At 49.3% G+C, this 40,910-nt stretch carries 50 protein-coding genes and 3 pseudogenes; 11 read left to right on the top strand and 42 right to left on the bottom strand.

The features are described 5' to 3' along the window. Positions 1–142: 142 nt before the first annotated feature. Complete coding sequence (locus OGX84_RS08165; RefSeq protein ID WP_047462960.1) at positions 143–547, top strand: cell envelope integrity TolA C-terminal domain-containing protein; 405 nt, start codon at positions 143–145, stop codon at positions 545–547. Positions 548–552: 5 nt separating this feature from the next. Here OGX84_RS08165 and OGX84_RS08160 read toward each other — a convergent pair. The 10 genes and pseudogenes from OGX84_RS08160 to OGX84_RS08115 form a co-directional block, all read right to left on the bottom strand. After that, positions 553–723, bottom strand: a pseudogene (locus OGX84_RS08160) (class I SAM-dependent methyltransferase); the annotation flags it as partial. A 225-nt stretch (positions 724–948) separates the two neighbouring features. Beyond that, a pseudogene (locus tag OGX84_RS08155) lies at positions 949–1,233 on the bottom strand (dATP/dGTP pyrophosphohydrolase domain-containing protein); the annotation flags it as partial. A gap of 424 nt (positions 1,234–1,657) precedes the next feature. Continuing rightward, positions 1,658–2,179 carry a DUF262 domain-containing protein gene (locus OGX84_RS08150; protein WP_286457771.1) on the bottom strand — a complete coding sequence of 174 codons (522 nt, stop codon included), beginning with the start codon at positions 2,177–2,179 and terminating at the stop codon, positions 1,658–1,660. Continuing rightward, a complete protein-coding gene (locus OGX84_RS08145; RefSeq protein WP_286457769.1) occupies positions 2,176–2,382 on the bottom strand; it encodes a hypothetical protein in 207 nt (68 codons plus the stop codon). The genes OGX84_RS08150 and OGX84_RS08145 overlap by 4 nt, the downstream gene beginning before the upstream one ends. Then, on the bottom strand, positions 2,379–2,714 hold the full coding sequence (locus tag OGX84_RS08140; RefSeq protein WP_286457768.1) for a hypothetical protein: 336 nt from the start codon (positions 2,712–2,714) through the stop codon (positions 2,379–2,381). The genes OGX84_RS08145 and OGX84_RS08140 overlap by 4 nt, the downstream gene beginning before the upstream one ends. A 4-nt stretch (positions 2,715–2,718) precedes the next feature. Beyond that, positions 2,719–3,135, bottom strand: a complete 417-nt coding sequence (locus tag OGX84_RS08135; protein WP_047462940.1) for a PerC family transcriptional regulator — start codon at positions 3,133–3,135, stop codon at positions 2,719–2,721. Between the two features lie 14 nt (positions 3,136–3,149). Continuing rightward, positions 3,150–3,614: a replication protein P gene (locus OGX84_RS08130; protein WP_047462937.1), complete on the bottom strand. Its 465-nt coding sequence runs from the start codon at positions 3,612–3,614 to the stop codon at positions 3,150–3,152. Beyond that, positions 3,607–4,593, bottom strand: coding sequence for a DnaT-like ssDNA-binding domain-containing protein (locus OGX84_RS08125; RefSeq protein WP_286457764.1), 987 nt, complete (start codon positions 4,591–4,593; stop codon positions 3,607–3,609). The genes OGX84_RS08130 and OGX84_RS08125 overlap by 8 nt, the downstream gene beginning before the upstream one ends. A gap of 41 nt (positions 4,594–4,634) precedes the next feature. Beyond that, positions 4,635–5,189, bottom strand: coding sequence for a toxin YdaT family protein (locus OGX84_RS08120; RefSeq protein WP_286457762.1), 555 nt, complete (start codon positions 5,187–5,189; stop codon positions 4,635–4,637). 2 nt (positions 5,190–5,191) lie between these two features. Next, positions 5,192–5,419, bottom strand: coding sequence for a transcriptional regulator (locus tag OGX84_RS08115; RefSeq protein WP_047462929.1), 228 nt, complete (start codon positions 5,417–5,419; stop codon positions 5,192–5,194). A gap of 130 nt (positions 5,420–5,549) precedes the next feature. Between OGX84_RS08115 and OGX84_RS08110 the strand changes: the two genes are divergently transcribed. Continuing rightward, entirely contained in the window at positions 5,550–5,957 is a 408-nt protein-coding gene (locus tag OGX84_RS08110; RefSeq protein ID WP_219936909.1) for a helix-turn-helix domain-containing protein, read from the top strand. A gap of 366 nt (positions 5,958–6,323) precedes the next feature. Here OGX84_RS08110 and OGX84_RS08105 read toward each other — a convergent pair whose 3' ends face one another. Continuing rightward, complete coding sequence (locus tag OGX84_RS08105) at positions 6,324–6,635, bottom strand: hypothetical protein (protein ID WP_104868784.1); 312 nt, start codon at positions 6,633–6,635, stop codon at positions 6,324–6,326. Between OGX84_RS08105 and OGX84_RS08100 the strand changes: the two genes are divergently transcribed. The 9 genes and pseudogenes from OGX84_RS08100 (at position 6,629) to OGX84_RS08055 (ending at position 15,672) form a co-directional block, all read left to right on the top strand. Next, positions 6,629–7,000, top strand: a complete 372-nt coding sequence (locus OGX84_RS08100) for a hypothetical protein (RefSeq protein WP_258237891.1) — start codon at positions 6,629–6,631, stop codon at positions 6,998–7,000. The two genes, OGX84_RS08105 and OGX84_RS08100, sit on opposite strands and share 7 nt — an antisense overlap. Beyond that, a pseudogene (locus tag OGX84_RS08095) lies at positions 6,984–7,133 on the top strand (hypothetical protein); the annotation flags it as partial. The gene OGX84_RS08100 and the pseudogene OGX84_RS08095, both read left to right, overlap by 17 nt. 161 nt (positions 7,134–7,294) lie before the next feature. Further along, positions 7,295–7,588 (top strand): hypothetical protein, encoded by a 294-nt coding sequence (locus OGX84_RS08090; protein ID WP_286457756.1) that lies wholly within the window; start codon positions 7,295–7,297, stop codon positions 7,586–7,588. A 15-nt stretch (positions 7,589–7,603) separates the two neighbouring features. Beyond that, the gene (locus OGX84_RS08085; RefSeq protein WP_052194475.1) at positions 7,604–7,930 is read left to right on the top strand and encodes an RrF2 family transcriptional regulator; all 327 of its coding nucleotides are present in this window, start codon (positions 7,604–7,606) and stop codon (positions 7,928–7,930) included. A 141-nt stretch (positions 7,931–8,071) separates the two neighbouring features. Further along, a complete protein-coding gene (locus OGX84_RS08080) occupies positions 8,072–10,288 on the top strand; it encodes a 3'-5' exonuclease (protein WP_286457753.1) in 2,217 nt (738 codons plus the stop codon). A 304-nt stretch (positions 10,289–10,592) separates the two neighbouring features. Further along, entirely contained in the window at positions 10,593–11,711 is a 1,119-nt protein-coding gene (locus OGX84_RS08070) for a phage integrase Arm DNA-binding domain-containing protein (protein ID WP_286457751.1), read from the top strand. Positions 11,712–11,881: 170 nt separating this feature from the next. Next, a complete protein-coding gene (yedE, locus tag OGX84_RS08065) occupies positions 11,882–13,087 on the top strand; it encodes a selenium metabolism membrane protein YedE/FdhT (protein WP_047462916.1) in 1,206 nt (401 codons plus the stop codon). Next, positions 13,084–13,317, top strand: coding sequence for a sulfurtransferase-like selenium metabolism protein YedF (gene yedF, locus OGX84_RS08060; protein ID WP_000790504.1), 234 nt, complete (start codon positions 13,084–13,086; stop codon positions 13,315–13,317). The genes yedE and yedF overlap by 4 nt, the downstream gene beginning before the upstream one ends. Positions 13,318–13,728: 411 nt before the next feature. Next, positions 13,729–15,672: an acyltransferase family protein gene (locus OGX84_RS08055; protein WP_286457749.1), complete on the top strand. Its 1,944-nt coding sequence runs from the start codon at positions 13,729–13,731 to the stop codon at positions 15,670–15,672. A 27-nt stretch (positions 15,673–15,699) separates the two neighbouring features. On the opposite strand, the gene OGX84_RS08050 is transcribed toward OGX84_RS08055, so the two are convergent. From OGX84_RS08050 to OGX84_RS07895, 31 genes are all read right to left on the bottom strand, one after another. After that, a complete protein-coding gene (locus OGX84_RS08050; RefSeq protein ID WP_286457747.1) occupies positions 15,700–18,057 on the bottom strand; it encodes a hypothetical protein in 2,358 nt (785 codons plus the stop codon). Positions 18,058–18,065: 8 nt separating this feature from the next. Then, a complete protein-coding gene (locus OGX84_RS08045) occupies positions 18,066–19,118 on the bottom strand; it encodes a hypothetical protein (RefSeq protein ID WP_286457746.1) in 1,053 nt (350 codons plus the stop codon). Position 19,119: 1 nt separating this feature from the next. Beyond that, positions 19,120–19,707, bottom strand: coding sequence for a DUF2612 domain-containing protein (locus OGX84_RS08040; protein WP_286457745.1), 588 nt, complete (start codon positions 19,705–19,707; stop codon positions 19,120–19,122). Further along, positions 19,704–20,936 (bottom strand): baseplate J/gp47 family protein, encoded by a 1,233-nt coding sequence (locus OGX84_RS08035; RefSeq protein ID WP_286457744.1) that lies wholly within the window; start codon positions 20,934–20,936, stop codon positions 19,704–19,706. The genes OGX84_RS08040 and OGX84_RS08035 overlap by 4 nt, the downstream gene beginning before the upstream one ends. An 8-nt stretch (positions 20,937–20,944) precedes the next feature. After that, positions 20,945–21,301, bottom strand: coding sequence for a hypothetical protein (locus OGX84_RS08030; RefSeq protein WP_286457742.1), 357 nt, complete (start codon positions 21,299–21,301; stop codon positions 20,945–20,947). Positions 21,302–21,337: 36 nt separating this feature from the next. Further along, positions 21,338–22,039, bottom strand: coding sequence for a Gp138 family membrane-puncturing spike protein (locus tag OGX84_RS08025; protein ID WP_286457740.1), 702 nt, complete (start codon positions 22,037–22,039; stop codon positions 21,338–21,340). Beyond that, positions 22,039–22,893, bottom strand: a complete 855-nt coding sequence (locus tag OGX84_RS08020) for a hypothetical protein (RefSeq protein WP_115181348.1) — start codon at positions 22,891–22,893, stop codon at positions 22,039–22,041. Before OGX84_RS08020 ends, OGX84_RS08025 begins: the two co-directional genes overlap by 1 nt. Further along, positions 22,890–23,195, bottom strand: a complete 306-nt coding sequence (locus tag OGX84_RS08015; protein ID WP_062676956.1) for a phage baseplate plug family protein — start codon at positions 23,193–23,195, stop codon at positions 22,890–22,892. Before OGX84_RS08015 ends, OGX84_RS08020 begins: the two co-directional genes overlap by 4 nt. Continuing rightward, complete coding sequence (locus OGX84_RS08010; RefSeq protein ID WP_286457738.1) at positions 23,195–23,998, bottom strand: hypothetical protein; 804 nt, start codon at positions 23,996–23,998, stop codon at positions 23,195–23,197. Before OGX84_RS08010 ends, OGX84_RS08015 begins: the two co-directional genes overlap by 1 nt. A 1-nt stretch (position 23,999) precedes the next feature. Then, on the bottom strand, positions 24,000–25,778 hold the full coding sequence (locus OGX84_RS08005) for a hypothetical protein (RefSeq protein ID WP_286457736.1): 1,779 nt from the start codon (positions 25,776–25,778) through the stop codon (positions 24,000–24,002). Positions 25,779–25,989: 211 nt separating this feature from the next. Beyond that, entirely contained in the window at positions 25,990–26,394 is a 405-nt protein-coding gene (locus tag OGX84_RS07995) for a hypothetical protein (RefSeq protein WP_047749418.1), read from the bottom strand. Between the two features lie 8 nt (positions 26,395–26,402). After that, positions 26,403–26,843, bottom strand: a complete 441-nt coding sequence (locus OGX84_RS07990; protein WP_233596649.1) for a phage tail fiber protein — start codon at positions 26,841–26,843, stop codon at positions 26,403–26,405. Beyond that, the gene (locus tag OGX84_RS07985; RefSeq protein WP_286457728.1) at positions 26,844–28,322 is read right to left on the bottom strand and encodes a DUF3383 domain-containing protein; all 1,479 of its coding nucleotides are present in this window, start codon (positions 28,320–28,322) and stop codon (positions 26,844–26,846) included. Positions 28,323–28,325: 3 nt separating this feature from the next. Beyond that, positions 28,326–28,874, bottom strand: coding sequence for a phage neck terminator protein (locus OGX84_RS07980; protein ID WP_286457727.1), 549 nt, complete (start codon positions 28,872–28,874; stop codon positions 28,326–28,328). Continuing rightward, on the bottom strand, positions 28,871–29,239 hold the full coding sequence (locus OGX84_RS07975; protein WP_286457725.1) for a hypothetical protein: 369 nt from the start codon (positions 29,237–29,239) through the stop codon (positions 28,871–28,873). Before OGX84_RS07975 ends, OGX84_RS07980 begins: the two co-directional genes overlap by 4 nt. Beyond that, on the bottom strand, positions 29,236–29,775 hold the full coding sequence (locus OGX84_RS07970; RefSeq protein WP_286457723.1) for a hypothetical protein: 540 nt from the start codon (positions 29,773–29,775) through the stop codon (positions 29,236–29,238). The genes OGX84_RS07975 and OGX84_RS07970 overlap by 4 nt, the downstream gene beginning before the upstream one ends. A 2-nt stretch (positions 29,776–29,777) precedes the next feature. After that, positions 29,778–30,221: a DUF4054 domain-containing protein gene (locus OGX84_RS07965; protein WP_286457718.1), complete on the bottom strand. Its 444-nt coding sequence runs from the start codon at positions 30,219–30,221 to the stop codon at positions 29,778–29,780. Between the two features lie 2 nt (positions 30,222–30,223). After that, positions 30,224–30,550, bottom strand: coding sequence for a hypothetical protein (locus OGX84_RS07960; RefSeq protein ID WP_286457717.1), 327 nt, complete (start codon positions 30,548–30,550; stop codon positions 30,224–30,226). Positions 30,551–30,553: 3 nt separating this feature from the next. Beyond that, entirely contained in the window at positions 30,554–31,588 is a 1,035-nt protein-coding gene (locus OGX84_RS07955) for a major capsid family protein (RefSeq protein ID WP_286457715.1), read from the bottom strand. Next, complete coding sequence (locus OGX84_RS07950) at positions 31,588–32,070, bottom strand: structural cement protein Gp24 (protein WP_286457713.1); 483 nt, start codon at positions 32,068–32,070, stop codon at positions 31,588–31,590. The genes OGX84_RS07955 and OGX84_RS07950 overlap by 1 nt, the downstream gene beginning before the upstream one ends. Position 32,071: 1 nt before the next feature. Next, positions 32,072–33,256, bottom strand: coding sequence for a DUF2213 domain-containing protein (locus OGX84_RS07945; protein WP_286457711.1), 1,185 nt, complete (start codon positions 33,254–33,256; stop codon positions 32,072–32,074). A gap of 210 nt (positions 33,257–33,466) precedes the next feature. Next, the gene (locus OGX84_RS07940; protein ID WP_286457774.1) at positions 33,467–34,162 is read right to left on the bottom strand and encodes a phage head morphogenesis protein; all 696 of its coding nucleotides are present in this window, start codon (positions 34,160–34,162) and stop codon (positions 33,467–33,469) included. Between the two features lie 52 nt (positions 34,163–34,214). Further along, entirely contained in the window at positions 34,215–35,747 is a 1,533-nt protein-coding gene (locus OGX84_RS07935; protein ID WP_286457710.1) for a DUF1073 domain-containing protein, read from the bottom strand. Beyond that, entirely contained in the window at positions 35,748–37,406 is a 1,659-nt protein-coding gene (terL, locus tag OGX84_RS07930; protein ID WP_286457709.1) for a phage terminase large subunit, read from the bottom strand. It lies immediately after the preceding gene. A 1-nt stretch (position 37,407) separates the two neighbouring features. Then, positions 37,408–37,917 (bottom strand): terminase small subunit, encoded by a 510-nt coding sequence (locus OGX84_RS07925; protein ID WP_286457708.1) that lies wholly within the window; start codon positions 37,915–37,917, stop codon positions 37,408–37,410. A 1-nt stretch (position 37,918) separates the two neighbouring features. After that, positions 37,919–38,116, bottom strand: a complete 198-nt coding sequence (locus OGX84_RS07920; RefSeq protein ID WP_286457706.1) for a hypothetical protein — start codon at positions 38,114–38,116, stop codon at positions 37,919–37,921. A 163-nt stretch (positions 38,117–38,279) separates the two neighbouring features. After that, the gene (locus OGX84_RS07915) at positions 38,280–38,501 is read right to left on the bottom strand and encodes a head fiber protein (RefSeq protein WP_286449466.1); all 222 of its coding nucleotides are present in this window, start codon (positions 38,499–38,501) and stop codon (positions 38,280–38,282) included. 414 nt (positions 38,502–38,915) lie between these two features. Next, the gene (locus tag OGX84_RS07910) at positions 38,916–39,443 is read right to left on the bottom strand and encodes a Rha family transcriptional regulator (RefSeq protein ID WP_248623175.1); all 528 of its coding nucleotides are present in this window, start codon (positions 39,441–39,443) and stop codon (positions 38,916–38,918) included. A 180-nt stretch (positions 39,444–39,623) separates the two neighbouring features. Next, positions 39,624–40,088 carry a lysis protein gene (locus OGX84_RS07905; RefSeq protein ID WP_286457703.1) on the bottom strand — a complete coding sequence of 155 codons (465 nt, stop codon included), beginning with the start codon at positions 40,086–40,088 and terminating at the stop codon, positions 39,624–39,626. Further along, positions 40,085–40,573, bottom strand: a complete 489-nt coding sequence (locus OGX84_RS07900; protein WP_286457701.1) for a lysozyme — start codon at positions 40,571–40,573, stop codon at positions 40,085–40,087. The genes OGX84_RS07905 and OGX84_RS07900 overlap by 4 nt, the downstream gene beginning before the upstream one ends. Continuing rightward, entirely contained in the window at positions 40,573–40,845 is a 273-nt protein-coding gene (locus OGX84_RS07895) for a phage holin family protein (RefSeq protein ID WP_048224292.1), read from the bottom strand. Before OGX84_RS07895 ends, OGX84_RS07900 begins: the two co-directional genes overlap by 1 nt. Positions 40,846–40,910: the final 65 nt, after the last annotated feature.

Here is a 40,910-nt window from a genome sequence, read left to right as displayed (position 1 = left end):
TGGTAGATTTCGTGCAGTTGAAACATTAGTAATGAAGTCTGTCACTTCATTACTGAAGAAGTAATGTAACTATCATATTTTAAATCTCTGAAAATAACTATACAATTCAATAAATTGAATTTCAGCATGACGGGAAACATGTATGATAAAATTTTTAATGTTGATTGTGGTGACATTAACCATTGCAGGTTGCTCCCCTCTTGCACCTACAGGCTGTCAGAAAAAAAACGCAATGGAATCATGCGAATATAAGAGTTCGGGTAAAGTGTCAGATAAGGATATATATGGATGGTATTCATCCAGAATAAAAAAAGCTTTGGACGCAGCACTTACAGAGCCCCATGCCTGGAATGGTAAAAGATGTAACGCTCATTTGGATTTCAAAGTCGATGGCACCCTGCAAAATTTTATCGTGAAAGGTGGTGACAAAGATTATTGCGCTGCATTGCAAAAAGCTTCTGAAAGAGCGACATTCCCGGCGTTTACCGATCGGAGAGTTTACTTTAATATGGGTTCCGCAAGATGGAACTTCGAAGGTCAGCCATGAAAACTATGGTGCGCCGGGAGATCCCCGGCGTTCTCTACCTGAGAAAAAAACATTTTCACTTCCGCTGGTCAGACAGCTTCCTCAACATCCACCAGCAGGTTTTCCAGCTCTATAATCCGATTGGTGGCGTATTGCAGAAGTTGATCATCACTTCGTCTCCCGCCATACCCGCTTATTACGTCTCGGGAAGCGTTCTAGCCTCCATATCCAAATCATCCACAACATCTTATGAAATTCAGGTAGTGCCCGATAATCATCAGCACTCATCTCGAGGGCCTTGAGTCGCCACTCTGCCACCTTGACCACCCGCCATAACATCACCATGCAAAACAGAGTGCAAACAATAAGGAAACCGAAAAAAAGATAAGTAATCACCTTACCCCTCCCAGCTACGGAGTTGTTTTTATGTGAAGGCGAGGTTCACCGTCTTTCGGCTCCGGCCACTGGCGCGCCATGTTCACCTTCAGTTTTTCTTCCATCGCTGCTGTAATTTCACCGTCACAGATGCCGGCACGTCTCTGCGCGTCCCACAGCAGGAACTGCATGTCAGCCCATTCGCTCAAGTCTATAACATCATCGGCTGCCTCCAGAGCTTCTTTAGAAAGATGCTTCAATGGCCCAACCGGGCCGACATTGCCGAACGTGGCATCAGACCATTCAGCGTGTTCACGGCGAACCTGTTCGCGCAACTCATCACGATTACTTACAGGTTGGCTACCCTGAAGCATGGCGGCGCGGCAGGCGTTCCAGCCGTGGTCAAACTCAGATGTGGTATTTCCGTCATCGTCACACTTTGCCTCTGGCACTACCGGCTCTGGCTGCGCGTGGCGATAGAGCTTAATCACTCTGCGAGGGTCTGCGTGAGGCGTAATTGGATTCACGGTGAACAGGTATCCTAAGCCGTCTTTTTCAACATCTCTCAATTCCTGCTCATCAGTCCATGCCACAGGCTCCGACTTCCTCCCTGCTAACAATTCATCAATCGCTTTCACAGCGTCAGACATTGCGTAACCAAGATTGCCGCCGTCACTTTGTGCTGCTGCTTTGCCCAAGATTTCACGAATGCGGTGCAGGCGGTAATTTGAGAGAGGGCCGTGTGCCGGGTGGTTGTTAGTTGTCATGCTGACGCTCCTGTAATTTCAGAACCTGTAGGCGGTGTTCTTCGCTCTGAGGAACGCCTGTGAAGTTCACAGCAACAAAGTATGCGATACGGTCACGCACTGTAGCGTCATCGAGAATTACCGCGCTCAGAGTCGGACGACCGAAAGACAACTGCTCAGCTCTGGTGAACTCAAACCAATAGATTTCCTCGCCGCTGAGCACCATCGGAATTTCATTGTTGATAAACATTTTCAGCGTTGTCAGCCGTTGTTTCCCGTCAACAACCTCGATGTAAGGGCCGTCACAGACATCCCAGTCAGGTGCTTTTGCCAGCGCAACACTTCCGATCGGAAAACCAGATACGAGGATGCGCAGAAATGCTTGCTGCTCGTCGATCCCCCAAACGTACTCACGTTGATATTCAGCACAGAAGTTAAGCGCACCTTGCCGAATCCAGTTGATGTACATATCAATCGGATATTCACCAGTTCTTGCGCGGAATATTTCAGCCTCGCGAATACGATTGCTCATTGGGCGGCCTCCTTGTTAATCGGGTCGATACTGTCCAGCAGCAGGCGACGGCGAGTATTCTCGGCAAAGTGACGGCGCCCTGTTTCCTTGTGGTAAAACTCATTCTTGCCAACCACCCACATTCTTTCCGTTTCGTGCAATTTTTTACGCTTCGGACCATCTTTGGTGATCACAACGCCTGTGTGAGTTTTCGTTATGCTCATGTCCGTGCGCTCCCGAAAATTTTGTGTATCTGATAGCCCTGCCAGTTCTGGCGACAAACATCGGTTATAAGCAGCGGCTGTGGCGCGGGCTGATTTTGCTCAGGCAACCTGACTTTTGTCTGCCAGCGCTGAACAAGCCGGTACAGCGGCTTTCCTGGTTTACCGACATTCTTCAAAACACCAATACGGATCAGACGCCCGGTAATTGCGTGAGTATGTTTGTTACTCCATCCCATCTGGCGCCCGAGCTTCAGGACTGAGGCGATTTTGTTTGTTTCAAGGAACACGATCACCGCCAGTTGGTCTTTACTTCTCAGGGTTACTTTTTCCATGTGGTCACCTCCGAGCCATACGCAGGCATTCTTCGCGCCGCTGCGCGATACGGGCCACTTCGACAGAATTGCTGGCAATAGCCAACATGTCGGTATAAACCGTTGCCGCGCGGCGCCACAGCCCACGGGACTCCAGATTTCTGGCGATGCTTTCAACTGCCTGCGTTTTTACGGGATCGCTCTTTTCTTCCATGAACGGCAACGTTACGTCAGGTATTACCGCGCCGGGCGCCACGTCATAAACGTACTGTGTACCGTTGTGGCTGCGGGTTATCGTCCCGCTGACAGTCAGCGCCCGCAGGAAACGCCCTGCCGTTCCGGCGGCAATATCCAGCGCTTCACAGACATCACGCAATACACACCCGGGAATGTGACGAACAACTACCGCCACCTGGTCTTTTTGTGAAAGTTCTTTGGTCATTGGTCAAAACTCGTTTAGTTGATTAAGCCTGCCGCTTTGCGGCGTCTGTATTCCTCCATCAGCAATTGTGCCGGTGTTGGCCCTGCCGGGTGGTGCGGCGCCGCCAGCTGGCGACGAATCGGCGGGACGGACAAGCCATTGCTGACATGTTTTGTCCACTTCGTGAGTAATTTTTCTGCCAGTTTTTTCAGCTCCCCCTCTGTCATCTGGCGTTCAACGCCAGTCCTGCGCATTTCGACGCAAATGTGGTACAGCACTGGCTGCGGCCACGGATATTTGTCACTGCCGGAATAACGGTATGACTCGTTACGCCAGCGCTTGTATTCAGCCATCACCCGGTCTGACGTGAGACTGAACGGGTTAGCCCCGCTCTCAGAAACCAGCGAAACGAACTCGGCAAGATCCGGCGGCCAGGTGTTCCCGACTGCGCAACGCTCCATGCACTGCTGGCAGACCAGTTTGATCTGGCTTTCAGTCATCGAGCCGATCTGGGCAATCCAGATAGCCGAAGGCTCCGTTCCGTTCTTCTGCGTCCAGCGATTCGAAAATATCTCCCCCATGACTTCCCATAGCCGCCACGCCGTCTCTGTCGCCAGCAAGTCCGTTTTTACGTTCCCATTCTGCTCTGGCTTCTCGTATCTGCTGTACAGCTCGTGATGGTGCAGGTCCTGTTCGTACTCCCGCATGATCGTTACCTCCGGTTGCTGGTTTGATTTGTGTGCTGGCCCGGCCTAAATGCCGTGCAAATTTCTGCTCCCACTGCACCTGGTGGAACACCTTCCCTTCGGCTTGCCAGTAAGTAATAAAACTGTTCAGTTCCGCTGGAAGGTTAATTCCCGGCTTTAACGGCATGCCCCATAGTTCAGCCATCCGTTTAAAATCCTGTGAAGGTGTCCAGGACGGATGCATGGCAAATTTTCCGAATGACTGAACATTGCCAAATACAATCCCTGGCTGGTTCGGATAGTCCGGCGAAACTGGTTCGACCACTTTACTATGTGTGGGGTTTAGATCTTTATGGTTCCTTGGTAGATTCCCGATCCCGTTTTTGGGTGTCTTTGAAGGAAAAAACGGGTGTCTTTGGTCATTTTTAAGGCAACCGTTTTTGGGTGACTTACCGTTAAGAACCCCGTTTTCGGGTGGCTTTAAAGGCTCCCGATTTTGGGTGTGTTCAGAATCAACAACGCTTTCTTCGACACCTAATAATTTGTATACGGGTATCTGTTTAGTTCGCCCCTTTCGTTCCCCGGTGTCGGCAATAAGTCCGATTTCGATCAAATGCCGTAAACCAGCCTGCACGGTTTTTTTGTCCAGTTCCGTTGCCTCTGCAAGTGCAGCAACAGATGGATATGCACATAAGTCAGCCCCGCACATATCTGCCAGCCAGGTAAGGATCGCCTTACTGGAAGATTTTCCGGTTTTAACTTTTTTGGCCCATCGCATTGCATCAATGCTCATGTAGCCTCCCCGTGTATAGCCTGCTCATTGGTAAAAACTCGTTAAAAAATTTGCGGCGCTACGGCGCTGATACTCGCCAGTAGTGGTCCCGCCGCATCTGCTGGCAGCATGTTGAATAACGCGATCGCCGCTTCGCGGATCTCTTTTTCAAGCTTGTGCAACGGCGCGCCGAGCAGTTTGGCCTGGTGAGCCTCGCTGCATTCTTTTACCGCACAGGCCACCAGCTCAGTTTCCGTTTTCCCCTGCCGTAATCCGTGCGTTCTGGCGATTTCAATCGGCATGGCAGAAGCAATCGCGGACGCCAGCCGCATAACGTAAGCCGTGTATTTGCCGGAGTTATTTTCATTCTTGAGATAACGGAACAGGTTCTGCTTGTTCACAGTGATCCCGCGACCGCCCTGCTTGCTCCAGTGTTCAGCCACCAGCTGCGCAATCTTTTCCTGTGCCTGCCCGGGTAATGTCGATTCCCATTCCCTGACAGCTTCACGGATCGCGCGGTGCCGGATAGTGTCACGCCGCTGCGGTTTATATTGATTTTCAGATTTCAGCGGAATGGCTACCCGCTGGTTATGATGTGGGTAAGTTACGGAATGCATATTCACGCATCCTCCCGTGGCAAACCATCAGTCGGGTTTGGATAAAGATCAGGTCTCAGTTCATGTGGAGTCACCTGCCAGTTAACAGCTTTTGAAACGCGAACAACAAGTTCGCCTGGCACCTTGTTCTTGAACCATCCATTAACTGTTTGGGCTCGACGGTTAAGACGACGCCCCAACTCAGCCTGACTGCATATCGCTAACATTTTCTTTTGGGTAGAGATCTTCATTGACATGTCTCGTGGAGTGAATATGCAGGAAGTAAATCAAATTATTTCGATATCGTCAAATTATATCGATAGGTTGAGCTACAGATAAAATCTGTATAATCGGAGGTATGTTTTTGAGCGGGCTAGGAATATGAACTTCGGAAAGCGATTACAAAAAGCCATCCAAGATCTTGGAATCTCTCAAGCGGAACTTGCACGGAGATTGGGAGTAAAAGCCCAGTCAGTCAATGGCTGGTGTAACTCCAATATACTTCCAAGAGCTGACATCCTAGATCGGCTACAGTCCGCTACAGGCTTTCCGCTTTATTGGTTCTTTCTTGAAGAAACTGAAGCCGACAATATCCCGATAGTTGCATCAGAAAAAAAACGACAGCCTCAGTCTGTTCAGGAACAAAAACTTCTTGAACAATTTGAGCTTTTGCCTACTGATGATGAAAGAGAAAAGATAATTGAGTTGATCGAGCAGCGTCTGCAAGAACTTGACGATGTAGCTACAGCCTACCTCAAAAAACGAAAAATAATCCCAAGTAACGAGTAACCCCGAACCTCCCCCATCATAAACCGCGAAAAATCAATCCGATAAACCAATCGGTGGGTATATCGCGCCTTGTGCTATCGATTTAATTTGACATATATCGATCTAATCGATAATACTATTCCCAACGCAAAGACATTCATCAAGGCAGGACGCCCACGCAGTAGCTGCCGGTGGCATACGAAGCACCGGATGAGATGACGAATATTATGCGCAGCAGGTATCAAACGTTCCGCCAGCTCAGCGATACGAGCAGAGAGATTCAGTAAATCCCCGCATCAAGAGTAATCATTTGATGCAGGGCCATAACTAATAGAGGTGGGGAAAATGAAGATTGAAGTGTCAAAGGTTGATAATCGAGTTTGCTTACTAATATCCCCAATCACGCTCACTATCGCGGATCGCCTTGCTGCCGCCTATGAAAGCCGCGAAGTCATTGCAGCTTTTGGTACTAGTGTCACGAACATTACTAAGACACCAGGAAGCGAACTCGTCAGCCTCGGCCTCTACTTTAATCACTTGGATACCGCTGTTTTCGTAACGCTCAACCATTTGATTAAAGCGGATAAGCCAATCCCGATAGTTTTCAGGTAATACCCATGCATCAGTTAGTACTTTTTTATAGGAATCATACTGTTCCTGGTTTTTGAACCAAAAAACACAGATTGGACGTGATGCCATTTTCATATCCTTGCTGGCTGTGTGAGAACTACCAGCATATCACCACCGAGCCTGAAGTGGTGAAAAGACAGGCGCAACAATGGGGAGGGAAAATGAAAATTGATTTAGATCTCAAGACGCAGGGAGTTGACGTTTCAACCAGCGGTTATCGCGATTTTGTGAATGCTGAAATTCGCGGCGTTGAAGTGGATGACGTGCTGGAAGAAATCGAAAGCGATGTGCTGTTTGCCGCTATCGACCTGCCGGATTACATCGACTGGGCTGACAACAATAGCAAGTTACCGGAAATTCTGGATCGTCTTTCTCCTGACGAGGTCATTAGCTGGCTTCGCGATAACGGGCATCTGGAGGATGACCATGATTGATTTCGCACGCAAGCCAGCACGGCAGCAGGCCGTTCTGCTTAACCGTATTGAAGTAATAATCCGCCTTATCTGTTACACCCTGGCTCAGAAAGGCGACCCGTCTGTAGACCAGCAGACCGTATCACGCCCGTAAACGAGTTTTGACCAATGGCTGTTTCCAGCCTGATGCTCAGTGCACGGGGCATCGTGATGGTAATACCGCCATCGTAACCAACAGGAGACGAAGACCTGTTCGGTTAATTTGAGAAAATCTTCTTTGCCCGTCCCGTGGCGGGCTCTTTTTCGGAGGTTTTTATGTCAGCGAACGAACTGGCATTGAGATTCAGCACAGCACCTGCAGAGCAACTGATTGGTGTTTTGCCTGTCCGCGAAGTCAAAGAAGCCCTGCGTGATGAAGTGGAAGATGACGTTCTGGGCGAGGCCTGGACAGAACATAACTTTGAAATGGAAGCGGTTGAGGTTGTCGCCGATGCTTTTGGAACTGCGATAAAGCTGGCCCTGACATTACCGCATGATGAGGCAATTAAAGTTCTCACCGATGCTATTAACACTCACCAGGGCTATGGCCAAGAACCGGAGAAGAGCTAAATCATGGAATTTGGAATGAAGCGTGTTGTGGCATCTGTTCAGGCCGTGGCGATCCTTAAAAGGATTTACAACGGCAAACCAGTAACCATCGCATCTATCAGTAAAGAATCCAGGCTGTCTGTCTCATACCTAGAGCAGATTTTTTCAAGGCTTCGCGGCAGCGACATTGTTACCAGCCAGCGTGGCCCCGGCGGTGGATACCATCTGAAAAAGATGAATCCCAGCGTTGCTGATGTCGTTCGCGCCGTGACGCGCACGCCGGATTCGTTCGAACCCGTGCTGAATGCCCTGGAGTGGGTTCCCGTCGCGCAGCTGTCGCAGGGAAAATCCCCGGCCCCATAAAGCACAAAACCCGCGCAAGGCGGGTTAAGTACCCGGTTAGCCGACCAAAGCTTCCCGGAACGAGTTTTGACCAATGACCACTACCACAGGCGGCAATCATCAGCTGCCGGGTATCTTACAACCTTAAGGAGCCCGAACGCAATGAACACATATGCGTATCTCATTAAAGCAAAAGCCAAAGCGGCAGACGCTAAAAACCTCTTTTGCTGGTTCTCTGCAAAATCCGACTCACGCGCTGAACGCGAAATCCTCAATATTCTGGAAGACTCCGGGATTGAAGTCGGTCGTGGTGCTGACCACCAGTTGCCGATTCGTACTAACTGGTTTGTTGTTGACGATCTGCCGGAAGAAGGAAAGCTGGATGACACCTGGTGCGACCGTTACGAACTCGGCGAGGATGGGGCTAGCTGGAAAAAAATTGTATCCGACAATACGGGCAACGCAGACGAAACCACAGCATCGGACGCTCCGCAAGATGATAAGCCCAATGCAGAACCATCGCAGGGCGAAGAATCCAGCGAACAGGTAAACGATGCAGCATCCGAAGAAAGCGACAATCGCACTGAAACCCCGGAATTAACCGTTGTTGCGACAATGCCCTTCCGTCACCGCGTTCTCGCTCAATTTATTGGCGATGGTGAGTATCTCTATCACGTCGATGCCGGGCAGAAAAAAGACATTTTGCGCCTTGAGATGGACACTGATAATTCGTATGTCCAGAATCTTCTGCTGGCGGCTGAAAACGTTGAACCATTAAAAAAAGCGCTTGAATCCGACATTCATAAAGTAGTGAATGCCGTTAAAAAGGTATTTTCTCTTGATGGCAAAACGCCAGAACTGGCAACCGTTATCCAGTTTTTTAATGCCTGGTTTAATACAGAACATATTGATCGCGGACTTCTCACAAAGGAATGGGTTAACGGCAATCGCGTCTCCTGCATCCAGAGAACATCCAGCGGAGCTAGCGCTGGTGGCGGAAACAGAACTGATCGTAGCCCTGAGTACATCCATACCTTCGAAACGATGGATTACGAAATTGCGGCGGCCACGCTGCCGATGGATTTTGATATTTACAATATTCCGCTATCCATTCATCGCCGTTCTAAAGAGATCATCACTAAAAAAGAGAGCCCGTGGAAAGAGTGGTCTGCCGCACTTCGCGCGACTCCCGGCATTCTGGATTTTTCCCGTGCCGCAATTTTTGCGTTAATTCGTGACGCGGGTGCGCACATCCATAATTTTCCAGATCGCATGCGTGGTTATATCAATGCCAATCTGACGGAAAAAAACCACGAAAAACCAACAGAGGAAACTCTGGCCGCCGCGCGACAGATTAACTCAGTCGCAGTAACCCTGGATGCAGTTAAGGATGCGATTAACGGCCAGAAAGAAACGCCAGTCCCTGATGGCGTGGGCGAAGAATATGCCTTTGTTGGTAAAAAACTCATCACTGAAGCCCTGTCTCGTACTGAGCAACCAAGCATCGAAAACCTCGGCAATGGTGTCTATTCCATCGACAGCCTGGTTAACACCCCACCAGCACAGCCATTATCTGTTGTTGACTATGTCCGCCAGCTCTCTGCTGAAGAAAAACTGAATGCGGATAACATAGAGGAGACCGCCAGCGATGTGCAGATGGAAGAAACTGGTAACGATGAAGCCAAAGCTGGTACTGAAATGTCGCAGAGCGAAGCAGCAACTCAGTCAGATGAAGGCAGTGATACAGATGGTTCGCAAACAGATCCCCTGAATAATGGACCCGTTCACCAAATTGCAGTTCAAAAACCAGATAAACTTTATTCCCACTTAATGGTGGATCTGGAAACGATGGGCAATAAACCCGATGCGCCAGTCGTTTCCGTTGGCGCCGTATTTTTTGACCCGGCAACCGGCGATACCGGCGCGGAATTCTACAAAGTCGTCAGTCTGGAATCTGCTATGGCATGGGGTGGCGTACCGGATGCATCAACGATCGTCTGGTGGATGAAGCAGTCAGCTGAAGCGCGCTCTGCGATCGTTATGGATGATGCAATTCAGCTTGATGACGCCCTCTTCCAGCTTAATGACTTCATCGCAGAAAATGCTGCAAACGGTCCATCGTTAATGCAGGTCTGGGGCAATGGTGCCTCATTCGACAATGTCATTCTCCGCCAGTCTTATGACCGAACCGGCATCGACTGCCCCTGGATGTTCTGGAATGACCGGGACGTTCGGACAATGGTCGAGCTAGGTAAAGCCGTGGGTATTAATCCGCGCTATGACATTAAGTTTGAAGGTGACATGCACAACGCATTGTCCGATGCCCGACACCAGGTCAAATACGTATCCGCCATCTGGCAGCGACTGACTGCAAACTGATTTTTCAATATCAATCTTCGCCAGCTGCGCTGCGTATTATGCAGCTGGCTATCGAGAGCGATGGCTATGAGTGAACAAAGTCTGATACCACTGCGGGACTGGAAAGCTCGCAGGTTACACTTTCCCATAACAATGCCATGCCTGGTGAAGCACGGGAAGCTGGGATATATACAACCACGGCCAATAAAAATTGGAAATCGTTGGTGTATTGATGAACGGGCTATTTATATCGGCCCCGGAGCAACAGGAATAGAACCTGAAATTCACAGTGACGACGACGAAATTTTGCGGGAGATACTAAGCGATGTCGCCAAGGCCACGAAAAAATAATGTATCAATCTCCGGGTTATATGCCCGGTTCGATCGCCGCACCGCAAAAACCTATTATCAGTACAAAAATCCTTTAACAGGGAAGTTTCACGGTCTGGGAACAGACAGAGAAAAAGCAGAAAAAATAGCCACAACAGCAAACCAAAGAATTGCAGTGGCTGAGGCCGAGCATTATTTACGCCAGATTGATGAAACCCCTAAAGCAGTAGTACAGCGAGGAATTAGTCTTAAAGCATGGATTGAACGATATCTGAAAATACAGAGACAAAGCCTGGATGCAGGTTCCCTTTCCGAAAAACGATACAAAGAAAAAAAACGCATGGCCGAATTACTTTCCAGGCGACTGGGTTCTCGTCCGATGAAGAGTCTGGAGGTGAAAGATTTTGCCGTTCTGTTGGATGAGTTTTTGGATGCTGGCCATGCCAGTAGCGCGCTTTGTAATCGCGTTGTATGGGTGGATATTTTTCTTGAGGCTCAGCATGCTGGTGAAGTACCTCCAGGCTGGAATCCTCCTAACGCAACTAAAAAACCATCTGTTAAGGTGAAACGTGCGCGCCTGTCACTTGATGAGTGGAAAAAAATTCTGGATAAGATCCCGGCAGATCATTATGCGCATAACGCGATGCTTCTTGCACTCGTTACGGGTCAGCGCCGGGAAGATATCGCTAATATAAAATTCTCCGACATCAGGAACGGATACTTACACATTGAGCAAATCAAGACAGGTTCCCGTATAGCTTTACCTCTGAATTTACGTTGTGATGCCATCGGCATGACACTTGAGGATGTGATCCGAAAATGCCGGGATCGTTTTGTCAGTCCCTACCTGCTGCACGGGAAAAGAAAAACAGCTGCAAAACACGTTTCGCTTACATTGCTTACGAAAGAATTTGCAACGGCGCGTGATGCTGCTGGCGTCATTCCGCCTGAAGGCAAAACCCCGACGACATTTCATGAGCAACGATCATTATCAGAGCGCCTTTATCGTGCCCAGGGCATCGATACAAAAATTCTGTTGGGCCATAAAACGCAATCAACAACTGACAGATATAACGACGATCGCGGGAAGGAGTGGACCAAACTGGCTATTTGATTTCAGGTTGTGCCGCGCTGTATGGACTGCACGATTATTTTGATGAGGGTCATAAAAAAGGAGGGTATTTTGGAGAAAAGTTTTGGAGAGGTTTTGGAGAAGAAAAAAAAGTTATATATTCCAGGCCGTTAAATCCACATACACCTTCTGAGTTCAGAGGCTAAGAAAGCATGTCATGGCAACAATTCAAACAAGCCTGGTTAGTTAAATTCTGGGCGCCTGTCCCTGCGGTCATCGCAGCAGGTATTCTCTCCACTTATTATTTCGGTATCACCGGTACGTTCTGGGCTGTTACGGGCGAATTCACCCGCTGGGGTGGACAAATCCTCCAGCTATTTGGCGTTCATGCTGAAGAGTGGGGTTACTACAAGCTGATCCATCTGGAAGGCTCTCCCCTTACCCGCATCGACGGGATGATGATCCTCGGCATGTTCGGCGGCTGCTTTGCCGCGGCACTGTGGGCCAACAACGTTAAATTACGTATGCCGCGCAGCCGTATCCGCATTATGCAGGCGATTATCGGCGGGATGATTGCCGGTTTTGGCGCGCGCATGGCGATGGGTTGCAATCTGGCGGCCTTCTTCACCGGCATTCCACAGTTTTCTCTTCATGCCTGGTTCTTTGCGCTGGCAACCGCCATCGGCTCCTGGTTCGGCGCACGCTTCACGCTACTGCCCATATTCCGTATCCCGGTCAAAATGCAGAAAGTCTCCGCTGCCTCGCCGCTGACGCAGAAGCCGGATCAGGCGCGCCGCCGTTTCCGTCTGGGGATGCTGGTCTTTATCGGCATGATCGGCTGGGCGCTGCTGACGGCGATGAACCAGCCAAAACTGGGGCTGGCCATGCTGTTCGGCGTGGGTTTTGGTCTGCTGATTGAACGTGCGCAAATTTGTTTCACCTCGGCCTTCCGTGACCTGTGGATCACCGGTCGCACCCATATGGCGAAAGCCATCATCTTCGGGATGGCGGTGAGCGCTATCGGAATTTTCAGCTACGTGCAGTTAGGCGTGGAAGCGAAGATTATGTGGGCTGGCCCGAACGCCGTTATCGGCGGTCTGCTGTTTGGTTTTGGCATCGTGCTGGCGGGCGGGTGTGAAACCGGCTGGATGTACCGCGCCGTGGAAGGTCAGGTGCACTACTGGTGGGTAGGTCTCGGCAACGTTATCGGCTCCACTATTCTGGCATATTACTGGGATGATTTTGCCCCGGCGCTGGCAACCCGTTGGGACAAAGTGAATCTGCTCGACACCTTCGGCCCGCTGGGCGGCCTGCTGGTCACTTATCTGCTGTTGTTTGCCGCGCTGATGCTGATAATCGGCTGGGAAAAACGTTTCTTCCGTCGCACCGGGTTAACCCCTGCTAAGGAATCCGCATGAAAAATATCGTTCCTGATTACCGTCTTGATATGGTCGGTGAGCCCTGCCCTTACCCGGCCGTCGCCACGCTGGAAGCGATGCCGCAGTTAAAAAAGGGAGAAATTCTGGAAGTGGTGAGCGACTGCCCGCAATCCATCAATAATATTCCGCTGGATGCGCGCAATCACGGCTATACGGTGCTGGATATTCAGCAGGATGGCCCAACAATTCGCTATCTGATTCAGAAGTAATCATTTGCCGGATGACGGCGCAAGCGCCTTATCCGGCCTGTATGATGAATTCAGCAGGTCTGGCTAAACCTGCATGGACATCATATGACCATGTATTTTTCATAAACGACAAAGATCGTCCAAGAGCGCACTAAATAACAGATGGTTAGAGTCGTCGAAAACATCAGTCGTCTAAGTTCACCTTAGAACGAGTGCTGTTTTATGTCCCACTCATGCCCCATCACATCACCGGACAATCATAAAACGCACCAGTTCATGCATCGTTGTAAACTCGCCAGCGGCTGGCAACCATTCTATATTCGCACTATCGAACGATCGCCAGCTGGCCGAGACCGGCATACATAAATGCCGCTTGAGCACTCAACTCCTGATCTTTGCAGTGGAGATTTGGGGGTTAGGTGGTACAATCACATGGAGTTCAACTATTTAAAGCAATTGATACTAATGAATAAAAATAGTTTTAGATTCGATATTAATGCGCTTCGTGCGTTTTCAGTCATTTCTGTAATGATTTTCCATTTTTTCCCCAATGCCCTTCCTGGCGGTTTCTTGGGAGTCGATGTTTTTTTTGTGATCTCTGGATTTTTGATGACATCAATTATTGTAAGAGGAACAAATAGTAATAATTTTAGCTTCTCTTCATTCTATGCGGCGAGATCCAAAAGAATAATACCGGCACTTGTTTTTGTGTGTTTGATGGTTTTGTTTTCAGGATTCTTTTTTCTAACCCCTCCAGACTACTCATCGCTGTCTGAGCATGTGCTATCTTCAATTCTGTTCATATCCAACTTTAATTATTATCTTGAAGCTGGTTACTTTGATTCAGAATCACATTTAAAATGGCTGCTTCATACTTGGTCGCTTTCGGTAGAGTGGCAGTTTTACATTATTTATCCAATAATACTATATGTGATCTGTAAGTCATTTGGAAAATCATCGATAAATAAAACAATAGTTGTAATGTTTGTTTTATCCCTTATAGCATCAGTTTATATTACGCGCATTAACCCTTCTCAGTCTTACTTCATGATTCATACGCGAGCATGGGAGATGTTAGCTGGAGGTATTGCGTATTCTATTGGCGATAAGCTTACTGATATTAAGAATGGCAAATACCTTTCTTTATCATTATGGTTTGTATTGATTGGTTCTCTTTTCTTTATAAATAGCAGCATAGCGTGGCCAGGATACATGGCAGCGATTCCTGTAATGTGTGCTGCGCTATTAATAGCGATCAATAAAAACTTTTCTATATATGAGTTAAATTTTGTTAAGATTACCGGTCTGGTGTCTTATTCCCTGTACTTGTGGCACTGGCCTGTATCAGTTTTTATTTATCGTTCAACTCTGTCTGATGATGTTATGGAAGGTATGTCAGGAATGGTTTTATCTTTTGGTTTGGCGTATCTAACTTACAAATTCATTGAGAGATTACCAGAAAGGATATCTGCCGATTCGTTAAAAAGAGCATCGGTGATAGTATCATCTTTAGTTCTTACTTCACTGGCGTCTGTCTATGTTTACAGAACTGATGGAGTTTCATCTCGATACCCCGTTAGCACAGCAGAGCTTGCATCTATTACTGATGCATATAAATATTTTGATTTTGCTAATAATATGCGTGGTGGGGTGTGTCACAATGTTGACACATCAAAAGACGTTGACTACTTCATTAAACATTGTTTTTCAAAGTCCAAAACAAATATATTCTTATATGGAGATTCATACGCCGCTACTCTATATCATGGATTACAAACACTAGCAGCGAAAGACAAGGACATTGGAATTGCACAAATAACATATGGTAATGGCTCGCCTTTCTTTGATGTAGATGGTGATACATCTGTACAATTTCGTAACGTGAAGGATGCCAATGAGTTCAGATTAAGGGCATTAAAAGCCATTAAGCCTGAAATAGTTCTAATTTCATGGAGATATGACGGTCCAAATGCAATACACAACAAAAAAGATGCACTTGCGTCAATAGAGAATACTATTGAACGAATTAAGGATGTTTCACCATCATCAAAAGTGGTTGTTCTTGGCCCAACCCCAGGATGGAACAATGGGATTATCAACATACTGTTAGAGTATTCAAAGAAATACAATACTGAGCCACCATACCGTACAAAATTTGGACTTGCGTTTGACTCAAAGAAATGGGATTCGTATTTTTCAAAGCATTTAAAAAATGCGAAATACATCTCAAGCTATAATGAATTGTGCAACGATGATGGATGCATGACAAGAACAGGCCCAACACCAAAAGAACTGTTGTATGTTGACTATGGTCATTTATCACAAAACGGCAGTGATTTCCTGATTGGAAAAATAAGCAATCAGATTATAAATTAACGAAAGGCGCCATTGCGGCGCCTTTTTTCAAACTATGTTACCTACACCATCTTTCCACGCGCTCCCTGTCCATGTGATCGCATACCCAAGCGTTGTATCCAGTATTTGCGCTCCGGCATCTGCGGGGTTTAGTGTAGGTCTAGTCAAGGTGGTATAGCTTGGTATCCTTAATGGTTTTAGTGCATGGATAACATTGTTGTATGACGTAATGTTCCCATAATATCCTGATACTACATGGATCTGAGAGAATCGATAACGCAATGTTGTGCCATTATCAGAACCAAGTGACAGAGCAGCATCCCTGAATGGGCGAAGATAACTATTGCTTCCCGACGAAAAAAGAATACCAAGTCGTAAAGCATTAGCTGTTCCAACACAAATATAATTTGCAGAAAACAGTCTGTCATATGTTGCAGGCATGCTTCCGTCAACATTAGGTATCGTAATATCCGCGCCGGCCCCTGTGCCAAGTCCGATATGGTTACCAACTATGATCAACCTACCTGTGAGGTTGGTCATATAAAATGTACCTGCTTCTCCATATACGCTAAGAAAGTTTACATTCGCAACTCTATTCACATACAGATTACCAACACGTATAGCTCCAAGAGCAAAAGAAATTTTGCTCCCGCGTCCATCCTGCCATTCTTTTGGAAAACCATTAACTGATGTTGTTCCACTACCGGAACCAGCGGTAGCGTAATCATTCATCCTGTTTTCAGGTGTTTCGTAAGAGTTTATGGCAGCGTCAAGGTAAACGCCCCGGATAACAAAGTTTGAGAAAAATAGATCCGATGTACCAGTACCACCCCATATCCAGTTTTCTGCATAACCATTACTGCCTCGAGGATATTTTGTCCCATCCCTGATATCTCGATCCGTTCCTTTCAACCTTAACCCATAAGAGCTGATCGCGCCCTCCATTTGAGAAGGTTGCGTTGGATCCATAGGCCACAGAAAGAAATTATCGAATGATAAATCGCACATGCTTTGACTGTTAATACGTCCTTCAATATTAAACGTATTACCAGAACCGTTATTCTCATTAGAACGAGAACAATCAAGAAGTATCGCATCTTTATCAAAATAGCCAATAACTGCCGTTCCTGATAGGTTTAATCCTGATACAGCAGGAACGAACACCCCGTATGAAAAACACCCAACCGCCCCCGGATCATCTGCGCCAGTTAGTGATGGTGCTTCATATGTGCCATCCGTTCTTTTACGCCATCCCAGAAGCAACACATTATTTATGGAGATGCCGTGATCGCAGCAACATAACCCCGCACTAATTCCCGGGTCGTCACTTCCCTCGATAACATCAGTCAAAATATGAGTTGCAGGCTCACCTTTTAAATTGAAGCGGGTAAAGCCGGGATCGCTCAAAAGGGTTTCAATGGTAGTAGCTTCGTGACGCATACTGTGAGAACGCACGGTAATCGGTTTTGCACCACTAATGGTGGTATTCCTCGGAATCATCCCCCACTCGATATCAAAATCACCAGCAGGGAAATGACAGTTTCTACCGGCATTCTCATCTAAAAACGCCTGGATTTCTTCTTTTGTTGCGCCGCTTCCACCCGTGAAATACACGTCATAAGAAAGTCTTTCAGCTACTGTAATGTCTCCATATCCCACCAGTTCAGCACCTGTAGAGTCAGATAAGCTGGATAGAGAAGCCTTTGAATCAAGCGCTCCTTGGACAGTGGTGTTATTCCCATTACCGTCTTTAGCACCCACCTCAGTCGCACCACTAGGCAAGCCTAACTGAGACAGAATATCGTCGTTTAATTGCACCCAGTTTGACAGGTCTGTGGCTGGTGATGCGGATAAACACAGCGAATAACCAAGATCAGTTCGTTTTGCTATATCACCTTCCTGCGCATCAAGTGCAAGCATGCTAGCCTGGCTATTGACGACAAAAATCTCAGATAGGGCTACAGCGGGGATCATGGAAACTGGTATCTTTCCTTCTGAGTCCAGAACTGCAATTTCTGATAGTGGTTTTACCGATGCATCACCGTCATCATCAAATACCGGGAATGATAATGCCCTACCTGATGACCCAGGTAGGGCAGTTAGCGCCTCTCCTGTAGGAACATGCAATGAGCTATTAAAGACGGCTTCTGCCGCACCCTCGGCTGTTGATGCGGACTGAGCGGCGGATATAGCATCATTGTTAGCGCTCGCTGCGGATTCACCTGCCGCAATAGCCGCAGAATTAGCTGAGGATGCAGAAACGCCAGCTTTATCAGCAAACTCTTTAGCCTGCTCTGCATAGTCCGGTGCTGACTCGAGTTTATCCGCATAGATTTTACTCTGGGCCGCTGCGACTTCAGCGATAGATGCGTATTTTTGCGCCTTTTTTGTTTCTGAAATACTCATTTTTATCCTCAGTATCCAATCGCGAAATAGCCCGCTGATTCGCCACTTACATATGCTGGGTTGGTACGGTTTACAGCAATAGCCTTAAACCCAGCCCTGGTTGTCTCTCCAATTGCCAGAGCCCAAACACAAACAGAATTGAATCCAGATGTGATTGCCGTTGTTTCCACCAAAAACACACCTAAACATGCTGTTTTAAATGGCGAATCAAACGTTCCTGTCGCGATTCCATCAGTTCCCGATACGGTGGTTGTTCCTGTTTTTATGACAGCGTTAGGAAAATTAAATGACCCTGATGAGGATGAAGGGTTGGAGCTAAAATAGGACATATCGGGTATCTGACCAGCTTCATTTCCAACGTTTCTATATGCAGATGAACCGAACTCCCTTGTTATGTTTGCGCCGTCGCAGTATATTTTCTCTACAGTTCCTGTTGGCACCGTAATACCCGACCCGGATTGAGTCCTGTAGGTTATGTTGTAATTCCCGGTGCAATTATTAACAATGGTCCATGATTTCATCCATGATGGAAATATCAGGCTTATATTTGCCGTAAGAGTCCCACTTAGGATGATCCTGTCCTTTGACGATTGAAGAAATGTCAGAGTAACGCTGGATGAAGATAATCCCGAGATTGAACTGACTCCGTAATTCATTATCGGAACCCAGCCAGTGGTTACCGATGGAACTGATTCTGGGGATACTGTGTTACCTTCAACCAAATTTAACCAGGATCCAGTCCCATTTGTTGCAGGTAAAATAGCTCCTTTCGGATACCCACCGATGGATGAGGAAAAGTCACCACTGAACTGATAACCCATTCCTGCATCAGTCCACTGCTCTTTTAGACTCAACGCATACAAAATCCCGTTAACGTCCCTTCCTGACGGAGGAATCCCACCCGCACTTAGCGGTTGCATCGTTATTTCTGGAAATCCCTTGTCGTATGTGGCTACTCCACCACTATCTGATGATGAGCTCGAATCTGTGGATATTTGATTTTTAAGTCCATTTACTCCAAAGGCCTTTAGGGTCCTTGCCGGAATGTCTGATGAGTTCATATCACACCTGCTGAACAATATTTACGGTAACCCCAACAGGGGCGGGAAGTGCACCAGAACTTTGCACTATCGCCAGTTCTGATATGGAAAGGGGGAACTCGAATACATAACTCATAACCATGTCGCCATCGTTTCTGACATAGCAGCGACCACTCTCACCAAACATGAACATCAGCAGCTTGTTGAGTTGTGGAATGGTGCAGTCAGAGGTGTTTGCCGCAGCCTTCATCATGATTAGCTTGCGATAAGCATCATTCGTGAGAGTTACTGTTGAGGTGAGAAGCTCGCCGGAATAAAAAGGTGCCTGGTTAAAAGGTTGTGGGTCATCAACCACCGGAGGCTCTGAAGACGCTTCATTGAATCCGAAATAAATCTGGTTTTCTGTCACCGTCAGCTGCCTGCTGACAACCACGATTTTTCCCCACACATCCAGACCATAGGTGTCTGCCGTCTCGATGTTCCATATCACGTCATAGAAATCATCGAGAAAGCCTTCGATACCTACGGCTTCATTGAACGAGTAAATCAGGGATTTGAGTTTCGGGCTGTCGGCATATTGCGTCAGGATGGTATCCGCGACGTTTATCATGCCAGTGTCACCGAGATATTTGATGCATCAAGTGTAGGCACTTCGTCTATGCCAAAGGATGCAGAGGTTTGATAGATCGTTCCGTCACGGCTGATGGTGATGCTGAAGATATCGACGTTATCACTATCGATATCCTGAACTCCGGCATAGTAACGACCGGCATAAATGGTTGATCCAATACGCGCTCTTGTTCCGCCATCCTCGCCATTGAAAGAGCTAAGGATGGCGGATCTAACTCCGTCAACGATGTCACCAGGAAGGGCGTTATTGTCAGCCAGTTCTACCTTGAAATAGACGCTTACCGCTGAGGGTGTTTGCCACTTGATTTCGTATTCAGGATACGGCTGAACGTAGTTGTCATCGTCAACCACCGTGTACGTGGTGTTGCCTACCATCGAAGGCCCGGGTGGTAGTTTCTGCCAGATTGCCTTTGCGATATCTTCCGATGTACCACCGTACACGCACACATAGAGTGAATGTGGCTCCAGCGAGACGTCAGTGAATCCCTTCGTAACAGTCAGTCCTGTGTTGTTCTGCGTTACGTATGCATCAGTAACGCCACTGACCGCCAGCACATTTGCGTATACTGCCCCGAGTTGGTTGTTGGAGTTACCCGCAACGGACTGCTTCCTGCGATATTCAAAGTTTGCCCGGCTTTCTACCTCGTTGCCCAGCACGCCAGCTGTGGCATTCGTGATTCCTGACCAACCCTGGATTGCGCGGTAAATAGTGTTAAGCTCCCCGATTGGGCAGGCTATTGCGCCAGTTGCCTGATTCTGAAACACGACATCGACAGAACCAGATGACGGAATGACGGCATCAGCCAGTGAGTAGTAAAGATAACCACTTTCATCCTGTGCAATGCTGTTTGCCGGGATAACCGTTCCGACAAGGCCGGTGCAGGTTGCCGTCACCGTTGTACCAATAGCCGCGATACGGTCAATGAAGTAAATCTGCCCGATCGCATCCTGCATACGCCCTTCTGCAAAGTCAGGGTTAATCTGGTTAACCAGCCATGCCAGATTGTCATTCTTGTCTCCGATGATTGCCGTATCGCTCATGGCAATCTGTCCCTGCGGAGTCGTCAGACTCTTACCCATCCCTCCGCCCATGGCGGTATCAAGGTCAGTTAATCGCCCGTTGAGAATGTCTATCTCATCAGGAACGGCAATGCCGGTAGCGGAAAACGTGACAGAGGGGACGGCTGTGCTAACTGTTATTTCAGCCATTTGTTACCTCAGAATTGGATTGTGGCCTGAACGTTGTTCGTGTCTGTTATGGTCATAACGCCTGATGCAAGGCGATCTGCTTTGCCAACGGTAGTGGTGCAGAACGCTGACTGGACGTAAGGGAGTTTTTTCGCCTCGGTTGCCATCTTGGTATTGATGAGCTGAGTGCCAGGCCAGTGACCGAGAATGCGCTCGTAATACGGAATACCCAGCGTGGTGTCATACCAGGGCTCACCAAGGAAGGTTGAGCAGGAACATGCTACGTCCTGAGCTACTGCATATGGATTGGCTGTGATTGCCATGCTTCCGGTGTCGTCTAGTGTGATGTCCCACTGGTCAGTCAAAAGTAGTGATTTGGTGAGCATGTAAACTCCGGGCAATAAAAAACCCGCCGAAGCGGGTTAAGGTGTTGGCGTTCCAGATGTTCCAGAGCCTGGCTCTACCCCTGAAGTTCTGTGTCCGATTAGGGAGATGCTTCCTGCCTGGAAATCAACATCAGAAGTAACTTTATTTTTAAAGTGCGCCGTCCCGCCATAGCTACCCTCGCCCTGACCAACCTGCCCATTAAGAAGAATCTCTGGTGCATTTATCTCAGCTCTGCTTTCTGCGTTTATGGAAATAATGTCTCCATTTACGTTAACAACCAGCGGCGAGACGATGTCGATTCCATCATTGGCGAACTTCACATACTGACTTGGATCTGCGTTCAGCACTCCGCCGAGATAGATGGCGTCTGAGTAACTGTGAGTGCGATTCGACCCGGGCAATGCAGATTGCTTTGTCTTCTTCACAGCTGTGATATCACGATCGCAAATGGCTATCAGACCGATATCACCCTCCACTGGAGGCATAATCACCGCGCTAGCACCACGCTGTAATCGCCATACCGGAACGCCGTGAATCACCGAGTTCGGAATGAGGTCTCCACCTCCAGTGAACCCCTCCACCATTGGCTTAACTGACACGACTTCTCCGGATTCATTAACCGAAGTTACGATCGCCAACGTGATGAATGATTTCCCCATCAGAAATTGATGCATCAGGAATTGCTGAGAGTTGGCATCGGTTGCCGTGTCCTGAGGCCGCGTAGTAAATAAATTCATTACTGCCTCACCGTTAGCTGTCCGATTGAAGCCCACACGATGGTTGCCCACGGAGCGCCTTCAGTCCATGTCGAAAGATGGTGAATTGCGGACTGCACCGTATAAACACCACTGCCGTTTGGTAGAGAGGTTTCTATCTGCACCTTGCGGCCTCGCAAAATCAGATCGCTGTACTGGCACTGGAAGTTAATCCCGTAATTACTGAATACCGGATATCCAATTAAACCGTGCTCTGGTGATATGAGAGGTATTGTGTCGTCGATGCTTCCACCCTGCGGCCAGATGTAAATAGCCCCAAGCCGGAAGTCAATCTCGATACCGGCCGCATGAGCGCACTGCTGAATCTGAGCTATCGGGTTGCCTTCGAAGTAAGGATTTTCAAGCTTCGCCAGAACGCCGTTGTTAACTACCGTATAGCCGATGCTTGCGGCTATAGTCGTGATGATTTCAGCAACACTTGCAATACCTTCCTTCGAGAAAGGCGGTGCAGTGATTGACTGATCGAACCCGGTAGAAAAGGCGCTGATTATCAGTGGCGCATCTGGCATCTGGTTGAGGTCGGCAAAGCAGTTAGTGATAGAGCCGAAGAATACCGGCCTGTCATCCGCCCATACCTTCATCATGTTCTGCTTGGCACCGTTTAACTGGATTCCCTTGTAGCTCAGGAGAGCCATATTTTCGATGCTCAGACCAAACACCCTTGCTTCCAGTGTCGTTCCCGATATCCCGCCGTAAGCACCTATCTCTATTTCTGCCTTGATATTGTCGATGGTCAGAATGTTGTTTCCTGACTCATCGAAAGCACCGTCTTTCAGCGTGAACTGAAATTTCAGCGTTCTCTTTTTGTAGGTCATGCTGCCATCTCATCTGCCGTGGCATAGAACAGCTTGAATCGCGTTCCAAGCTCGTCATAAACAGGGTCAAGACTTCCTTTGGTATCAGCGAAGAAAAGCTCCCCCTTAAAGCCTAGATAGGGGTAGCGGACTATCTTGTTGCAGTTATGGCAAAGAACGCCTTGAGCTATCCACAAATTATCTAAACCAACGTCGATAAACAGTCCTGTAGAGCGCTGTACGATGCGCAGGGTGACTGACTGACCATCAAGGTTAACGCTGACTTCCTGAGCCTTGAGTGGCTTGAGAGAAATGTTCTGCATCAGGATAACCCCGCTACCAGTTCATCCACCGTTGTCGCAAGGTTTTTGATAGCTGACGTTGCCGCACCATTGATGGCGCTTGTCGCACCTGAAGTTGCATTGCTAACGGCATTCGTTACGGACGTGACGACTGTTGTTGCAGCACTGGATACTGACTCTTTTAGGCCAGTTAGTGCGCCTTTGACATCTTCAAGCGTTGAGTTGGTGGCTGTTGAGTTTGCCTTCTCCGTAACGACGCTGGCTGCTTTGCTTGTGCCGTTTGATGTGGTGTTGCTGTTTGCAGTGGTGCTCGTCAGGGTAACTTCAGCCTCCTGCAAAACAGCCTGGAATATGGCTTCCACCGTCAGAAGGGTCACATCGCGATCTGATGTCCGGTAATTGTATCGAATCAGATCATAGTCTTCGTATGTCGTGTCCGGAGTTTCGATATCGTACACCTGCGCATCAGCAACCATCGCATCCAGCGCCGCCAGCATGTCTGAGCGACTCGTCAGCGTGAAGTTTGTCAGGTTGGGGATGCTACCGCTAAATCCCGTCCATCCTTCCAGCGTAAACAGCACCCGGATAATTGGTGGCCGCTTTACCTTGTTAAAGCTGCTGTAAGAGCCCTGCTCAATTGGAGCCGACACCACTGATGCATCAGCCCCATACTCAATTCCAAGGAATGAGGAAGGAGACAATGCCCTTAGGCCTGATTTCAGGTAAATCCCGTAACCAGGCGAAAGGGTACTGTTGATTATGGAAAAGATGTTGCCGCTGTTTATCGCGCTGAGTAGCGTTGTTTCGTTCAGTGAAAAGGCCATATTATCCCTGCCCTGACATCGCTGGATTCACCAGGCGGTTTCTCTGAAGGTTTCTCTGGATATCAGCACCCAGAGCATTGGCATTGCCTGCCGATGTCTGCATGTCGATTTTGCCGATATTGATATTGGTCTGGCTTCCGGCCGCCGCTGGCATGTTGCGTGATGCAGATGAGCCCGCTCCTAACTGAATGCCGCCCATGATGTCAGATGAGCTGATGTAGCCCTTACCGTTCTCATGGTCGACAATGCCCTTCATCAATCTGGCAATTGTCGCTGTGTCTCCTGAATCAAGAACCTCGTTAGCACCTTTTCCTGTCGCTTTGGTCAGCGCAGAAATATAGGCGTCGACGTTGTTATTGTCAGATGCAGGGGCGTAGGTTTTTACGATTGATGAAAGGGTGTTTATGCCACGCTTGAAGTACAACTGCAGTTGCTTGTATAGTGCTGCAACACCATGCTGCATTGACTCGAACACCGCGAATCGACCGCCTTCACCACCTTCAAGCGTCGCTCCAGCCTGCCCGGCATAGTTCAGGTTTCCGGGGTTGTTGTTGCGGATGCCACGAGGCGCTGATTTGTAGCCATCACCACGGGGAAGCTCAATGCCTGTTTTGTCGAATATCCAGTCGTGTAACTGCTTGCCCCACTCAGTAGTTGTGTCTGTTCCTGCGCTTCCATTCAGGAAATTGGTAACCGGGTTGTCTGTAAGCCATGAGTATTTCTTCTCAAGTTGCTCGGCGTATTTCTGGAGCTCTACCAGACCAGCAATCATGCTCACGCGACCAAGCGCAGTGAGAGCACCCCTGACGCCACCGATTGAACTGGTCATGCCTAACAGCCACTTCCCGCCTACAAACACCAGAAGCAGTTTTAGAGCGTTTTCAAGACCACCAACAGCATCAACTACCTTATTGATCTCATCCGCTGTGTCAGAGAAGAATTTGCTTATTTCTGGTCCGTGAGTACTAATCCATATCCCGAACTTCTCAATCAGGGGAATGAGTTTCTCGACATACGGAATCAGCGCTTCGTACAGCACCTGAGACGCTGCAGCAAAGTTCTGCTTCATCTGCTCCAGACGGCGGTTAAACTCCAGCGCCTTTCTGGTTGCTTCATCGGTAGCCCGGGATATCTTCGCAAACCGATCTGCATCCTGAACCAGCGAACCGTTAGCAAGCCCCTGCTGAGTAGCGTTATCGAACCCAAACATGCCACCAAATCTGCGCTGAGCATCTTTGCTCAACTTGCCCCAGTTACTGGCAATCTTGCGCATGATTTTTTCGGCATTGTCGTTCTGGTAATCGAAGTTAGCGCCTGTAGCACCGGCAAATGACGCGAGGGCACCAAAAAGCGGATCGTCCTGTCCTCCACCGGTACGAATGTTTGTCAGCGTCTTCTGGAAGTTACCCAGCGTGCCTGCCATACGTTCTGCAGTAGAGCCTGCTGCCGCCGCCGCCCTCTCCCATCCATCAAGAGACTTAGCCGAGATTTCCAGAGCACGTGATTCAATCCCCAACCGCATCAAATCCGATGTCATGTTGGTGATGAATGTCTTAATGCCCTGCGCCGATAAAGTGACACCTACCAGCGCAAGTAATTCTGTTCGGATTGAGCCAAAAAATGAGGCCGCCCTTTTACCTGCGGCCTCCATGTCTTTAGCTGTCTGGTCAGCATTCTTTCTGGTATCGTCCAGGCCTTTTTTTACTTCTGTCTGGCCTTTCTTGAATCCGGAAGAGTCAAGACCAAGAGTGACTACCAGTGAGTCAATAATCGTTGGCATCAGCCATTCTCCTGAGCCCTGTTGATGACCATTTGGTTGTAATTGTCGACTGTGATTATCTCAAGCCACCACCATAAATCCTCTACGCCAAGCGTTGTGCTTAGCTCTGTCAACGAGCATTTACCCGCCGACAGAACCGTCGCTATTGTTTTAGGTACGTTGGCATAGTCGGTCAGGCCAGCGATTTGCTGACCCATTACCGGAGGGATGTCTAACTGGCGGCGGCGGTCAAAAAATCGACGTGCAGCTTAAAGACTTCACCGCGAAGTTTCAGGCGAGTCATAACTTCTTCAGTGTCATCATCAATCAGGTTGCGCTTAACGCTCTGATTGGCTGGGTCTGGAACGGCCTGAACACACTTCATCAGCTCGTCCAGGAGAGGCCGTGCATCCTCTGGAGGGATTTTAGCCACCATTTCGAGGCCGACCTTCGCCATGCCTGCCATACCCATATCTGAAAAGTTATCCGGAAGATTAACGCCGTTTTTAGCCATTGCCAGCCCGGCACGAATTGCCCACCACTCAGCCTGAGTAGCTGACATTTCGCGAATGTAGAAAACCTTCCCATTGTCACGGCCTTTGTCTTCGACGGTGTAGAAAATCTCTTTGCGTGCCATGTTAGTCCTTATGGGTTATAAGCTTCGCCAACACAGTTCTCCCAGTTGATCTGGAAGGTCATCGCCTGCAGTACGCGCTGCGCATCAGGGATGGCTTTTGCGCGTTGCAGAATTCCGTTGGTCAGAGTGAACTTGCGACCAATCGCCGGGAGGATGATTGTTGCGTTGCAGCGGAATACTGCCTTTGAGGTCAGAGACGTCAGCTGCCAGGTCTCGAACAGCTCACGAGATGGACTGTCAGGCATGATTGTGATCGTCTGCAGATACTCACCGAAAACGAAACCGCCAGAGAGCTTGCCGTCAGCGCCACGGACGGAAACCGCCATTTCTGTATCACCCAGAGCAAACATCGCGTCCGCTGCGTATCCCTCCAGCGTTTGAGCGCTGGGGAAGAGGTTGGTAACAGTGAGGGCAAAGATTGAATCAGCGCTTGTAATAGTGTTGGACATTTATTGCACCTCAATGCTTGCAAGAGTGATTTTCTGTACGCAACCACCGTCGCAGTACCACAGGGTCATGCTCGGGCTTGTGCGCTCCTGACGCTGCGTAGGGGTTGCGTCTGCGATATACAGGTAGTAACCCTTGGCAATCAGAGATGGCGAGATGTCAGCGCCTACGGCATTCTGAATCTCGGAAATCTGAGAGCTGGACAGCGTTACTCCCGTACGGATGCCACCAAAGGTGATGCCCTGATTCAGAGTGTCGGAGAAGGACGCCTCGATGATCGCCTTGCCGCGTGCGTTGTACGGAATGCTGCGGTTGGACTGGAACAGCTCGATAGCATCCTGCATCAGATTGGCATTCAGCCAAATCTGGAAGCAGAAGGAGTCAAACCACTTGAAGTCACCTGTAATGGTGCCATCAGCCCAGTAACGGGTATCGTAGTTATTCGCCGTGTAAGCGCCGTAGAAGTTGTAGCCGTTAGCAATCAGCGCATCGTAATTTGCTGATGTGGTTACTTCCGGCAGCAGACCACCGAGTGAGCGGAACTTGAATGGCACGCGGCCTTCCTGACGGTCGAAGTCAAGAGATGCTGCATAACCAATAACGTTAGCTGCGTGAGTCTGGTCACCGAACACCGGTACGACGTTGGAATAGTCGAAAGTGCTGATGATTTTGTACGCCAGCGTGTCAGTTGAGCCGGATACCAGTGCTGATTCTTCCAGCGTGAATGGCACGTAGCCGAACCGGTAATTCTGTCCGTTAACCCAGGCAGAGAAGTCTAGCGCCTCTTGCTCAGTCGGCGTGAAGGATGTAGTGAAGATTGCCCAGTTCTGAGAGCTATCAAGCACTGACTGCATCGCCGTAGTGACTACTGCAGCATCTGCGCCCTGAGACAACTGAGCGCCGGTAGCTGCTGTCAGTTTCAGACCAGCGGAAAGAGTTCCTGCTGCGTAGGTGATAGTGCTCGCCGCGCCATCTGTCGCACTGGTGATGATGAAGCGCTTCTGAGTGGTGTCGTACTCCACCGTTACGCTGGAGCCGATACCTGTTTCGATAAGGTCAGCAGCCATGGCAAAGCTTGTTGCCGTACTCAGGTCGATACTGGCTGAGGTGTGCGCAGTGCCGTCAACGGTCAGTGTCAGTACACCACTCAGCAATTTAAGCTGGTCTAACGTTACGGCCGCCATAGAGCCTGAGCGCAACCATGCTGCCGCTGCTTCCGGGTTAAATCGCGCAAACAGCAACGCGCCCGGTGTCTTGGTGGAATTGTCGTAGCCATGAAAATACACTTCAGCCATGCTGAATTCAGCCGATGCACTACCGAAATAGGCCGCTACGTCTTCTTTGTTCGTGAATGTGATAACACTCCCCACCGGAGCATAAGCGCTGTCGGTAAGGATAAGGCCATTCAAGTCAAGCGCTGAACCGCCAGCAGGCAAAACGCCAGGGTTAATCTGGACGTCATTTCTTAATGGGATTGCCATTTATTAACTCTCCGGAGGGTATTTTAAATCTGCGGCAATAACGCCGACTGTAATGCTGTCCATGAAGTCCTGGCGCGTGGTAACAGACGGGTTGAATTGCCCGATGAATTCCATCGTCCAGCGGCCTTCGTATTGTTGCTCGCCGTTTATCATCGTTGTCTGATGAGGGTCTGAGCAGTAAAGAGGAGTGATGACATTGCCATTCTGCCTGAACCACTCACAGGCAAAGTCTGAGCGGATTAGCGTGCCGATGATTGCAGCGTTATCCGCTGCGCTCTCACCGTAACAGTCAATCTGACAAGGCCATTGAGTGCTGCGCTGGTTGAGTTGCTTACCTTCGCCATACACGCCGTTATCGTCGTATTTGATGCGGTTTGTAGACAGTCCTATCTGCTTCAATGGCGTCATGATGATGAAGTCATGAAGTGGCATTGGTGTGAGGTTCTGTTGACCTACCAGTACGTTGTCGATGGTGAGGCCGGTGATATCCATCAGAAACGCCTGCAGCGCGATGCGCAGGTCAAGCTCGGTGATGTCTACTGTGGCTGTCATGGCGACCTCTGCAGGTTAACAATCACTCGGCACCAGTCAGGCCATAACTCAGGAACCTTCACCACCAACCACTGCTGACCGTTAACGATAAGAATGTCGCCACCCTTTTGATCTGGTCGGTTAATGCCGTTGAAGTTGCCATTCAGATATGCACTTTTGAGGATGCCCTGAATGTTGATAGCATCAATCTGACGTAGGTCTGTGGACGATAGCTCCTGCATCTGCACTTCAACATCAACGTTGCTGTACGTCTGCTCTCGCTTTCCACCAGGTAACGTAGTGAAACCGGTATTAATCCGGAATACTCCATTTACGTTGGGGTTTATTGCTCTCGTGGCGCTATTGGCTATGCCTCTCAGGTTCATACGCCATCCTTAATGTCGTAATCGACGCTGTTTAGCATGTGTCCAGACCATATCAATGGTTTGTCTGAAGCACTTCCCCTTACACCATTAGCTACATCAGCCCTGGCTGCCTGCACATCACTGAATTTGATCTCGTGATGATTGTTTCCAAACCTCTCTCTTAGGAGAACGGTTACAGGACTAAGCGGGGGCTCTGTAAGCTCGCGAATTGAATCTTGCAACTGTGATTTCATATGCTCACCCATCAGAGAAAGAGACTTTCTTGCATCATAGTTAGAAGCAATCGCTATCTTGGCGAAGTCATCTCCCCATTGCGGTGAGCTTGCTGAAATCATATTTCTGAAATACGGCCTTGGTGGCTGTCCATTAGCTGGATTTCCCCACTCCGCAGCGGCAGCAGCCAATGCTACCTTTGTTCCATCTGGATAAGTTGCATTTTCCAGAAATCCCATGCGTAAGGTCATTGGCTCACCAAGCTTTTCCGCCAGTTCAGCAAGTTTCGCCTCTAAAGCTGCGCCACCACTAAACGTGGTCATGCTCACCTCCGGGTAACTGGCCTGCGGTAATAATGTCCTGGATAGAATGATGGTGATGCGCCAGGAACGTATTTAAACGTCCGGTAAGGAGCGGTAGCCTGCCAGTAAGCAGCGCCGTAAGGTGTCTGCAGATACCACCATGAAGATGGGCTTACAGGCACCTCACCGGTAGACACTGACACAGACCCTTCAGATGCACTCGCAACCCTGCCGACAAGTCCGGATGGCTTCTGACCACCCACACCTGAATTCAGGGCTGCAATGTGCGCCACGAGCATATTCAGATACACCGCACGCACATTCACATCGGTAACAGGACTGCAATCAGTGTTATCAAGGTAGACCGTTGCCTCAACGAAATACGCATTCAGCAGCGTGTCACTTACCGTGTTAAACTCGGGGTAACGCTCACGGAATGCGTTAATGTCGAAAACAACGATCGCCATGATTACTTACCGTCCGATTTTTCGATGCCAGGCATTGGCTTATCCTGAGGCAGTCCTTCAAGGCCAGATTTGACCTTGGCGTTTTCTGACGCTTTTGCCTGTGCGCTGTTGGCTTTTGCCTGAGCAAAGACCAGTTCATTCAAGACGTAAGGTTGCTCTTTATGAACTAAAAGCCACTTCTCGAATGCATCCTTGTCTACGCCATCGGTCAGACCATAACCGCCAATGACATTGGCAGAATTGGAGCCGTTCAGCGTTACCGTGTAGCCATCTTGCTCAACAATCAGGCCATTGGGAAGTTTGCAACCTACTACGATAGTCTCTGCCATGAATTAAACCCCGATCATGCTGGCGATACCCAGCGGTTGACGAATGATTGCACCCCATGTGCCGCCTGACTTCTTCTGCTTCCAGCTGGATTCTTCAACCACAACTGCGTGAGCACGCATCTTCTCGGTAAAGGCTGCATACGCCGTGTCCTGCTCTCCCAGGCGATCTGCAATCAGCTGAACGAGTTCCCCCGCATCAGTTGAGTATTCAACTGCAGTCTCAATTCGCAGATTAGGGAAGTTTTTCTTCAGCAGGTCAGAAACGTTGACGTTGTACATGTTGGTCTTGGTCAGGTTCACTTCCGCAGAAGGAGACATGGCAAGAGTCATGGAGTCAGTACGCTCAATCAGACCTTTGGTTTGAGAAACCAACTGGCCGTACAGCTTGACGATGTCGTCATAAACCGCCTGACCATCTTTAGTTGACCAGGTTACAGCGCCGCCAGTGCCGGTAGCATTTGGCGTGATTGATGCCGTCAAAGAAGGGTCATTCAGCAGACCATAGTTCATCAGACCGTCGATACCGAAGAAGTAGGACTTGTTCTGGAACTTATTCAGTACCAAAGCAGATGCTACGTTCAGTTCTGCCGCATAGCCGATACGTGCCGCGCCGTACATATCCAGTTCACGCTCACCCCAACGGGTGTGGGTCTGATAATGGTAAGACTGGCGAGGAACCCAGTTAACGTTAGCCGCGGTCATGCCGTTGTTGTTGAAGTCGCCATATGAGCTGGTCTCACCGGTACTTTCAACGATAGGGAACTGAGCAGTTAGGGTGGTCCAGTCGCCTTTCTTCACTTCGCCGATGATTTCTGCCGCTTTCATTGGGGTAACCAGAACTCGAATCAGCTCAGGGTCAACGTAATTGGTGAAGTACGCCGGGATACCTGCGTTGTTCGCAGTAACCATGGTCGGCTGAGCATCCATAGCCAACTGGAAGTTTTCTGCAAAGTCAGGCTTCAGGTAGTCTTTTGCGCCAGGCAGAATGATGCCGTATTTTCCGCTAGCAGCGGAATAGTGTTTCTGAAATTCGTTCATTACTTGCTCCAGGTGCTGATTTTGACCAGTTCGCCCACATCGCAAGCGCTACCAGCATAGAAAGGTGTTTCGACTGCGCCGGAAATAGTCGCTCCTGCTGCGCCAGTTTTAATGGTGCCGTCAGCAAGCACAGCGAAGATTTTCTGTCCGCGAGTTGCCGCAGTAGCGGTGCGCGCCCAGAAGTCGCCAGCGGTCATCAGGGTTACTTCACGTCCTGGCTGGATAAGCATTGATGACTCACCAAGCCACACGGTGATTGAAGCCTGACCATCTCGATGAACGAATCCGGATGGAGCGCCAGTGCCAGCATTTGAAGCCACACCGTCAACATCCCATGCAAATCGACCAACGGTCAGGCCATCTTCACCAGAAACTAATGCCGCCTCTCCGGCGAGGTAGGTTGCATGAGGGTTGGTGCTCGCGAAACCGCCTTCCACACCCGGAGCTGGATATTGATTAATTACACTCTGAAAACCTGCCATATTAGAAACCTCGTTTCAGTTTGCCAGCGGTCGGGAAAGCCTTCTCGAAGTCGCCGATAGATGCGGAATCCTGCGCAATGACAGGTCGTTTGTTGTTCTGCTGCTCGATAGCCATTTTGACCATCTTAGGGAAGGCCGAAGGATGAACTCCTTCGATATCCACCCCAGCCTGCTCAAGAGCAGTACGGTAGACATCATCAGCAGAGTCCATTGCAACGACATCGCCAATCAGTGGGCGCACAGCCTGCTCAGCTTCACGCACAGCACGGAAATCTTTGGCGGCTTGTTTGCGTGCGCTGTCAGCAGCTAAGCGAATCGCACTGTCCATTGCCGTTTTGGAGACTTTGTCGTCTTTTTTATCGTCTTCATCGTCTTCGTCTTCGGCTGGCTTTTTCTTTTTGTCATCGCTGTCTTCGTCATCTTCGTCGTCAGCGGTTTTCTTCTTCTCATCGTCCTTGTCGTCATCCTCGTCTTCAGCCGGTTTCTTTTCTTTCTCGTCTTCTTTTTCGGCCTCATCCAGCGCCAGAAGCGCCTTACGTACTTCAGCCTCCAAATCAGCATCAGCTGCCAGTAACGGCTTCAGCGTTGCGCGAATAATCGCGGCTTTACGTTTGCTCATGAGCATTAACTCCGGGGGTAATGAATCTGCGACCAATACGTCGCTTCCTGCGCGGCCTCTTTCAACCAGCGCTACGTGGTTCCCGATAATTTCCCGCATGATGCCGTCATACGGCTCTCCATTCGGTGTTACTCCGGGGGTCATGTCAGCGACGTATTGGTACGACGAAGACAATTCTTCCTGCTCTTCCGTCTCAATACCGGCTATTGCGGAGTCATCCCAAACTGATAAACCGTTTGTCAGATACGTTCCGTCAAAATCTGCATTTGAATGCGTTACGCCAACGCGATACTCGCGCGGTGGGTCGCCGGGGAAGTCAGGTGTATGGATTGATAAAAGTGGAATGTTGTTGAATGTCGCAGCGGCTTTCTTCAGTTCATCGGGGTGTCGCCATAACCGGTAAATCTTATCTGGCTCTAACCCGAGTTTTTCAGCGTCTGGAATCTCTCTCCCGAAGTAGGGACAGACATTCGCCTTGCTGATATTGCTTAACTTAACCTGAAGTCTGCCGTTGCCATCAAACGAGCGCACTGATGCGCGGTCAAATGCCAACCGTTCTACAGTCATGCTTAGTTCCGTTTAATTAGCGATTCTTGGGAGGGGGAAGTATCTTTCCTGATGTGCCAGCAGGTTTTTCTGGTTGGTATCCACACCCATTAATCTTTGTCATTGCTGGCATTCGACATAGGCAGCCGCGACCAATTAACCAGATGATTGGAATCCAGCCTATAGAGAGAATTCCGCCAACTATCGAAAAGCAAAGCCAGTAGTAATATGTCATTTACCCTCCAGTCCCGGAATGACCGGACTCCAGGTGCAACGGCAGTTTATTTCTTCTCCAGGCATCACCCATTTGCCATCCAGATACATTCCTTTGCTTAGCTCAAACACCTTTCCATCAGCTTTAACATGTGATGGCCTTGGCTCTTTGCCAGCATGTGAGTGCTTCCAGACGCCCTGAGTGATACCAAGGGATTGCTGCCTTGCTGCCTGCATTACTGAAGTTGCCTTGTTGTTCTGATCACGTGCGATTAATGCTGCACGCCTGCGCGTAATGCCATAGCGCTTCTGAAGCTCGCCAGTCAGGTAAGAAAGGTCACGACCTCGCGCAACAGAGCGCATAACCAGACCCTCAACCTCTGTGAAATACTTCTCAGGAATTGAGCGTATCAGCCCAACGTTCTCTGCAATGGTCGCCTGAAGCGCGTTGTTCATCGGTGCAGTCATCATGAACTCAACCGTGAAGCCTGCCGTTTCTAGTGCGTTATGCAAGGATACGTCCGTATTCTTCATCGCATCACCGGCAAACCTTTCTGCAAGCTTCTGAGATACGTTGTCGAATGCCTTCGTCCATCGCTTAGCGAGCTTCTTCATTGCATCACGCATAAACACCGCAGGAGATGAGTCCATTGCCACTGCTGCGCCGCTCGCTTTGTAGTTAGCGGTCAGCCAATACACAACGGACTTCTGCATCTCTCTGATGTGGTTGTCTAGCTGCCTGCGATACCACGCCTCAACACCGGCATTAGGATGAATTGCTCTCAGCGTTTGCCGCGTCGATTTCTTCTTCCCTCTGGTCATCGTCTTCGTAGTCGTCTTCGATTTCGATGTCATCGCTTAAGTCCAGTGAGTGGTATGGGCTATCAGGGTCATTTGCGATCTTCTGCCGAATCTCGTTACCCGTCAGCGCTCCAGTTGCTACGTTTACCGCGTCGGTATCAGCGTCAATCTTGCGGATTTCTGCTTTCTCTTTCTCGGTCATCTCGTAGAGAGGCTCAAACTCGAAGTAGATATCCGGGTCGATGTCGCCAAACTCCGATAACTGGATGATGTCCAGAACGCGCTTCAGGTTGTCTTTGAAGATGGATTGCTGCAAGGCATGGATGTAGTCGTAGAAGACTCGAATCTCACCATCAGATGAAGCGTTAAGGCCGGCAGGTGAAATGCCTAACAGCTTGACCAGAGGAATGCTGGACACTGCCGCCATTTGCTCCTGTGCCTGAGCCTGCAATGCATCGAGACCGCCAAGAGGGGCGCTAATGAACTCCGCCTTTTCCTCTTGTGCTGGTGAGTTATCTACAGCAAAAGCACCGCGATTGTCCCGGCACTGATTGAACATCTGAAGGCGATTGATAAGCGACTCTGCGCCACCACCCTGCAACACTGTTTCCATGTTGGTTGAGAGCACAGGTATTGTGAACGAGTGAATCAGGTCGCTAACGCTGTCTCGCGTTCTCAGCCAGTTATTGACGTATGGCTCTGCTATCTGCGTCAGGCTAAGCCCACGGAAGTTATACGCAGACTTAAGCAGGTCAGGCACTTCACGCGATACAAAGTCCAGCATGCGGCTGGCATTGACCGTCTTGGCCATCACAAACCATTCTGTAGGCTTGTAGAAGTCAGGGCTCATCGGGTTATCTGTGTTATACACGCCCGGGTAAGTCCATACTGGCTCAATGACGGTAAGTCCTTTCAGGCTGCCTTTCTTAATCTTTTTGTCTGACAGGAAAAGCTTTGAGCCCAACTCTACCGGGTCAGTCCACGCAGACACACCCCTAGCCGACTGAACATCGATATAAATCTGTCCGCCACCAAAGTAGCCGTCATGCTCTGCTGCTTCGCGGAATCTGTCCTTAACCTTGAACTTTTCCATTGCAGCGTAGAGTTGCTGAACGCGATCTGCTTTATCGTCATCACCGACAGTCTTGAGCTTGATCCACTTGCGGGTCATCTCTTCAGCGATGGTTCCGACCATCTTGCGATACTCAGGCTTTTGAGCGAGCGTAGCCAGGTATGGATAGCCCGGGAAGCTGTCAGGGTATCCATAGGTGTATCCCATATAAGCTTCATTCAGCGCTCCATATGGAGTTGAGTCCATCGCCAGAATGCCTTTCTCTATGCTCTCAGGGATAACGCCTTTTGGTGGCTTGTACTGCACTATCTCGCGAGGTGGTTTAGCCTGAATCTCTGCTACCGCCTCTGGCCTGATTTTCATATCAGGCTTTTGTTCTTTCACCGGCTCAGGCGCGGCGACTTGTTTCTTTTTAAACGGCCACACTTAAATTCTCCTGAGTTGGCTCGGGTCGATAACCATCGGCTGGCGACCAGAAATAAGATTGTCGTCAATAGCGTCCATCCAGGTATCGAGGATGTCGTCATTGTCGTGACTGTCGTCAGCAGAGAACGCGGCGCATTCAGTCATTGCGGTTATTACCCATGAGGTAGTCCCGGCTACCGTTCCGTCCTCGTAATAGACGTGCGTCAATGCCGCCCCTTCATTGGTGTGTGTTGCGGGTACGTAAACCTTTCCGGTTTTAATCTGAGGGATGACGTTGAGGCACCGAACCAGCTTGTTTTGTCCTGCACCTCGAGGGATTTCTTTAACCGGAATGCTGTTGCGCTTCTTAAGCGTGGTGATCAGCCCCTGTCCGGCCTGTTTCTCTTCGATAGCCATGTGCCGCATTGGCATGATTCGCATCGACCCTTGCATGCGCCATTTCTCCCAGACCTCTTCGGCTTTCTTCAGCAGGTCTTCCGGGTCCCAGCGACCGCGAACTACATCGATGATGTAGAGGTTGCCATCCACCCCCATGCCAACAAGCGTGAACACCGTGTAATCCAGCCAGTCCTCAACCTTGCCACTGTTTGTATCAACGTATACGGCGCGATGAGTGAGCTTAGGAAGCGTGGTGTAGGTCTGGAACCAGTCTGTATCGATGATTCCACCAGTAAGCGCCATTGGGTTCTGCTGGTACTGAGAGAGGAATGTGTAACGATCTTTCTCCCAAAGCTGCAGGAGGTCGTTCACGTCTTCCATCTGCGGCCAATATGACCAGTATCTAGTGCCGGATACTTCCACAGAGTCGGTATCTTTTACCGTCTCCCAGCACAGAGAGCGCCATGGCTCAGCAAGGGACTGGATGTATTTCTCGTCAATCAGCGCAGGTATGGCTACATGGTGGAACTTAACGCCCATACCGCCAGATAACATGAAGCCGGTTGCGTCGTCGGTGTGAAGGCGCTGCTGAATGCTCACAAACGGAGTCGGGTGCTCTTTTGATTTATCACCACGACGAGAGCGAATGGTGTTTACCAAGAGCGTGTTTGCGCTGTTCCTGCGCGACTCACTGAGCATATCGACTGGTTTGTTGTAGTCATCCAGCATAACCATGCCAGAGAACTCAGGTCCGAAGTACCCACCACGACCACCGGTGATTTGCCCGTTACTGGAGCGAGATACTGTCTGACCGATTGAGCGACCGCGTTCGTCTTTTATCTCCCACTCTTCCGCCTGGTTAACACCGAACGAGCAAGGCCAGAACTCCTGGTACTCTTTGCTGGCAATGATGTCTCTGGTGCGACGTGAGTTACGCTTAACCAGAGTGTCAGCAAACGAGATGTTCAGGTTACGAAATCGCTTGAGCTTCCCTTCCTGCACCAGTGCGTTGACGTATGCTGGAAAGTGAATGGAGAAGAATTCAGTCTTCGTCCCACCAGGGGGGATGTTGATAATCAGGTTTCCTGGTTCTAATCGCCCCGCGATCAGGTCATCAATCTTTGATGCCATTAACCGGTGATGCCAGTTAACCAGAAGGCGATCACCCTGAATCAGTTCGAACCACAGGCGAGTGAAGTTGAGAAACGATTTGGTGGACTTTGAACGAATCACTACACGATCAGGGAATGACAAATCATCCCATTCGAGGATTTCGTTCATATCAGTCTAGGCCTTTTAATTTCCCCTCAAGCTGAGCCTGTGCTGCTTTGTAATCAGCAGGGGTGTAGTTAACAACTTCAATCGGCTTGCCATCCTTCCCGACATGTTCAGCCTTAACGTTGGTCTTGAATGCCTGCACAGTTATGTGCTCACCAACAAGCTTCAGTGCAGCAGCAGCACCCTTTGCGTCAAAACCGTAAATCGTTCTTCCCTGCTCATCTTTGATTTCCTCTCCACGCCTATCAGTAAGAGGTTCAACCTCCTGCATGCAGCGCTCGTGAAGTTTTACTGCCTGCCGCAGAACGTAATCAGCATCAACTTGAACTCGCTCCAGACGATCCTGATTCAATTCTGCGATGCGATGCAAAATGTAATCATTTGCCATCATCCTTGCGCCTTGGTTGCGGGATGACTTCTCGCTGTAACCCGCCCTGATGGCCGCCTGAGTGGCGTTGAGGTCTTTAATGAACTCACGGGCAAACAGCTCTTGTTTGTCGGTGAGCTTTGCCATGTTATTTCTCGATATTTGCTAATACATATACAGCCAAATCACCTTTCGCATTCAGCTTCGACATCTCGACTATGTCCAGCGCTGCCATGCCAGTTGTCGGGCTTACTGATACCCATGCGCCATCCATGACGCTTAACACTCTTCCCTCTGACTTCATCTTTTCTGCGAATTGAGATATTCGCTTTTCAATGTCGGCCATAGTTATTTCTCTGTGCTGAATTTAAATCCCCATCGAGCAATGAAGCCTGACAGAGATTTGAAGTGTTTCTCTTTAACGATGCGTGCATAGACAAATGCTTTAAGCACGAACAGTAATGGGCTTACCCACCACCGCTTTTGTGCGACCAGCTTCAGGGTGATCATCACATCATCCCAGCAGTGCGAGCTTTAGCCAGCAGAGCGTTAAAGTCAGCCAGTAAGCCAGCAACATCGGTTGCAGTGGAGTCCTCCTGTGCTTCCATCTTCTTAACACCACCTAACTCAGCAGTGGTTGCAGCGGGCAGCGTGTAAGCTTCTCCATCTACATCCTCCATGGTTGCCACTTCAACCGGATAACCACCTGTGGAGATACATTTAGTGCTCATAATAGAATTTCCTGCTGAATAGTGAAGATCCTGCCCGTAGGCGCACACATAAAAATCTCTGCAATATTGAACATTCTCGAAAGAATGCTCTGTATTGCACTCTCAATTCTTCTACCACTGCTTGAGAAGGCAGCTATGAACGCCACAGGCATCCCGCAATGCTGTGGCGCGGTATCATCTTTTTCGAATAACCTGCACGCTTTTGCAGAAGGAGGGACTACAGTCATGGCTAATGCAGATAAGCAGCGAAGATGTAGCGCATGGGGTGAATTCTTGTCGCAGCGGTCGCCACCATCTCACGATGTTGCTACGCCACTTCTCGTCTGTTCCGAGCTGCCAAGATGTGATCACCATCCTTGCGGGGTTGCACAGATCATTATCGAAGCCCCTCAGTGAAGAGCTTCTGTAATGCCATCACTCGGTGAAAATCAGTTTTGGTTGTGTCAGCGATAGGATCTGATCGAATTCCAGCGCAAGCAGTTTCTTTTCGCGCTTGCGTGCATTCATCATCTTGCTACCAATGCGAGCCTTCACTTCTGACTTGGCGACCTTTAACGCATGGCGGTGCTGAGCCTGCTCACCCATCTCATGCCAGCGAGTCAACTGATCCGCCATCCAGTTAAACGCCTGAATGTATCGCACTTTGATTAGCGTGGCCGCCGCGCCGGTGAAGCCCATCACCACCAACATGTAACCATCTTTTGTCAGTTTGAACATTGGCTGTGCTTCACCATTTTTATCAATGAAATCAGCCTCCTCAAAATTGAGGGCGGCAAATTCTGGAGGACATTCTGACTTCACCTGCCTAATTTTTCTCAACACGTTATCATGTCGTTTTCCGAAGTAATCAGCGATCTTCTGACTGGTCGTGAACGCCTTCCCTTGGATAGCCATCACCATCTTAGAGAAGTCGAACTCCTGGACTAACACTGCTTCTTTCATAGCGTTTTACCTGCTCTTTGAGATGAACCGTTGCCGCATAGGAAGTCAGCCCACCGAGGCTCGCCAGCACTAACTGACATCCTCAACGGCTCATTCCAAAGGGTCTGGTTCGGTGGTTGTTGTGCGCATGCGGTGCGCGGTGAAATTCGGGTATAAAAAAGCCCCGCTATTGCGAGGCTGTTATTTGAGGCACTGCTCTTTGATATAGTCCTGCATGCCGCGAATCATTTTGTCAGCGGTTGCGATTCCGTCCCGGTGATCGAAATAATTCCGTCGAGCGTCTGGAGTAAGTTCGGGGGCTCTTGCATCATCCACGCCGGTGGCGGAGGTGGTTTTGGACACTCCTGGGCAGGTTGCGGAGATGCGCAGCCGCTTAGCGCCAGAATCGACATCCCGACGCAAATCGCCAATGGTTTTTTTCGCATCGGCTAATTCCTTCGTGTATTTGGCATCCAGCGCAGCGACATCACGCTGGCGGGTCTGCATGTCTTTGATGGTGGCGTTAGCCAGGCTGAGATTCTTGGTGGCTTTGTCGCGCTGGTCCTTGTAGGTGATGGCGTTGTCGCGGTAGTGGTTAACAGCCCAGCCAAGAGATACGATGATGCAGACGACAAAAGCGATGATGATTGCGGTTAACCTGCTCATTTCTGGCTCCAGGTACAAACCTCATACTCAACATCTCGACGATTCATCAGGCCTTTCCACTTCTTACCACCGGCATACACCCAACGCTTTAATTCTTCGCATGCCGCTGCGTATTCTTTGGCATTGAGTTTTTTCAGCAGTGTTGAGTTGATGGCCGCAGAAGCGCCAACGTTGTACGCGAAAGAGTAAATCGCTGCTCGTTGAGTTTCAGTAGTCGGCACTTTGATATGTGGATCAACCTGCGCGGCAATTCGCGTTAAATCTTTCCGGGTTAGAGCATCGCATTCCTTATCGGTATACCGCTTTCCGGGGATTATGTCGGATCCGGTGCTACCATCGCAGACAGTCAGCACTCCGACAACATCTCGGTAGGCCACATATTCTCGACCTTCAAGACCATCCTTACCTGACAGCATGACTGTTGCGATCGCAATCGCACCGCCACCGATGGAGGCAGCAATTTTATTTCGCAGGGTGCTGTTCATCAGATTTCCTTCGGTGCTTTCTGTCCGAGATCGGCGAGAACTTTGGCTGTAGCAGATGGGTTGCTTGAATCAGTCTTGTTCAGAATGTCCTGCAGTATCTTCGTGCGCTTCATTTGCTCACGCTTATTGAGCCTGTATGTCAGGACGCCGAGGATGATGCTGAAAGCGACGCCAATGATGAAGCCCCAGTCCTGCAATGACAGGCTGGCAAAGAAAGCCGCAAGACCAGCGCTGCCGTATGTCGCGTTGCTGTATCTTTCGTCCATCTTCATAGTCTCTCTCCTCGCGGTAAATGCGGGAGCTGTGTGTTGTAGGGTCAGGCCCTCGGGCTGGATTT

Origin of the sequence: Citrobacter sp. CK202 (assembly GCF_030333225.1) — a bacterium.
Taxonomy (GTDB): domain Bacteria; phylum Pseudomonadota; class Gammaproteobacteria; order Enterobacterales; family Enterobacteriaceae; genus Citrobacter_B; species Citrobacter_B koseri.
The sequence above is the reverse complement of the archived record's forward strand: the minus strand, read 5'-3'. Positions and strand labels throughout refer to the sequence as shown.

Bases quoted from the DNA above. Each gene is read 5' to 3' on its own strand.
- OGX84_RS08165 (WP_047462960.1), top strand. From the start codon at position 143: ATGATAAAATTTTTAATGTTGATTGTGGTGACATTAACCATTGCAGGT.
- OGX84_RS08150 (WP_286457771.1), bottom strand. From the start codon at position 2,179: ATGAGCAATCGTATTCGCGAGGCTGAAATATTCCGCGCAAGAACTGGT.
- OGX84_RS08145 (WP_286457769.1), bottom strand. From the start codon at position 2,382: ATGAGCATAACGAAAACTCACACAGGCGTTGTGATCACCAAAGATGGT.
- OGX84_RS08140 (WP_286457768.1), bottom strand. From the start codon at position 2,714: ATGGAAAAAGTAACCCTGAGAAGTAAAGACCAACTGGCGGTGATCGTG.
- OGX84_RS08135 (WP_047462940.1), bottom strand. From the start codon at position 3,135: ATGACCAAAGAACTTTCACAAAAAGACCAGGTGGCGGTAGTTGTTCGT.
- OGX84_RS08130 (WP_047462937.1), bottom strand. From the start codon at position 3,614: ATGACTGAAAGCCAGATCAAACTGGTCTGCCAGCAGTGCATGGAGCGT.
- OGX84_RS08125 (WP_286457764.1), bottom strand. From the start codon at position 4,593: ATGAGCATTGATGCAATGCGATGGGCCAAAAAAGTTAAAACCGGAAAA.
- OGX84_RS08120 (WP_286457762.1), bottom strand. From the start codon at position 5,189: ATGCATTCCGTAACTTACCCACATCATAACCAGCGGGTAGCCATTCCG.
- OGX84_RS08115 (WP_047462929.1), bottom strand. From the start codon at position 5,419: ATGAAGATCTCTACCCAAAAGAAAATGTTAGCGATATGCAGTCAGGCT.
- OGX84_RS08110 (WP_219936909.1), top strand. From the start codon at position 5,550: ATGAACTTCGGAAAGCGATTACAAAAAGCCATCCAAGATCTTGGAATC.
- OGX84_RS08100 (WP_258237891.1), top strand. From the start codon at position 6,629: ATGCCATTTTCATATCCTTGCTGGCTGTGTGAGAACTACCAGCATATC.
- OGX84_RS08105 (WP_104868784.1), bottom strand. From the start codon at position 6,635: ATGGCATCACGTCCAATCTGTGTTTTTTGGTTCAAAAACCAGGAACAG.
- OGX84_RS08090 (WP_286457756.1), top strand. From the start codon at position 7,295: ATGTCAGCGAACGAACTGGCATTGAGATTCAGCACAGCACCTGCAGAG.
- OGX84_RS08085 (WP_052194475.1), top strand. From the start codon at position 7,604: ATGAAGCGTGTTGTGGCATCTGTTCAGGCCGTGGCGATCCTTAAAAGG.
- OGX84_RS08080 (WP_286457753.1), top strand. From the start codon at position 8,072: ATGAACACATATGCGTATCTCATTAAAGCAAAAGCCAAAGCGGCAGAC.
- OGX84_RS08070 (WP_286457751.1), top strand. From the start codon at position 10,593: ATGTCGCCAAGGCCACGAAAAAATAATGTATCAATCTCCGGGTTATAT.
- yedE (WP_047462916.1), top strand. From the start codon at position 11,882: ATGTCATGGCAACAATTCAAACAAGCCTGGTTAGTTAAATTCTGGGCG.
- yedF (WP_000790504.1), top strand. From the start codon at position 13,084: ATGAAAAATATCGTTCCTGATTACCGTCTTGATATGGTCGGTGAGCCC.
- OGX84_RS08055 (WP_286457749.1), top strand. From the start codon at position 13,729: ATGGAGTTCAACTATTTAAAGCAATTGATACTAATGAATAAAAATAGT.
- OGX84_RS08050 (WP_286457747.1), bottom strand. From the start codon at position 18,057: ATGAGTATTTCAGAAACAAAAAAGGCGCAAAAATACGCATCTATCGCT.
- OGX84_RS08045 (WP_286457746.1), bottom strand. From the start codon at position 19,118: ATGAACTCATCAGACATTCCGGCAAGGACCCTAAAGGCCTTTGGAGTA.
- OGX84_RS08040 (WP_286457745.1), bottom strand. From the start codon at position 19,707: ATGATAAACGTCGCGGATACCATCCTGACGCAATATGCCGACAGCCCG.
- OGX84_RS08035 (WP_286457744.1), bottom strand. From the start codon at position 20,936: ATGGCTGAAATAACAGTTAGCACAGCCGTCCCCTCTGTCACGTTTTCC.
- OGX84_RS08030 (WP_286457742.1), bottom strand. From the start codon at position 21,301: ATGCTCACCAAATCACTACTTTTGACTGACCAGTGGGACATCACACTA.
- OGX84_RS08025 (WP_286457740.1), bottom strand. From the start codon at position 22,039: ATGAATTTATTTACTACGCGGCCTCAGGACACGGCAACCGATGCCAAC.
- OGX84_RS08020 (WP_115181348.1), bottom strand. From the start codon at position 22,893: ATGACCTACAAAAAGAGAACGCTGAAATTTCAGTTCACGCTGAAAGAC.
- OGX84_RS08015 (WP_062676956.1), bottom strand. From the start codon at position 23,195: ATGCAGAACATTTCTCTCAAGCCACTCAAGGCTCAGGAAGTCAGCGTT.
- OGX84_RS08010 (WP_286457738.1), bottom strand. From the start codon at position 23,998: ATGGCCTTTTCACTGAACGAAACAACGCTACTCAGCGCGATAAACAGC.
- OGX84_RS08005 (WP_286457736.1), bottom strand. From the start codon at position 25,778: ATGCCAACGATTATTGACTCACTGGTAGTCACTCTTGGTCTTGACTCT.
- OGX84_RS07995 (WP_047749418.1), bottom strand. From the start codon at position 26,394: ATGGCACGCAAAGAGATTTTCTACACCGTCGAAGACAAAGGCCGTGAC.
- OGX84_RS07990 (WP_233596649.1), bottom strand. From the start codon at position 26,843: ATGTCCAACACTATTACAAGCGCTGATTCAATCTTTGCCCTCACTGTT.
- OGX84_RS07985 (WP_286457728.1), bottom strand. From the start codon at position 28,322: ATGGCAATCCCATTAAGAAATGACGTCCAGATTAACCCTGGCGTTTTG.
- OGX84_RS07980 (WP_286457727.1), bottom strand. From the start codon at position 28,874: ATGACAGCCACAGTAGACATCACCGAGCTTGACCTGCGCATCGCGCTG.
- OGX84_RS07975 (WP_286457725.1), bottom strand. From the start codon at position 29,239: ATGAACCTGAGAGGCATAGCCAATAGCGCCACGAGAGCAATAAACCCC.
- OGX84_RS07970 (WP_286457723.1), bottom strand. From the start codon at position 29,775: ATGACCACGTTTAGTGGTGGCGCAGCTTTAGAGGCGAAACTTGCTGAA.
- OGX84_RS07965 (WP_286457718.1), bottom strand. From the start codon at position 30,221: ATGGCGATCGTTGTTTTCGACATTAACGCATTCCGTGAGCGTTACCCC.
- OGX84_RS07960 (WP_286457717.1), bottom strand. From the start codon at position 30,550: ATGGCAGAGACTATCGTAGTAGGTTGCAAACTTCCCAATGGCCTGATT.
- OGX84_RS07955 (WP_286457715.1), bottom strand. From the start codon at position 31,588: ATGAACGAATTTCAGAAACACTATTCCGCTGCTAGCGGAAAATACGGC.
- OGX84_RS07950 (WP_286457713.1), bottom strand. From the start codon at position 32,070: ATGGCAGGTTTTCAGAGTGTAATTAATCAATATCCAGCTCCGGGTGTG.
- OGX84_RS07945 (WP_286457711.1), bottom strand. From the start codon at position 33,256: ATGACTGTAGAACGGTTGGCATTTGACCGCGCATCAGTGCGCTCGTTT.
- OGX84_RS07940 (WP_286457774.1), bottom strand. From the start codon at position 34,162: ATGCAGAAGTCCGTTGTGTATTGGCTGACCGCTAACTACAAAGCGAGC.
- terL (WP_286457709.1), bottom strand. From the start codon at position 37,406: ATGAACGAAATCCTCGAATGGGATGATTTGTCATTCCCTGATCGTGTA.
- OGX84_RS07925 (WP_286457708.1), bottom strand. From the start codon at position 37,917: ATGGCAAAGCTCACCGACAAACAAGAGCTGTTTGCCCGTGAGTTCATT.
- OGX84_RS07920 (WP_286457706.1), bottom strand. From the start codon at position 38,116: ATGGCCGACATTGAAAAGCGAATATCTCAATTCGCAGAAAAGATGAAG.
- OGX84_RS07915 (WP_286449466.1), bottom strand. From the start codon at position 38,501: ATGAGCACTAAATGTATCTCCACAGGTGGTTATCCGGTTGAAGTGGCA.
- OGX84_RS07910 (WP_248623175.1), bottom strand. From the start codon at position 39,443: ATGAAAGAAGCAGTGTTAGTCCAGGAGTTCGACTTCTCTAAGATGGTG.
- OGX84_RS07905 (WP_286457703.1), bottom strand. From the start codon at position 40,088: ATGAGCAGGTTAACCGCAATCATCATCGCTTTTGTCGTCTGCATCATC.
- OGX84_RS07900 (WP_286457701.1), bottom strand. From the start codon at position 40,573: ATGAACAGCACCCTGCGAAATAAAATTGCTGCCTCCATCGGTGGCGGT.
- OGX84_RS07895 (WP_048224292.1), bottom strand. From the start codon at position 40,845: ATGAAGATGGACGAAAGATACAGCAACGCGACATACGGCAGCGCTGGT.